Below are 57,671 nucleotides of genomic sequence, written 5' to 3' on the forward strand. Positions count from 1 at the left end.
ATCCTCGACGACGCCGGCGTTACCGGCCACACGTTGGGCAGCCTGCGCCGGGGCGACGATGACGCGACGCGGCTGCTGACCAACCTCGCCACCGCCCACGCCATCGGCCTGCCCGTCGACCTCACGACCGTCCTCGCCGAAACGGACGTCGTGGCGCTACCCACGTACGCCTTCGACCACCACCGGTACTGGGTCGAACCCCCGGTCCACCGGGCGCAGGACGTCAGCTCCGCCGGCCTCCAGGACGCCGGACACCCGCTGCTCAGCGCCACGCTGACCTTCCCGGACAGCGAGCGGATGGTCTTCACCGGGCGGCTGTCGGTGCGTACCCACCCGTGGCTCGGCGAGCACCGGGTGATGGACAACATCCTGCTGCCCGGCACCGCCTTCGTGGAACTGGCGACGTACGCCGGTGAGCAGGCGGGCTGCCCGAAGGTGGAGGAGCTGACGCTGCTCGCCCCGCTCGTCCTGCCCGAACTCGGCGCGCTGCAGGTGCAGCTGATGGTCGGCGACCGGGACGACGACGGGCGGCGGACCGTCCAGCTCTACTCCCGGCCCTACCGCGACGGCTCGGACGAGATCCTGGCCGACGTGGCCTGGACCTGCCACGCCACCGGCCTGCTCGCCCCGCAGCCGGCCGAGGGCACCGCGCCCGCCTTCGACCTGGGGGTGTGGCCGCCGCCCGGCGCGACCCGCGTCGAGTCCGACGACTTCTACTCCGGCATCGAGGCGACCGTCTTCGGGTACGGCCCGGCGTTCCGCGGCCTGCGCGCCGCGTGGACCCGCGACGACGAGGTCTTCGCCGAGGTCGAGCTGCCCGCCGACCACCACGCCGACGCCGGCCGGTTCGGCGTGCACCCGGCGCTGCTCGACGGCGCGCTGCAGGCCATGTCGATCGGCGGCTTCCTCGGCCGGATGGGCGACGGGGCCGACGCCACCGTGCCCCGACTCCCGTTCGCCTGGACCGGTGTCTCCCTCCTCGCCGCCGGCGCCACCGCCCTGCGCGTGCGCGTCGCGGCGGCCGGCGAGGTCGGGGTCTCCTTCCAGGTGGCCGACGCCACCGGCGCCCCGGTGCTGCACGTCGACTCGCTGATCATGCGCCGGGTCACCGGCGACTCGCTCGGCGCGGCCCGCTCCGGCCGGCACGAGTCCCTGTTCCAGGTGGACTGGGCGGCGCTGCCGGTAGCCACCGGACCGGTGCCGGCAGCCACCCGCTGGGCGGTGCTCGGCGGCGACGACCTGGCCCTCAGCGCCGCCTGCGAGGCGGCCGGCGCACGGGTGCGTACCGACGTGGACCTCGACTCGCTGGGCGACCTGCTCGCCGGGGGCGAGCCGGCGCCCGAGGCGGTGATCGTCCCGGTCGGCGGCATCGGTGACCCGACGGACCCGGCGCTGGCCGTACAGGCGCGGGCCACGACGCACCGTACCCTCGCCGCGGTGCGGACCTGGCTCGCCGACGACCGGTTCGCCGACTCCCGGCTGGTGCTGGTCACCCGCGACGCGGTCGCGGCGGGGGAGCAGCCGGTGGTCAACCTGCGCCAGGCCCCGGTCTGGGGCCTGCTGCGCACCGCGCAGCTCGAGCACCCGGGCCGGTGCCAGCTGGTCGACCTCGACGACACCCCGGACAGCGCCACCGTGCTGGCCGCCGCCATCGCCTCCGGCGAGCCGCAACTCGCCGTGCGGGCCGGGCAGGTCCGTACGCCACGGCTCGGGCGGGTCCCGGCCGGGGTGGAGCTGCTGCCCGGCGGCATCGACCCGGACGGCACCGTGCTGATCACCGGCGGGACCGGCGTGCTGGGCCGCATCGTGGCCCGCCACCTCGCCACCACCCACGGCGTGCGGCACCTGCTGCTGGCCGGGCGGCGCGGCGCGGCGGCCGAAGGGATCGGCGACCTGGTCACCGAACTCGCCGGCGCCGGTACGGAGGTGACCGTCGCGGCCTGCGACGCCGCCGACCCGGACGCCCTGTCGGCGCTGCTGGCCGGGGTGCCCGCCGACCACCCGCTCACCGCCGTGGTGCACGCCGCCGGCGTCCTCGACGACGGCGTGCTGGAGTCCATGACCCCCGACCGGGTGGACGCGGTCGCCGTGCCCAAGGTCGACGCGGCGTGGCACCTGCACCGCCTCACCGCCGACCTCGACCTCGCGGCCTTCGTGCTCTTCTCCTCGGCGGCGGCCACGCTGGGCAGCGCCGGCCAGTCCAACTACTCGGCGGCGAACGCCTTCCTGGACGCCCTCGCTGCGCACCGGCGGGCCCGCGGACTCGCCGGCATCTCCCTCGCCTGGGGCCTGTGGGAGCAGGCCAGCGGCATGACCGGCCACCTCGACGACGCGGACGTGCGGCGAATGGCCGAGCAGGGCGCGGCGGGGCTGTCCACCGAGCAGGCGCTGGACCTCTTCGACGCGGCCTGGCGGCTCGACGCGGCGGCGGTCGTACCGATGCGGCTGGACGTCGGGACGCTGCGGACGCAGGCGGAGGCCGGCACCCTCGCGCCGATGCTCCGGGCCCTGGTGCGGGTGCCGCTGCGGCGCTCGGTCGACGCCGCCGGCGCCCGCGCCGGCGGGATGCAGCTGAGCCAGCGGCTGGCCGGGCTGGCCGGCCCGGAGCGACTGAAGGTGGTGCTGGACGTGGTCCGGGCGAACATCGCCGCCGTCCTCGGCCACGCCAGCGCCGACGCGGTCGACCCCGGCCGGCTCTTCACCGAACTCGGCTTCGACTCGCTCACCGCGGTGGACCTGCGTAACCGGCTCAACAGCCTGTCCGGGCTGCGGCTGCCGGCGACGCTGGTGTTCGACTACCCGACGCCGACCGCGCTCGCCGAGAAGTTGACGAGCGAGATCGCCGCCGACGCGGCGCCGTCCACGCAGCCCATCTTCCAGGGTATCGACACCGTGGAGAGCCTGCTCACGGCCATCCCACTGGACGCGGCGGCCCGGGCCCGGTTCACCGCCCGGATGCAGGACCTGCTGGCCAAGGCGTCCGACCTGGGCGCCGGACCGGCCACCGAGCAGGACAAGCCCGATCTCGAATCGGCCAGCGACGACGAGATCTTCGACTTCATCAGCAAAGAGTTTGGAATCTCCTGAGATGACCAGATTCTTCATCGAGGAAGGCGCCACCCGATGAGCGACGACAAGCTGCGGTACTTCCTCAAGCGGGTGACCGCCGACCTGCACGAGACCAAGCGCAAGCTGCAGACCGTCGAGGCACGCGACCAGGAGCCGCTGGCCATCGTCTCGATGAGCTGCCGCTTCCCGGGTGGCGTCCAGTCCCCGGAGGACCTGTGGGAACTCGTCGCCGACGGCCGGGACGCGCTCACCGAGTTCCCGGACGACCGGGGCTGGGACCTGGCGTCGCTCTACGACCCCGACCCGAACAAGCCGGGCAAGAGCTACACCCGGATCGGCGGCTTCCTCGACCAGGCCGGCGCGTTCGACCCGTCCCTGTTCGGGATCTCCCCGCGTGAGGCCCTCGCCATGGACCCGCAGCAGCGGCTGCTGATGGAGACGTCGTGGGAGGCCATCGAGCGGGCCGGCATCGACCCGCTGTCGCTGCGTGGCAGCCAGACCGGCGTCTTCGTGGGGCTGAGCACCTCCAACTACGGCATGGGTCTGCCGAACGTGCCCGAGGGCGTCGACATGTACATCGGTACCGGCAACACCACCAGCGTGGCGTCCGGCCGGATCTCGTTCACCCTCGGCCTCAACGGCCCGGCCGTCACCGTGGACACCGCCTGCTCGTCCTCGCTGGTGGCCCTGCACCTCGCGGCGACCGCCCTGCGCCGCCGCGAGTGCGACCTGGCCATCGCCGGTGGCGTCACCGTGATGGTCACCCCCGGCGTGTTCGTCGTCTTCTCCCGGCAGCGCGGCATGTCCGTCGACGGCCGGTGCAAGGCGTTCGCGGCCGGGGCGGACGGCACCGGCTGGGGCGAGGGCGGCGGCGTGCTGGTCGTGGAACGGCTCTCCGACGCCGAGCGCAACGGCCACCCGATCCTCGCCGTCATCCGGGGCAGCGCCCTCAACCAGGATGGCGCGTCGAACGGCCTCACCGCCCCGAACGGCCCGTCCCAGCAGCGGGTCATCCGGCAGGCCCTCGCCAACGCCCGGCTCGGCACCGCCGACGTCGACATGGTGGAGGCGCACGGCACGGGCACCACGCTCGGCGACCCGATCGAGGCGCAGGCCCTGATCGCCACGTACGGGCAGGACCGCCCCGCCGACCGGCCGCTCTGGCTCGGCTCGGTGAAGTCGAACATCGGTCACACCCAGAGCGCCGCCGGTGTCGCCGGCATGGTCAAGATGGTGATGGCGCTGCGCAGCGGCCTCATGCCGGAGACCCTGCACGTCGACGAGCCGTCCCCGCACGTCGACTGGAGCGCCGGGGCGGTGTCGCTGCTCACCGAGGCCAAGCCGTGGCCGGAGCTGGGTCGCCCCCGCCGGGGCGGCGTCTCCTCGTTCGGCGTCAGCGGCACCAACGCCCACATCATCGTGGAGGAGTACCGGCCGCGTACCACCGCGCCGGAGGCCGCCGACGGCGAGGAGGTTACCGAGGCCGCCGCCGTCGAGCCCGCGCGCCGAACCGGCATGGTCGCCTCGGACGTGACGGTCTGGCCGGTCTCGGCCCGGTCGAAGGACGCCCTCGCCGGCCAGGCCGCCCGGCTCGCGCGGCACGTGCGCGAGCACGACGACCTCGCTCCGGCGGCGATCGGCTGGTCCCTGGCCACCACGCGCTCGACGTTCGACCAGCGGGCCGCCGTCGTCGGCGCGAGCGCACAGGAACTGCTGGCCGGGCTGGACGCCCTGGCCGCCGGCCACCCGGCCGGCAACCTCCTCACCGGCACGGTCACCGGCTCCGGCGCCGGCCCCGTCTTCGTGTTCCCGGGTCAGGGCGCGCAGTCGGCGCGGATGGCCGCCGGTCTGGTCGGTCACAGCCCCGTGTTCGACGAGAAGCTCGCCGAGTGCCAGCAGGCCCTCGCCCCCTACCTCGACGTCGACCTCGTGTCGGTGTTGACCGGCGAGGACGAGTCGTGGCTGGAGCGGGTCGAGGTCGTGCAGCCGGTCCTGTGGGCCGTCGGCATCGCCCTCGCCGCTGTCTGGCGGCATGCGGGGGTTTCTCCGGCTGCGGTGATCGGCCACTCGCAGGGTGAGATCGGTGCCGCCTGTGTCGCGGGGATCCTGTCGCTGGAGGACGCGGCGAAGGCGGTCGCGTTGCGGTCGCGGGCGCTGACGGTGCTGCGGGGTACCGGCACGATGGCGTCGGTGGACCTGTCCGCCGACGCGGTGGCGGAGAGGCTGGCCGCGTTCCCGGGTGTCGGGGTGGCGGCGGTGAACGGCCCCTCCACCGTGGTGGTGTCGGGTCCGCCGCAGCCGGTCGAGGACCTGGTGGAGGCGTGCCAGGCCGACGGCGTGCGGGCGCGGCTGATTCCGGTGGACTACGCGTCGCACTCGGCGGCGGTGCAGGACGTCGCGGAGCAGTTGCGCGCCGACCTGGCCGACGTGACCCCGCAGGAGGGCCACACCCGCCTCGTCTCGACGCTGACCGGCGACTGGGTCGACCCGGTGTCGATGACGGCGGACTACTGGTACGACAACCTGCGGCAGACGGTCCAGTTCGACCCGGCCGTACGCGTCGCGATCGAGGCGGGTCACACCACGTTCGTGGAGATCAGCCCGCACCCGGTACTCACCATGCCCGTCACCGCGATCCTCGACGACACGGGCGTCACCGGGCACACCCTCGGCAGCCTCCGGCGCGGCGACGACGACCCCACGCGCCTGCTGACCAACCTGGCCACCGCGCACGCCATCGGCCTGCCGGTCGACCTCACGACGGTCCTCGCCGAGACGGACGTCGTGGCGCTGCCCACGTACGCCTTCGACCACCAGCGGTTCTGGCTGGACGGCAGCGGCGGCGTCGACCTGGAGAGCCTGCTCCAGGGCGCGGCCGACCCGAGCGACGCGAGCTTCTGGGCCGCCGTGGAACGCGGCGACCTCACCGCCCTCGCCGAGACCGTCGCCACCGAGGACACCCCGGCGCACGAGGCCCTCGACGCGCTGCTCCCGGCCCTGCCGCTGCTCACCTCGTGGCGCAGGCAGCGCCGCCGGCAGTCCGACATCGACAGCTGGCGCTACCAGGACACCTGGAAGCCCCTGCCCGGTGTCACCAACCGGGGCATGAGCGGCACCTGGGTCGTCGTCATGCCTACCGGCGACATCGTCGAGCCCTGGCAGGACGCCTGCGTCGAGGCGTTCACGGCGGCCGGCGCGACCCTCGTCCCGGTGGCCGTCTCCAGCAGCGACGTCGACCGCGACCTGCTTGGCAAGCTGCTGCAGGAGGCGCTCGCCGCGGCGCCGGGCGGGGACCAGGGGGCCGCCGAGGTGACCGGCGTCGTCTCGCTGCTCGCCTTCGACGAACTGGCCCACCCGCTGCACCCGTCCGTGCCCGGCGGCTTCGCCGCCACCGTCGCGCTCTTCCAGGCCCTCGGCGACATCGGCCTGCGCGCCCCCATGTGGAGCGTCACCTCCGGCGCCGTGTCCGTCGGCCGCACCGACCTGCTGCGCTCCCCGGTGCAGTCGCTGGTGTGGGGCTTCGGCCGGGTCGCCGCGCTCGAGCACCCGCAGCGCTGGGGCGGTCTCGTGGACCTGCCCGAGGCCGTCGAGGAGCGCTCCGCCGCCCTGCTGGTCGCGGCCCTCACCGCCGCCGGGGAGGAGGACCAGATCGCGGTACGCCCCGGCGGCCTGCTCGCCCGCCGGCTCACCCGCGTCCCGCTCGGCGACAGTCAGCCCGCTAACCCCTGGCAGCCGTTCGGCACGGCACTGGTCACCGGCGGCACCGGCGCGCTCGGTGGGCACGCCGCCCGCTGGCTGGCCCGCAGCGGGGTGGAGAACATCGTCGTGGTCAGCCGGCGGGGCATGACCGCGCCGGGCGCGCAGCAGCTCGTCGACGACCTCACCGCGTTGGGCGCCCAAGCCACCGTGGTGGCCTGCGACGCCTCCGACCGCGACGCGCTGGCCGACCTGATCGCCGCGATCCCCGCCGAGTACCCGCTCACCACGGTCGTGCACGCCACCGCCGTGCTGGACGACGCCATGATCAACGACATCCGGCCGGAACAGATCGAGCGGGTGCTCCAGGCCAAGGTCGACGTCGCGTACAACCTGCACGAGCTGACCCTCGACCTGGACCTGTCCGCCTTCGTCATGTTCTCGTCCTTCGCCGGCAGCGTCGCCAGCTCCGGCGTCGGCAACTACGCCCCGAGCAACGCGTTCCTCGACGCGCTGGCCCAGCACCGGCGCGGTCTCGGCCTGCCCGCCACCTCCGTCGCCTGGGGCGCCTGGGCCGGCGGCGGCATGGCCGACGGGCCGCTCGGCGAGCTGCTGCACCGGCACGGCGTACCCGAGATGACCCCTGACGCGGCCATCGCCGCGCTGCACCAGGCCGTGGACCACGGCGAGGCGTTCCTCACCATCGCCGACATCGCCTGGGAACGCTTCGCCGTCGCCTTCACCGCCACCCGGCCCGGCCCGCTGATCAGCGACCTGCCGGACGTCCGCCGGCTCCAGGCGGCCGAGAAGGTGGCCGGCGTGGAGGCCGGCGACGGCCCGGACTCGTTGCGGGAGCAGTTCGCCGGGCTGCCCGCCGCCGAGCGGCTCGCCGTCCTGCTTGGCCTGGTCCGCAGCCAGGTCGCCGCCGTGCTCAACTACCCGTCCGCCGAGTCGGTGGACGAGCACCGGGCGTTCCGGGAGCTGGGCTTCGACTCCGTCACCGCCGTCGAGCTGCGCAACCGGCTCGGCTCGGCCACCGGCGTGGCCCTGCCGGTCACCCTGGTCTTCGACTACCCGACCCCGACGACCCTGGCGGAGTACCTCTTCGCCGAGGTCGCCCACGACGACGTGGTCACCCCGACCGCGCTCCTCGACGATCTCGACCGGATCGCCGACAGCCTCGACGTGGTGGCACGGGACGAGGCGGCGCGGGTGCGGGCCACCGTACGCCTCCAGGCGATGCTCTCCCGGCTCGGCCAGGACAGCGGTGGCAGCGACATCGGCCGGCACCTCGACGACGCCACCGACGACGAACTGTTCGCCATGGTGGACAAGGACCTCGGCATCTCCTGACCCCAGCTCCGGCTCCCCTTCGTCCCTGCTCAGGAAGCGGCACTCCGATGGCCAATGAAGACAAGCTCCGCGACTACCTCAAGCGGGTCATGGCTGATCTCCACGACACCCGCCGCCGGCTCAGTGAGGCACAGTCCCAGGAACTGGAGCCGGTGGCAATCGTGGCGATGAGCTGCCGCCTGCCCGGCGGGGTGCGCAACCCTGACGACCTGTGGGAACTGCTGCGGGACGGCCGGGACGCCGTGGCGCCCTTCCCCGACGACCGGGGCTGGGACCTGGAGCGCCTCTACCACCCCGACCCCGACCACCCGGGCACCTCGTACGCCCGGGAGGGCGGGTTCGTCGACGGCGCCGGCGACTTCGACTCCGCCTTCTTCGGCATCTCGCCCCGCGAGGCGCTGGCCATGGACCCCCAGCAGCGGCTGCTGCTGGAGACCTCCTGGGAGGCGGTCGAGGCCGCCGGCATCGACCCTGCCTCGCTGCGCGGCAGCCGGACCGGGGTGTTCGTCGGCACCAACGGGCAGGACTACGGCACCCTGCTGATGATGTCGCCGGACGGCGACGAGGGGCACTCGATGACCGGCGGCGCGGCGGCCGTCGCGTCCGGCCGGGTGTCGTACACCCTCGGGCTGGAGGGACCCGCCGTGTCCATCGACACGGCCTGCTCGTCGTCCCTCGTGGCGCTGCACCTCGCCGTGCAGGCGCTGCGGGCGGGGGAGTGCGACCTGGCCCTGGCCGGCGGCGTGACCGTGATGGCCACTCCCGGCCTGTACATCGGGTCGAGCCGGCAGCGGGCCCTCTCCCCGGACGGCCGGTGCAAGTCCTTCGCCGCCGCCGCCGACGGCGCCGGGTTCTCCGAGGGCGTCGGCTGGCTGCTGGTCGAGCGGCTGTCCGACGCCCGCCGCAACGGCCGCCGGATCCTCGCGGTCGTACGCGGCTCCGCCGTCAACCAGGACGGCGCCTCCAACGGCCTGAGCGCCCCGAACGGACCCGCCCAGCAGCGGGTGATCAGCCAGGCCCTCACGAGCGCCCGGCTGTCCACGGCCGACGTCGACGTCGTGGAGGCGCACGGCACCGGCACGAAGCTCGGTGACCCGATCGAGGCACAGGCGCTGCTGGCCACGTACGGGCAGGACCGGGAGGGCGCCGAGCCGCTGCTGCTCGGCTCGTTGAAGTCCAACATCGGGCACGCCCAGGCCGCCGCGGGCGTGGCCAGTGTGATCAAGATGGTGCTGGCGATGCGGCACGGGGTCGTGCCGGCGACGCTGCACGTGGACGAGCCGTCCCCGCACATCGACTGGACGGCCGGCGCCATCGAGCTGGCGACCGAGGCGCGACCGTGGCCCGAGACGGGCCGGGCGCGCCGGGCAGCCGTCTCCTCGTTCGGCATCTCCGGCACCAACGCGCACGTCATCATCGAGCAGCCGGCCGAGCCGGCCGAGGGCCGCCCGTCCGACTCCACCCCCGGGCTGGTCGCCGCCGACGCGTTCCTCTGGCCGGTGTCGGCCCGGTCTACGGCCGCCCTGGCCGGCCAGGCCGCCCGGTTGGCGTCGTACGTGCGGGAGCGGGAGGGCCTCGACCCGGCGGCGGTCGGCTGGTCCCTGGCGGCCACCCGGTCGGCGTTCGACCACCGGGCCGCCGTCGTCGGGTCGACCGTCGACGAACTGCTGACCGGACTGGACGCCGTCGCGGCGGGTCGGCCGGCCGCGAACGTGACCACCGGTGTGGCGTCGGGCGCGGGCGCGGGTCCGGTGTTCGTGTTCCCGGGTCAGGGGGCGCAGTCGGCGCGGATGGCGGCCGGTCTGGTGGGCCGGAGTCCGGTGTTCGACGCGAGGCTGGCGGAGTGCCAGCGGGCTCTCGCCCCGTACCTCGACGTCGATCTGGTGTCGGTGCTCACGGGCGAGGACGAGTCGTGGCTGGAGCGGGTGGAGGTGGTGCAGCCGGTCCTGTGGGCCGTCGGCATCGCCCTGGCCGCCGTCTGGCGGCACGTCGGGGTGACCCCGGCGGTGGTGATCGGTCACTCGCAGGGTGAGATCGGCGCCGCCTGTGTCGCGGGGATCCTGTCCCTTGAGGACGCCGCGAAGGCGGTCGCGCTGCGGTCGCGGGCGCTGACGGTGCTGCGGGGCACGGGGACGATGGCGTCGGTGGACCTGTCCGCCGACGCGATCACCGCCCGCCTGGTGGGCTTCCCCGGCGTGGGCGTGGCCGCTGTCAACGGCCCCTCCACCGTGGTGGTGTCCGGTCCGCCGCAGCCCGTCGCGGACCTCGTCGAGGCCTGCCAGGCCGACGGTGTCCGGGCGCGGCTGATTCCCGTGGACTATGCCTCCCACTCGGCGGCGGTGCAGGACGTCGCGGAACAACTCCGCGCCGACCTGGCCGACATCGCCCCGCAGCAGGGCCACACCCGTCTCGTGTCGACGTTGACCGGTGACTGGGTGGATCCGGTGTCGATGACGGCGGACTACTGGTACGACAACCTGCGCCAGACCGTGCGGTTCGATTCGGCCGTGCGGGTTGCGGTCGAGGCGGGTCACACGACGTTCGTGGAGATTTCCCCGCATCCGGTGCTGGCCATGCCGGTCACGGCGATCCTGGACGACGCCGGCGTCACCGGCCACACGTTGGGCAGCCTGCGCCGTGGCGACGACGACGCGACGCGGCTGCTGACCAACCTGGCCACCGCGCACGCCATCGGCCTGCCCGTCGACCTCACGACCGTCCTCGCCGGGACCGACACCGTCGCACTGCCCACGTACGCCTTCGACCACCACCGGTACTGGCCCGCGCCGCCGGTCTTCCTCGCCGCCCCCGACAGCGCGCCGGACATCGACCGGTGGCGCTACCGGGTCACCTGGCAGGCCGTGCCCGACCTGCCGCTGACCTGGCTCGCCGGCACCTGGCTCGTCCCGCTGCCCGCGGGGCTGGGCGACGACCCGCTGGTCACCGGGGTGCTGGGGGCGCTCGGCAACTTCGGCGCGGACGTCGTACCCGTGGAGCTGGACGCCACCGACGAACCGGCGGCGCTGGTCGACCGGCTGCGCGCCGCGCTCCCCGGCCCGGACCGGCCCGCCGCCGTGCTCTCGCTGCTCGGCCTGGACGAGCGGGCGCACCCGGAGCACCCGGCGACCTCGCTGGCCGCCTCGGGCACCGCCCTGCTGGTGCAGGCGCTCGGCACGCTCTACGTCGAGGCGCCGCTGTGGTGCGCGACCCGGGGGGCCGTCGCGGTCTCCGCCGACGACCTGCCGCCGCACCCGGTGGCCGCCTCCGTCTGGGGGCTCGGCCGCGCCGTCGCCCTCGAACACCCCGGCCGCTGGGGCGGCCTGCTCGACCTGCCGGGCACCCTCGACGCGCAGACCGGCGCCCTGCTCTGCGCGGCGCTCGGCGACAACGGCGGCGAGGACCAGCTCGCCGTCCGCGACTCCGGGGTCTTCGTCCGCCGGCTCGCCCGGATCGCCGAGCCCGAGCCGACCGGCGACCCGGCGGACGACGGCTGGCGGATGCGCGGCACCGTCCTGATCACCGGCGGCACCGGGGGGCTGGGCGGGCACATGGCCCGCTGGGCCGCCCGTTCCGGCGCCGCGCACGTCCTGCTGGCCAGCCGGCGCGGCCCGGACGCCCCGGGCGCCGCCGAGCTGGAGGAGGAGCTGACCGACCTCGGCGTACGGGTCACCGTGGCCCGCTGCGACGTCACCGACCGGGCGCAGCTGGCCGACCTGCTGGCCGCCGTACCCGCCGACGCCCCGGTGACCGCCGTGCTGCACACGGCCGCCGTCCTCGACGATGGCATCGTCGACACCGCCACCCCGCAGCGCCTGCACACCGTCGCCGCGCCCAAGTGCGCCGCCGCCGTCCACCTGGACGAGCTGACCCGGGACCTGGACCTGGACGCCTTCGTGCTCTTCTCCTCGGTCGCCGGCACCACCGGCAACGCCGGGCAGGGCGCGTACGGGGCGGCGAACGCCTTCCTCGACGCCCTCGCCGAGCGGCGCCGGGCCGAGGGCCGCCCCGCCCTCTCCGTGGCCTGGGGCGCGTGGCGCGGGGCGGGCCTGCCCGCCGACAACGAGCGCGCCCAGCAGCGGCTGCGCCGGGGCGGCATGGTCGGCATGGACCCCGACCTGGCCGTCGAGGCCCTCGCGCGGGCGCTGCGGCGCGACGACGCGACCACCGTCATCGCCGACATCGACTGGGCCCGGTTCGCCCCCGCGTTCACGCTGGTCCGGCCCAGCCCGCTGATCGGCGACCTCGCCGAGGTGCGCGAGGCGGCCCGGCAGGTCGCGCAGGAGACCGTCGAGGAGGAGCCGGACGCGCCGTCGAACCCAGCGGCCCGACGGTTCGCCGGGCTCGCCCCGGCGGAGCGTGCCGCGGCGCTGCTGGAGCTGGTCCGCCAGTGCGCGGCGACCGCGCTCGGGTACGGCGCGGCCGACGACATCCCGGCCACCCGCCCCTTCCGCGACCTGGGCCTGGACTCGCTGACCGCGGTGGACATGCGCAACTTCCTGGCCACCGCCACCGACCTGCGGCTGCCCGCGACGCTCGCCTTCGACTACCCCAACCCGACGGTGCTCGCCGCGCACCTCGACGAACTGCTCACCGGGGTCGCGCCGGACGCGGCCGCCCCCGCCCCAGCCACCGCGGTCGTGGACGACGAGCCGATCGCCATCGTGGCGATGAGCTGCCGCCTCCCCGGCGGGGCGGACACCCCGGAGCAGCTGTGGCAGCTCCTCGCCGCCGGCGGCGACGCGATCGGCGAGTTCCCGACCGACCGGGGCTGGGACCTCGACCGGCTCTTCGACTCCGACCCCGAGAACGAGGGCACCAGCTACGCCCGCGAGGGCGGCTTCGTCGCCGGGGTCGCCGACTTCGACGCCGGCTTCTTCGGCATCAGCCCCCGTGAGGCCCTCGCCATGGACCCGCAGCAGCGGCTCCTGCTGGAGGCGGCCTGGGAGGCCATCGAGCGGGCCGGGATCGACCCCCAGGCGCTGCGGGGCAGCCCCACCGGTGTCTTCGTCGGCACCAACTACCAGGACTACCGCAACCTGATGTACAGCGCCGAGGGCGCCGAGGGTCACCTGATGACCGGCAACGCCGGCAGCGTCCTCTCCGGCCGGGTGTCGTACACCCTCGGGCTGGAGGGCCCGGCCGTCTCGGTGGACACCGCCTGCTCCTCGTCGCTGGTGGCGCTCCACTGGGCCTGCCAGGCGCTCCGCCAGTCGGAGTGCTCCCTCGCCCTCGTCGGCGGCGTCACCGTGATGTCCACCCCCGGCGTGTTCGTCGGCTTCAGCCGGCAGCGGGGGCTGGCCCCGGACAGCCGGGTCAAGGCGTTCGCCTCCGCCGCCGACGGCACCAGCTGGGGCGAGGGCCTCGGCCTGCTGCTGGTCGAGCGGCTGTCCGACGCCCGCCGCAACGGTCACCCGGTGCTCGCGGTGATCCGGGGCAGCGCCGTCAACCAGGACGGCGCGTCCAACGGCCTCACCGCGCCCAACGGGCCGTCGCAGCAGCGGGTGATCCGGCAGGCCCTCGCCAACGCCGGCCTCACCCCGGCGGACGTGGACGCCGTCGAGGCGCACGGCACCGGCACCAGGCTCGGCGACCCGATCGAGGCGCAGGCCCTGCTCGCCACGTACGGCCGGGAGCGCCCCGACGACCAGCCCCTCTGGCTGGGCTCGATCAAGTCCAACATCGGCCACACCCAGGCCGCCGCCGGCGTCGCCGGGATCATCAAGATGGTGCTGGCCCTCCAGCACGGCTACCTGCCGCAGACCCTGCACGTCGACGAGCCGACCGACCAGGTGGACTGGACCGTCGGCGCGGTCGAGCTGCTCGACGAGGGCCGCCCGTGGCCCGTCACCGGCCACCCGCGCCGGGCCGCCGTCTCCTCGTTCGGGATCAGCGGCACCAACGCGCACACCATCCTCGAGCAGGCGCCCGAGCCGACCGCGCCGGTCGCGCCGGTCGAGCCGGCGGGGGACCCGGCCCGGCTACCGGTGGTGCCGGTGCTGCTGTCGGCGCGTACCGCGGCCGCGTTGGCCGCCCAGGCCGGCCGCTGGGCCGACCAGCTGACCGGGCCGGCGGCCCCGCGGCTGGTCGACGTCGGCTGGTCGTCGGTGGCCTCCCGGGCCACCCTGGACCACCGGGCCGTCGTCCTCGCCGCCGACCGGACCGCCCTGGACGCCGGGCTGCGCGCCCTCGCCGCCGGCGAGGACTCGCCGCTGCTGGTCACCGGGGCGGCCGCGTCCCGGCCGAAGGTGGCGTACCTGTTCTCCGGGCAGGGAGCGCAGCGGGCCGGCATGGGTCGCGAGCTGGCCGAGGCGTTCCCGGTCTTCGCCGCCGCCCTCGACGAGGTCTGCGCCGCCCTCGACCCGCACCTGCCTCGACCGCTCAAGCCGGTGCTGTTCGCCGAGGCCGGCGCCCCCGACGCGGAGCTGCTGGACCGGACCGAGTTCACCCAGCCGGCGCTCTTCGCCGTCGAGGTGGCGCTGTTCCGGCTGCTGGAGGCGTGGGGCGTCCGCCCCGACGCGGTCGCCGGGCACTCCATCGGCGAGTTCGCCGCCGCTCACGCCGCCGGGGTGCTCTCCCTGGCCGACGCCGCCGAGCTGGTCGCCGCCCGGGGCCGGCTGATGCAGGCGCTGCCGGCCGGCGGGGCGATGCTCGCCATCGCCGCCGGCGAGGCCGAGGTGACCGCCGCGCTCGGCGACCGCGCCGACCGGGTCTCGGTCGCCGCCGTGAACGGCCCCGCCGCCGTGGTGGTGTCCGGGGCCGGCGACGCCGTCGAGGAGTTGGCCGCCGAGTGGACCGCCCGGGGCGTCCGGATCCGGCGGCTGACGGTCAGCCACGCGTTCCACAGTCCGCTGATGGACCCGGTGCTCGACGACCTCGCCGCCGTCGCCGGCCGGCTGCGGTACCAGGCCCCGACCATCCCGATGGTCTCCACCGTCACCGGCGCGCCGGTCGACGTGACCGAGATCGGTACGCCGGAGTACTGGGTGCGGCACGCCCGCGACGCCGTGCGCTTCGCCGACGCCGTCGCCACGCTGCGGGACCGCAACGTCACCGGCTACATCGAGGTCGGCCCGGACGGGGTGCTCACCGCCCTCGCCCAGGCCGTCCTCGCCGAGGGCGCCCCAGCCGGCGGCCGGGCCCCGCTGGTCGTACCCGCGCTGCGCCGGGAGCGTCCCGAGCCGGCCACCCTGCTGCGGGCGGTCGCCGCCCTGCACGCCCACGGCGTCTCCCCGGACTGGTCCGCCCTCTACGAGGGCGCCGGCGCCCAGCGGGTCGACCTGCCCACGTACGCCTTCGACCGGCAGCGCTACTGGCCGGAGCCGCCGCCCTGGGCCGCGCTGGCGGCCGAGGACGACGGCACCGAGGTCGAGCGCCGCTTCTGGGCGGCCGTCGAGGCCGAGGACTTCGACTCGCTGGTCCGCGATCTCGAGGTGGACCGCGACCAGCCGTTCGGGGCGGTGCTGCCCGCCCTGTCGGCGTGGCGGCGGCGCGGGCGGGAACGCGCCCTCGTGGACGGCACCCGGTACCGGGCGGTCTGGGAGCCGCTCGCCGAGCCGCCCGCGGCGGAGGAGTCCGGCCGCTGGCTCGTCCTGCTGCCCGCAGACCGGGCGGACGACCCGGACCTGAACTCCTGCACCTGGGCCCTCGGCGGGGACGTCACCACCGTGCCCGTCGACACCGCCGCCGAGTCGGACGAGCTGACCGGGGGATTCGCGGCCGTCCTCACCGAGGCGCTCGGCGCGGCCGACGAGCCGCTGTCGATCCTCTCCTTCCTCGGCCTCGACGACGCCCCGCACGCCGAGCACCCGGCGCTGCCCCGCGGTCTCGCCGCGACCGTGCACCTGCTCCAGCAACTGACCGACCTGGACGCCCCGGCCCGCCTCTGGTGCGTCACGCAGGGGGCCGTCGGGGTCGGCGACGACGACGTCCCGCTCAACCCCCGACAGGCGATGCTGTGGGGCCTGGGCCGGGTGGCGGCGCTCGAGCAGCCCGCCCGTTGGGCCGGGCTGGTGGACCTGCCCACCACCCTCGAGGCGTGGACGGCGATGCGGCTCGGCGGCATCCTCACCGGCGGTGGCGTCGAGGACCAGGTGGCCGTCCGCGACTCCGGCGTGCTGGTCCGGCGGCTCGCCCCCGCCGTCACCGCCGGGGAACCCGAGCCGTGGCAGCCTCGGGGCACCGTGCTGATCACCGGCGGCACCGGCGCACTCGGCGGGCACGTGGCCCGCTGGGTGGCCGGCGCCGGCGCGGAGCGGGTGGTGCTGACCAGCCGACGGGGCACCGACACCCCGGGCGCGACCGACCTGCTCGCCGAGCTGACCGGCCTCGGGGTGGACTGCAGGGTCGCGCGGTGCGACGCCGCAGACCGGACCGCGATGGCCGACCTCCTGGCCGACCTGCGGCGGGAGGGGCCGCCGCTGCGCGCGGTGGTGCACGCCGCCGGGGTCAGCGAGGTGGTGCCGCTGGCCGACACCACCCTGGAGGACCTGGCGTACGTCATCGCCCCGAAGCTGTCCGGCGCCGAACTCCTCGACGAGCTGCTCGACGGCGTCGAGCTGGACGCGTTCGTGCTCTTCTCCTCCATCTCGGCCGTGTGGGGCAGCGGCGGGCAGGGCGCGTACGCGGCCGGCAACGCCTACCTGGACGCGCTCGCCGAGCGGCGGCGCGGCCGGGGCCTGGCGGCCACGTCCGTCGCCTGGGGGCCGTGGACCGAGTCGGGCATGTACACCGACGGTGCGGCGGAGCAGTTGCGCCGCCGCGGCCTGCGGGTGATGCCGCCGGGCGTGGCGATGGCCGGGCTGCGGCACGCCCTGGCGGTCGGTGACACCTGCGTCACCGTGGCGGACGTCGACTGGGCCGTCTTCCAGCCGCTGTTCACCTCGCTGCGGCCCAGCCCGTTGCTGGCGGACCTGCCGGCCGTACGCGCGCTGGCCGCCGCCCCCGCCGCCGGGCCGGACGTGCCCGCGCCCGTCGCCCGGGACCTGCTCGCCGGTCTGCGGGCGCTGCCCGGCGACGAGCGGCGGGCCGCGCTGCTGGACATGGTGCGGGTGGACGCGGCGAAGGTGCTCGGCCACTCCTCGGCCGACGTGATCGACACCGACCGGGGCTTCCTGGACCTCGGCTTCGACTCGCTCACCGCCGTGGAGCTGCGCAACCTGCTCTCCGCAGCCACCGGGCACGACCTGCCCACCACGGTCGTCTTCGACTACCCGACCCCCGAGGGTCTCGCCGACCACCTGCACGAGGAACTCTTCCCCGATCACGGCGGGGACGTCGGCGGCGGCGACGAGGAGTCGGTCCGTCGGGCCATCGCCGCGATCCCGCTGGACCAGCTGCGGCAGGCGGGTTTGCTCGACCAGTTGCTCCAACTGGCCCGCACGAGCGCCGGCCCGGTGGCCAGCGCGCCCGCCGCCCCGGCCGCGCCGCCCGCGCCCGAGGCCCAGATCCGCGAACTCGACGTCGCCGGCCTGGTCAGGATGGCCCTGGAAGGCTCCGACTCGTGACCCGGCCGGCCCTGAGGAGCCTTCGATGAGTGTGTCACTGGACGAGGTCGTCAACGCGCTGCGCGCGGCCCTGCTCGACAACCAGAAGCTCAAGCAGCAGAACCAGCAGCTCACCGCCTCGCTCAGCGAGCCGGTGGCGATCATCGGGATGAGCTGCCGGTTCCCCGGTGGGGTCGCCTCGCCCGAGCAGCTGTGGGACCTCGTCGCCGCGGGGGCCGACGCGATGTCGGCGTTCCCCGACGACCGAGGCTGGAACCTGGGCGCGCTCTACGACACCGACCCCGACAGCCGGGGCACGTCGTACGTGCGGGAGGGCGGTTTCCTCTACTCCGCCGGGGACTTCGACCCCGCCTTCTTCGGCATCAGCCCCCGCGAGGCCCTCGCCATGGACCCGCAGCAGCGGCTGCTGCTGGAGACCGCCTGGGAGGCGTTCGAACGGGCCGGCATCGACCCGACCACGCTGCGTGGCGCGCCCACCGGCGTGTACGCAGCGACCAGCCAGGGCGACTACGCGGCGCTGCTCTCCGGGGTCAGCGGCGGCGTCGAGGGCTACCTCGGCACCGGCAGCGCCGCCGCCGTGGCGAGCGGCCGGATCTCGTACGCCCTCGGGCTGGAGGGGCCGGCGGTCACCGTGGACACCGCCTGCTCGTCGTCCCTGGTCGCGCTGCACCTCGCCTGCCAGGCGCTGCGGTTGGGGGAGTGCACCCTGGCGCTGGCCGGCGGGGTGTCGGTGATGGCCACCCCGACCGTCTTCGTCGAGTTCTCCCGACAGCGCGGCCTGTCCACCGACGGCCGGTGCAAGTCGTTCGCCGCCGCCGCCGACGGCACCGGCTGGTCGGAGGGGGTCGGCATGCTGCTCGTCGAGCGGCTCTCCGACGCCCGCCGCAACGGCCACCCGATCCTCGCCGTGGTGCGGGGCAGCGCCGTCAACCAGGACGGCGCGAGCAGCGGGCTGACCGCCCCGAACGGCCCCTCGCAGCGGCGGGTGATCCGGCAGGCGCTGGCCAACGCCGGGCTGACCGCCGACCAGGTGGACGTGGTGGAGGCACACGGCACCGGCACCACCCTCGGCGACCCGATCGAGGCGCAGGCGTTGCTGGCCACGTACGGGCAGGACCGGCCCGCCGACCGGCCGTTGTGGCTGGGGTCGGTCAAGTCGAACATCGGGCACACCCAGGCCGCCGCCGGGGTGGCCGGGGTGATGAAGATGGTGCTCGCCATGCGGCACGGGGTGCTGCCACCCACCCTGCACGTCGACGAGCCCACCCCGCACGTCGACTGGACCGCCGGGGCCGTGTCCCTGCTGACCGGGACGGAGCCCTGGCCGGCCACCGGGCAGCCGCGCCGGGCCGGGGTGTCCGCGTTCGGCATCAGCGGCACCAACGCCCACGTCATCATCGAGCAGGCCGCCGACGCGGACGCCGACAGCGGCCGGCCCGCCGGCCCGCCCGCCCCGCCGGCCCCGTGGATCATCTCCGCCCGCTCCGCGCCGGCCCTGGCCGGGCAGGCCCGCCGACTGCTGGGCCACCTGACCGCCCACCCCGACCTGGCCCCGGCCGACGTGGCGTACTCGCTGGTCACCACCCGGGCGACGTTGCCGCACCGGGCCGTCGTGACCGGCGACGACCGGGACGCCCTGCTGGCCGGCCTGCGCGCGGTCGCCGAAGACCGGCCCACCCCCGGCGTGGTGCGCGGGGTGGCCCGCCCGGCCGGCAAGGTCGCCTTCCTCTTCACCGGCCAGGGCGCGCAGCGCCCCGGCATGGGCGCCGAGCTGCACCGCCGGTTCCCCGTCTTCGCGGCCGCCTTCGACGAGGTGGCCGGGGAACTGGACCAGCACCTGAGCCGCCCGCTGCGGGAGGTGCTCCTCGCCCGCCCCGGCTCGCCCGAGGCCGAGCTGCTGGACCGCACCGAGTTCACCCAGCCGGCGCTCTTCGCGTACGAGGTGGCCGCCTACCGGCTGGTCACCGCGTGGGGCCTGCGCCCGCAGCACCTGCTCGGCCACTCGGTCGGCGGGTTGGCCGCCGCGCACGTCGCCGGTGTGCTGTCGCTGGCCGACGCGGCGGCCCTGGTGGCTGCCCGGGGCCGGCTGATGCAGGCACTGCCGGCCGGCGGGGCGATGCTGGCGGTCCAAGCGTCCGAGGCCGAGGTGGCCCCGCTGCTCGGCGACCGGCTGGCGCTGGCCGCCGTGAACGGCCCGGCGTCGGTGGTGCTCTCCGGCGACGAGGACGCCGTGCTCGCGGCCGGCGAGCGGCTGGCCGCCCAGGGCCGGCGGACCCGCCGGCTGCGCGTCAGCCACGCCTTCCACTCCCCGCGGATGGACGCCATGCTGGCCGACTTCCGCGTGGTCGCGGAGAAGGTCACCTGGCACCCGCCGGCCCTGCCGGTCGTCTCCGACCGCACCGGCGCCCTGCTGACCGCCGCCGAGGCCACCGACCCGGGCTACTGGGTCGACCACGTCCGGGACACCGTCCGCTTCCACGACGCGGTCGCCACCCTCGCCGCCGCCGGGACGGCTACCTTCCTGGAGCTCGGCCCCGACGGGGCGCTGACCGCGATGGCCCGGGAGTGCCTGCCCGACGCCGACCCGGCGGCCTTCGCGTCGGTCGGCCGCCGGGACCAGCCGGAGCCGGCCAGCCTGCTTGGCGCGATCGCCGCCGTCGACCTGCGGGGAGCCGGCATCGACTGGTCGGCCCTGTTCGCCGGCACCGACGCCGCCCGGATCGAGCTGCCCACCTACGCCTTCCACCACGAGCGGTACTGGCCGGACCCGCCCGTGGTCGACCTCGGTCAGCCGGCTCAGGTGGGCGAGGACGAGGAGTTCTGGGTCGCGGTGGAGGCCGAGCGCCCCGCCGCGCTGGCCGCCGTGCTCGGCCTCGACACCGACCGGCAGGACGCGCTGACGGCGCTGCTGCCCGCCCTCGCGGCCTACCGAGGGCGTCGGCGTCGTGGTTCCGAACTGGGCGGTCTGCGGTACCGCACCGGCTGGGTCCGGGTCGACCCGCCGTCCGTCGGCGCCGCGCCGGCCGGCCCCTGCCTGGTGGTCGCCGGGGCCGGGACCGACGCCGCGGCGGTGCTGGCCGCACTGCGGGCCGAGGGCCTGGACCCGGTGCTCGTGACCGTGGGCGACGACCCGGGTGAGGTCACCCGGGCCCTGCCCACCGGGGGTACCCCGTCGGTCGTGGTCTCGCTGCTGGCGGCGGGGGAGCCGGCCGGGGCGACCGGGACGGCCCCGCTGGCCGGCACCGCCGCGCTGGTCCGGACCCTGGGCGCCGCCGGGAGCACCGTGCCGGTGTGGACGGTGACCCGGGGCGCCGTCGCCGTCGACGCGGACGACCCCGCGCCCGGCGTCGCCGGCGCGTACCTCTGGGGTCTCGGCCGGGTGCTGGCGTTGGAACAGCCGCGACTGTGGGGCGGGCTGGTCGACCTGCCGGCGGAGCCGGACGACGCCGCCCTTGCGGCGCTCGCCCGCCTCGTCGCGGCCGACGGCGACGAGGACCAGCTCGCGGTCCGTCCCGGCGGGGTGTACGCGCGGCGGCTGTCCCGCGCCCCGGCCGGCCCCGCCGCCGAGGACTGGCGCCCCCGGGGCGCGGTCCTCGTGCACGGCGCGGCTGCGGTGCGCGTCCCGCACCTGCTGCGCTGGCTCGTCGACCGCGGCGCGACCCACCTCGTCCTCGCCGGGCCCGCGGCGCCCACCGGGCTGGACGTCGCCGTCACCGCCGTCGACGACCTCGACCGGCTGCCCGAGGTGCTGGACCGGCTGGCCGCCGACGGCACCGGAGTCCGCACCGTCCTGCACGTCGCCGACTCCGACGGCGCCGGCGACCCGGTCTCGACCCTGGAGCCGTCCGACCTGGCCGACGCCGTGGCCGCCCGCACCGCCGCCGTGGAACTGCTCGACCGGGCGTGCGGCGACCGGCCGATCGACGAGTTCGTCGTTTTCTCCTCGACCGCCGCCGTCTGGGGCGGCGGAGGCGCGGCGGTCGCCGCGGCCGCCGGCGCGGGGCTGGCGGCGCTGGCCGCGCGCCGCCGCGCCGCCGGCCGGCCGGCCACCGTCGTCGCCTGGGTGCCCTGGGCGGACGAGGTCGCCGAGCCGGGGCAGCTGCGCCGCCGTGGGGTCCGCCCGCTCGCCACCGACGTGGCCGTGTCCGCCCTGCAACAGGCCCTGGGACATGGCGACGACCAGGTCGCGCTCGCCGACCTCGACTGGCCCGCGTTCGTGCCGGCCTTCACCGCCGTACGGCCCAGTCCGCTGCTGCGCGGCGTGCCCGAAGCGGTCGATGCGGACCGGGACGCCCGGCCCGCAGGCGAGGCGAGCGATCCGGCCCGGGTGCTGCGCGAGCGGTTGGCCGCCGCTTCGGCCGGCGACCGGCACCACATCCTGCTGGACCTGGTCCGGGCGCGAGTGGCCACGGTGCTCGGGCACGCCTCGCCCGGGGCGGTCGAGGCCGACCGGGACTTCCTGGAACTCGGCTTCGACTCGTTGACCGCGCTGGAACTGCGGGACGCGCTGCGTCAGGAGACCGGGGCGGAGCTGTCCGCCACCCTGCTCTTCGACCACCCCACCCCGACGGCGCTGGCCCACCACCTGCTCGGCCAGCTCGTCGGCGCGGACGAGGCCGAAGCCGTCCCGGACGCTGCCGGGGAGCCCGCCCCGGGAGGCGCCGGCGGTGGACTGCTCGGTGGGCTGTTCAACCAGCCCAAGGCGCGCGAGGATCCGGCCGGGTACGCCGAACTCCTGGTCAAGCTCGCCCAGTTCCGGCCCAGCTTCAGCGAACCCGCGCAGCTCACCCGCCCGGCCGGCATCCTCCGGCTGGCCGGGGGCGGCGCCGGGGCGCCGCTGGTGTGCTGCTGCACCATGTCCCTGCTCTCCGGGGCCCACGAGTACGCCCGACTCGCCTCCGGTTTCCGTGGAGTGCGGGATGTCTGGGCCCTGCCCAACCCGGGCTTCGGGGTGGGCGAGGAACTGCCCGCCGACCTCGACGCCCTGCTGCGGGTGCACGCCGACACGGTGCTGCGCACGGTCGGCGCCGGCCCGTTCGTGCTCGCCGGCCACTCCGGCGGTGCGATGGTGGCAAACCTGCTCGCCGGCGAGCTGGAACGCCAGGGCCGATCGCCGGCCGCGGTCGTGCTGATGGACACCTACCCGGCCAACAGCGAGGTGCTCGGCCGGTGGGTGCCGCAGCTGCTCGACGGGATGATCGACCGGGACAGCGCGTACACGCCGATGGACGACTGGCGGACGACGGCCTGGGCCGGATACCTGCCGCTGTTCCTGGACTGGCAGCCCGCCCCGATGGCGGCGTCGACGCTGCTGGTCCGGGCCAGCGAGCCGCTGGGGGAGTGGGACGGCGAGGAGGGCGGCTGGCGGTCCCGCTGGCCGTACCCGCACGAGGCGGTGGACGCGGCCGGTGACCACTTCAGCATGGTCGCCGACCGGGGGCCGGAGCTCGCCGGCACGGTGCAGCGGTGGCTGACCGGGCAGCGCCTCTGACGTTCCCGCCCCTGGCGTGCCCCTAGCGCCCCCTATCGGCGCACGCACATCTATCGGATCCACGAACAGGACGGGAGCATGACGACGTGGACGAGGCAGTGGTGGTCACGGAGCTGGTCAAGCAGTACCAGCCCAACATGCCGCCGGCGGTGGACGGACTGAGTTTCTCCGTCGCCGCGGGTGAGGTGTTCGGTCTGCTCGGGCCGAACGGCGCGGGCAAGACGACGACGATCGGGGTGCTGACCACACGGGTGCGGGCCACCTCCGGCCGGGCCACCGTGTGCGGCGCGGACGTGATCGGCGCCCCGGCTGTAGCCCGACAGATGCTGGCGGTGGTACCCCAGCGGGTGAACCTGGACCGGGCGCTGACCGTCCGGCAGAATTTGCTGTTCCACGCGGCGTACCACCGGGTGCCCCGGGCGGAGCGCATCCGCCGCGCCGACGAACTGCTGGAGCAGATGGGGCTGAAGGAGTTCGCCAACTCCCGCACCGACTTCCTCTCCGGCGGCCTCGCCCAGCGCACCATGATCGCGCGGGCGCTGATGCACTCGCCCCGGGTGCTTTTCCTCGACGAGCCGTCCGGCGGCCTCGACCCGCAGTCCCGGCTCTTCGTGCACGACCGGGTCGCCGAGTTGAAGCAGGCCGGGGTGACCGTGGTGGTCACCACCCACGACATGGACGAGGCGGAGAAGCTCTGCGACCGGGTCGGCATCATCGACCACGGCAAGCTGCTCACGTTGGACACCCCCGCCGCGCTGACCCGCACCCTGCCCGGCAGCAGCACGCTGACCCTCGTAGTGACCCCCGGTGCCCCCGCCGAGGAGGTGCGGGTCGCACTGGGTGCCATCCCGGACGTGGAGCAGGTGGAACACTTCCAGGTGAAGAACCCCGCCCCCGCCGCGGCGCCGACATTCCCCGGCATGCCGGCGATGCCGTTGCCGGCACCGGCCGCGGAGGCGCCCGCTGATCCGGACGCCCCGCTCTCCTTCCGGGTCTACACCAGCACCCAGCCGGCAAACGCGATTCCAATGGCGATGAAGATCCTCGCCGACCTGGGATGCGAGGTCCGGGACCTCAACATCGGCCAGCCCAGCCTGGAAGACGTCTTCATCCACCTGACCGGAAGGGAACTTCGGTGAGCGTCACCGCCCCCGCCACCCCGTCCGCGCCGTCGACGGCCGCGGCGCCGCCGCCGGTGCGCGCGATGGACCAGTTCGCCACGTTCCGCGCGGTGCTCTCGCGGGACCTGTTCGTCACCGGCCGGGAACTGGTGGGCTTCCTGCTCCAGGTCTTCATCCAGCCGCTGTTCATGCTGCTGATCTTCGGCAAGGTGCTCGGCGACCTGGGGTACGCCAGCGACGACTTCACCAACGTGCTGCTGCCCGGCGTGATCGCGCTGAACGCCTTCCTGATCGGGCTCGAGAACACCGCGCTGCCGATGGTGATGGACTTCTCCTTCACCCGCGAGATCGAGGACCGCCTCCTGTCGCCCATGGCGATCCCGCTGGTGGCCTTGGAGAAGATCGTCTTCGGCGGCATCCGCGGGCTGATCGCGGGCGTGGTGCTGATCCCGGTCGGCATGCTCATGCTCGACGTCACCTGGCCCTGGGCGGTGGTACTCAAGGTGATCGGGGTGCTGGCGGTCGGCGCGCTGGTCGGCGCTGCGGTGGGCCTGACCTTCGGCACCCTGGTCCCGACGCAGCACATCCAGATCATGTTCACCGTGGTGATGACCCCGCTGATGTTCACCGGCGCGACGCAGTTCCCGCTGCTCGGCCTGGACGGGCTGCGCTGGTACCAGGTGATCTGCTCGCTCAACCCGCTGACCTACATCAGCGAGGCGACCCGGTCGCTGGTCGCCCCGCCGGGGGTCGAGTCCGTGCCGCTCTGGCTGTGCATGACCGTCCTCGCCGGTGTCTTCGTGGTGTTCTCGGCCATCGGCATGCGCGGCTTCATGAAGCGCTCGATGGACTAGTTGTCCTTCTCCGCCGATGATCCGGCGGTGACCGCGAGGTGGTGGGAGACCTCCGGGTGGGGTGGGGCCTGTCAAGGCTCCGCCCCACCCGGAGGTCTTTCGTGTTTCCGGAGGCCGTAGGGCCGCGCCTCCGCGTTGCCGCGCGGACCGGGCCGATTCGCCCGGACAAATCAGTGTGGACCGCACCGCCACGCCATCGTCTTCATGTAAGTTATGACTATCTATATAGATAGCGGTAACAGAGGGTGCCGGGCTGCCAAGGAGTGGTAAACCCTCGCCCCGACGCTCCGCCGACCCCTGTGCCGCATCGACACGCCTTGACAGCCGACCCCGCTCGCCTGGCTGAACGGCTCCACCATCAGCCCGCCTGTGCCCGACCGCACGCGACCGCACCGTGTGCCGCCGGGAGACCGCCGAACGGCGGCCCAGGTAACGGGACGGCGCGAGCCGCCAGATGGCGGGAAGGAGTGCTGGCGATGGTGGTCAGAACCGGAGACGACCGCGGCCGAGCCGTGCTGGTGGTCGCCTACAACAGCGCCGGGCTGTTCAACCCGCTGCTCAGCATCGTGGGCGAGTTGAAGGCCCGGGGCGTCCGCAACGTGTGCTTCGCGTCCACGGAGGACCGCCGGGCGGACGTGGGGGCGCTGCCCGGCCCAGGCGAGGTCTCGTTCGTCTCGCTCGGGCCGGCCCGCCCGCAGTCGTCACCGCACGCCTGGGACGACGCGACGTACCGGGCGCTGACCACCGGCGACCGGGTGGACAGCTTCGCGCGCTACGTCGATCTCTGCACCGACTACGACTACCTCCAGCAGCTCTACCGGCGCTGCCTCGACATGATCGACGAGATCGGGCCGGCGCTGGCCGTGGTGGACAGCCTCGCCACCTATGCCATGGACGCCGCGCAGACCCGGCAGGTGCCCTTCGTGGTCAGCATCTCGCTGCCGCCGTCCAACTTCCTCCAGGAGTTGCTGCCACCCCGCTATCCCACCCCGTTCTCCGGGATGCCGGAGCGGATGACGCCGCAGCAGCAGGCGACCAACGCGCGCTTCCGCAACCGGCTGGTCCGGGCGCTGACGCGGCCGGAGCGGTTGCGGCGGAACCTCGCCGCCGTGGCCGCCCGCAGGGCCGCCGGCCTGCACAACCCGGAGATGCGGCCGGCGCTCTACGCCGAGACCGCCGCGGCGCTCATGTCGTACACGGTCTTCGGCTTCGAGTACCCGTTCCCGACCGCCCCGGCGACATTGCGGATGCTCGGTCCGGTGGTGCCCCGGGAGCTGCCGCCGGCCGACGGGGACGACGAGCTGACCCGGTGGCTGGACGACCACCCCTCGGTGGTCTACGTGGGGTTTGGCACGATCATGCGACTGTCCCCCGGGCAGGTGAGGGCGATCGTCGAGGTCGCCGACCGGCTCGGGCCCGAGCACGCCGTGCTGTGGAAACTGCCCGCAGGCCAGCAGCAGTTCCTCCCGCCCGCCGAGCGGCTGCCGGGCAACCTGCGGGTGGAGGCGTGGCTGCCCTCGCAACTGCGGGTGCTGGCCCACCCGCACGTGCGCGCCTTCTTCAACCACGGCGCCGCCAACGCCGTCCACGAGGGCGTCCACTTCGCCACGCCGCAGCTGGTGATGCCGTTCTGGCTGGACTGCCCGGACGGCGCGGCGCGCGCGGTCGACAGCGGCGTGGCGCTGGCCGTCGAGCACACCGACGCCCTGGACGTCGAGGACATCGTCGCCAAGCTCACGCGCCTGCTGCGCGAGGACTCGTTCCGGGAGCGGGCCGAGCTGTGGAGCCGGCGGATGCGACGGGCCGGCGGGGTCGTCGCCGCCGCCGACCTCGTGCTGCGGCACCGCGACGAGGCCCCGGCCCGCCGACCCGCCGGGGTCGCCGTCGGCTGAGCCTGCGGCTGTCGTACGCGCCGAGGGGCGCCGTGCGTGGGCGCGGCGCCCCTCGGCGTGGGTCAGGAGGCGGCGCCCTGCGTCTCCTCGGCCAGCCCCTCCGCGTACGCGACGAGCCGGGACGGCAGGTCGGTGCGTCGCTTCACGTCGAGCTTGCGGTAGACCCGCGTCAGGTGCTGCTCGACCGTGCTCACGGTGATGAACAGTTTGCTGGAGATCTGCCGGTTGGTGTGCCCCTGGGCAGCCAGCGCGGCCACCCGACGCTCGGCGTCGCTCAGCCCGTCGTCCGGCTCCTGCATCTCGGCGGCCGTCGGGTACGCCGGCAGTCCGCTGCCCGGCTCCCGCCGGATCAGGCGCTGGGCCAGCACCGACGCGCCGCAGTCCTGGGCCAGCTGGTAGGCCCGGCGGACGAGTAGCCGGGCGCGGGCGGAGTCGCCGGCCCGTTGCAGCGTCTGGCCGGTGTCGCCGAGGGCTCGAACGAGCTCCAGGCGGTCGCCGCTGGACTGGAGCAGGTTGACCGCTTCGGAGAGCAGCTTCCGCCGGTGGTCCGGGGCGGCGGTGGTGGCGAGCAGCCGCAGCGTCCGACCCCGGGTCCGGTCGTCGACCCCGTGCGGCACCCGCAGCTGTTCCTGGAGAAGCTGCGTGGCCTGCGCCTTGTTGCCGACGCTGAGTTGCACCCGGGCAAGCTCCAGCCGCCACGGCACCAGCCCGGCGGCGTCGATGCCCCAGGTGCGCATCAGCTCGCCGCACCGCCGAAGGTCGGTGATCGCGGCGTGGGGCCGCCGTACGGCCAGGTGGTGCCGGGCGCGGGCGGCCAGGTAGTGCAGTCCCAGCGGGGTGCGGAACATGCCGGGCGGAACCGGGTGGGCGAGCCACCGGTCGGCCTCGGACAGCCGCACCGCCTCGGTCGCGCAGGCGATGAGCGTGGCCAGCGGGCCCGCGACCGCCACACCCCATGCCGGAGCGGGGATGTCCTCCAGCGCCGTGCGGGCGTGGTGCTCGGCGCCGGGCAGGTCACCGACGCGCAGCGCCGCCTCGGCCCGGACCGCCCGGATGACGGCCCGCCACACCGGAGCGTGTCGGGCGGCCGGCCGGCCGAGCAGGACGTCACCCCAGGCGGCGGCCCGGTCGGACCGGCCCGCCCACAGCAGCGCCAGCAGGGGGGCGGTCAGCAGACCCAGCGAGCCGTCGTCGGTGTGGTGACGCTGGAGGAGCTGCTCGGCGGTCGCCACGGTGTCGTTTTCCGCGGCCGGGGTCAGCGCGGTGTGCAGCACCGTCACCGCCTGCAACAGCGGGCTGATCGTGGCCGGCGCGCTCGCCGCCCGGCTCCACGCCGTCGGAGCCTCCCGCACCGTGGCCAGGTGGTCCGGGTGGGAGAGCGCGACCAGCAGCTGCATCATCCGCAGCCGCGTCGCCACGCCGCCCGGGCCGTGCTCGTCCTCCGTGGAGAAGCCGCTGACCGCCTCGGTGGCCTCCTCCACCCGACCCTGCCAGAGCAGGTAGGGCACGGCGGACAGGCCGACATCGCTGGACCACCCGGCGGCCCGCGCCGCCTCCACCAGCTCGCTGAGGTGTCCGTTCACGGCGAGCGGGTTGACCTGCCAGCGGGCGCTCACCAGCATCTCGGTGGTGGCGGCCCGTTGCCGCTCGTCCACGCACACGCGGGAGACGAGGCGCAGGCAGGCGGCGGCCACGTCGGGGCGGCCCGAGGCCAGGGCGTGTCCGGCGGCGTCCTGGAGCACCGGCACCACCCACGGCGCGTCCGCCCCGCCGGCGGCCACCAGATGCTCGGCGACCACGCTCGGCTCGGCGCCGTGGTCGTGCAGCACCTCGGCGGCCCGCTGGTGCAGGCCCCGCCGCTCGTCGGGTGACATGTCGCCGAGGATCGAGTGCAGGATGCGCGGGTGGCGCAGCTGGTCGGCCTCCATCAGGCCGGAGGTGCGCAGCACCCGCACCGCCGGGACCGTGGCCTCGGGTGCCACGTCGAGGAGGTGACCGAGCAGCTCGGTCGGGGCGGGCCGGTTGAGCACCGCCAGCGCCTGCGCCACCCGGCGTACCCCGGGCTCGTGCCGGTAGAGGCAGCCGAGCACGGCCTGGTCGAACGCGTCGCCGACGGTCGCGCCGGAGTCGTCGTCGCCCGTCCCGCCGCCGGCCCGATCCTCGAGCAGCGCCCGGGTGAGCAGCGGGTTGCCGCCGGTCATGTGCACGCAGCGTTCCGCCGTCTCCCGGGCCTCGGCGGTCTCGGTGTCGCCGCCGACGAGCCGGGCGATGGCGTCCACGGTCAGCGGCGGCAGGGTGATCCGGGCGAAGTGCGGCTGGCTGAGCAACTCGGCCCGGAACAGCGGGTGCGGCGGGCGCAGCGTCGATGCCTCGGCGAGTACGACCATGATCCGGGCATGGCGCAGCCGACGGGTCACGTAGAGAAGGCAGTGCAACGAGGCCGGGTCCGCGTGGTGCACGTCGTCGACGACGAGGACCAGGGGCCCGGTGCCGGTCAGGTCGAGCAGGGTGGCGAAGAGGCCGTGCAGCAGGGGAGCCCAGGCCCGGTCGCCCTCGGCGGCCTCGCCGCCGGGCTCGGGCAGGGACATGGCGAAGGTGGCGTCGCCCATCAGCTTTTCGACCCGGGCCGCCGCGTCGGGCGCGAGCCGTGCACTGTGGAACAACTGCCCGATCACTCCCAGGTGGAGCCCGCGCTCCGCCCGGGAACCGGCAGCGCTCATCACCTGTCCGCCGGTGGCGGCCGCCCACTCGCCGAACGCCTCCAACAGACTGGTCTTGCCGCTCCCCACCGCGCCGGTGACCAGCGCGACGTGTCCTCGCTGCTGCTCCTCACACGCGCGGAACGCCCGCCGGAGACGGGTCGTCTGCTCCTCCTGCTGCACCAACACCAGCGTGTCAGCCCTTCTCGTACGCGGTGCGGAACCGGAACCCCGGCGCTGCCCGACACCGCTCCCCCTTGCCGGACGGCCGCCCCTCCACCGCGCCTACCGGGGGTAGGGGTGGAGCGCACCGGGCCGCCGTGCCGGATGGACCTGGAAATTTGTCGCCGGACCGCGCCGTTCAGGGGACGGTCCGTGCGACCAGGCGAGTCTGGCATCGGGGGGGTGGTGCGACAACGGGCGCGAGACCCCATCGTTTCGCGCGCAAACCTGCGGATCTTGTCCGTCATTAGGGGTTGCGCATGGCGCCGCGAGGGGTGTCGGGATTGGCCGGACAGCCGGAGATGACCACAGCGTGAACGCCCGGTTTCGGTGGTACGCCTCGACGGTGCCACACCGCGGTTCTTTGGGGCAGGCCGGACGGCCGGAGTGTGACCCGATGAACAGCCGTCCGCTGTCGGTGGGCGCCGGCCGCCCGCCCGCCGGACCTTGCCGCAGGGAGGCGGTCAGGACGGGACGGCGAGCGCGGACGGCGGGTGACGGTCAGCGGAACCGTGGCCCGCGTGGACGGCCCCCCGGTTCGCTCTGCCCTGGGGGCGGCGGGTGCAGCAGGGTCGCGCCGGGCCGGTTCAGCCGCAGCCGGGCGGCCAGTTCGTTGCGCGAGTTGACGTGCAGCTTCCGGTAGATCCGGGTCAGCCGCTGTTCGATGGCGCTGACCGTCAGGAAGAGTTTCTCGGCGATCTCGCGGTTGGTGTGGCCCTGGGCGGCCAGGGTGGCCACCTGGGACTCCGCGTCGTTGAGCCCGTCGACCACCACCGCCGTGCCGGCGGGGCCTTCGGCCGAACCGGAGCCGGTGGTGGCCGTGCTGGCGCGCAGCAGCGGGATGCCGCACTCCTCGGCGAGGGCCCGGGCCGCCCGGGCCGCGGCGCGGGCCTCCCGCCGGTCGCCGGCCTGCTGGTAGGCGTGGCCGAGGTCGGTCAGGTTGTGCGCCAGCTCCACCCGGTCGCCGCACTGCCGCAGCAGCCGGGCGGCGCTGCGCAGGTGGGTGATCCGGTCCGGCCCGTCCTCCGCGGCGGCCAGCACCCGCAGTGCGGCGGCCCGGCAGCGCAGCTGGGCGGGTCGCAGCCGGGCCAGCTCCTCCCGGACCAGCTTCCCGGCCTGCTGGCGGCGGCCCATCCGGAGCAGCGCCCGGGCGGACTCCGTACGCCACGGGACCAGACCCGAGTGGTCCAGCCGCCACGAGGTCATCAACTGCCCGCAGAGCTGGAAGTCGGCCAGCGCGCCCTCGGGGCTTCCCGTGGCGAGAGCGTGCGTCCCGCGGGCGTGCAGGTAGTGCAGCCCGATCGGGGTCTTGAACATCGCCGGCGGGACCGGCACCTGGAGGCAGGCGGCCGCCGCGTCGAGCTCGTGCATGAAGGTGAGGGCCCGTAGGCGGACGGCGAGCGGCATCCCGATCGCCACCCCCCAACCCTTCGGCGAGAGCTGGCCCAGCGCCTCGTCCGCGAGCCGCTCCGCGCGGGGCAGGTCGCCGAGCCGGCCGCTGACGGACGCCCGGAGGACCGCGAGGGTCGCCGATGGCGAGGGGTGGCGTCGGGCGGCCGGAGTGCGCCCCAGCCGGTCGCACCAGTCGCCGGCCAGGTCCAGCCGGTCGGCGTAGATCATGGCGATGATGGCGCAGACGCTGGTCCACATGCTCGACTCGTCGTCCAGCCCGCCGGTGGACAGAGCCCGCTCGGCGTCGTCGACCACCGTGGCGTCACCGCGTTCGAGCGCGGCGGACAGCAGGGAGGCTCCCTCGAGCCCGCGCCTGACCTTGGCCATGGTGAACGGGTCCCGGGAGGCGGTGGTGGGCTTGGGCCGGCCGACCGTGACCCCGGGATAGAGGGTGGACATCCAGCCGGTGGTGACGAGCAGCTCGGCCGCGGACCGCGGATCCGCGCTGTCGGCCCGGTCGTTCAGGTGCTGGACGAGTTCGACGGCCTTGTCGACCTCACCGTGCCATAGCAGGTACTGGATCGGCCCCGCCGCCTGCTCGCTGCCCAGGTGCCCGGCGCGGACGGCGGTGGCGACGCCGATCAGGTGGGGGACCGCCGCCTGCGGGTCGAGCTGCCACTCGGCGCGGGCCAGCGCGGAGCGGATCCGCGCCCGCAAACAGTCGCCGACGGCGTTCCGGTTCGCCCGGCGCAGGTACCGCAGGGCGGTCTCCACCTCGCCGTCGACCAACGCCTGCTCGCCGGCGTCCAGCAGGCTCTGCGCCATCCAGGGCTCGGTCAGCTCGTCGAGCTTGACCAGGTGCGGCGCGACCCGTGCCGGCGGTGCGCCCTCGTCGTGCAGCAGGCAGGCCGCCTCCAGGTGCAGCCGGGCGCGTTCCTCGGCGGTCATCCCGTCGAGCACCGCCTGGCCCACCGCCGGATGCCGAAGCCCCGCCTCGGTGACCAGCCCGGCGCTGGTCGAGCCGTCGACGGCGCCCAGCGCGGACCGCGACCGGGCGCCGACGAGCTGGGACAGCAGGTTGCCGTGCAGGGGTTCGCCGGTCACGGCCAGCACCCGGGCAGCCTCGAGGACCGGGTGGTCGCAGCGGTACAGGCAGCTCAGCACGGCTTCCCGGAACGATTCGCCGGCGACGGGGTGGTCCGCGGGCCGGGGCGCGGCGGCCTGGTCGTCGGCGAGCGCGTGCACCAGCAGTGGGCTGCCGCCGCTGATCCGGTGGCTCTCCTCGGCGATGGTCCGGGCAACCGGGACGCCGAGGCGGTGGGCGAGCACCTGGAACGTCCCGTCGACGGTGAGCAGCGGGAGCCGGATGCGGTGCAGCCTCGCGGGTTGCAGCAGCTCGGTGTAGACCTCGGGGCGCCAGGGCCTGGTGCGCGGCGCCTCGGTCAGCAGGACCAGCACGGGCAGGCCGGCGATCCGCCGGGCGATGTAGTCGAGGCACCGCAGCGACGCCACGTCGGCGTGGTGGACGTCGTCGACCGCGATGACGAGCGGGCCCCGGGCGGTCAGCTCGAGCAGGGCCCCGCCGATCGCGGCGGTGCTGCGGGCCGTGTCCTCGTCGTCGGTGCCGTCGACGTCGGCCCAGGCGAGGCAGCCCGCGTCCAGCAGCCGCCCGACGCGGGCCCGGTCGTCGGGATCCAACGCAGCGGCCCGGACGAGTTGGCGGACGACCTCCAGCGGGACGGTGCGTTCGGCGCGGGACGCGCTCGCGCCGAGGACGCGCGCCCCGGCCTCGCCGGCGCGCCGGGCGAAGGTCTGCAACAGCGCGGTCTTGCCGGAGCCGACCGGGCCGGTCAGTACGGTCACCGTCCGGCCGGTGGGGGTGCCGCCGGTGGCGATCAGGTCCGCGAGCCGGCGTTCCAGCAGGTCGAGCTGGCACGACCGCTCGGTCAGCTCCATCGACGCGGCCTCCGGAGGAGCGGGCGGCCCGCGGTCACCGGGCACGCCGCCTGCCCTGCGCGGCCCTGGAGCTCGACGAAATCGGAGACCGGCAATTCTCGACCCATTCCAGTTTTGGTTATATAGATCGCCGTCGAGGAGTGGCGGGCAACCATCGACCGACTTGACCGACTGGCGGCTCCGAGTTGCAGCCCGCCAGCGCCGGTGATAATTCCCCAGCTCCTCTCGGCCGGTCTCCCCCTATCGACCGCCGTGATGGTGGGAGTATGGCAGTTCGGCAATTGGGCGGCAAGCCGAGGTTTGTAAAGGATAGGCAAACATCGGTTCGGTGCCCTTGCTGCCGCCATCACGCGTCCGGCGCGGGGTCCACAACAGAAAGTCGCCACCTGATCCCGTAACGTGAGCGGCGTTGCGCCGGTCGTCGAGGTCGCTTTTTTATGACGATGTCGGCCATTGGTGGTCGCGCCTTCCCGTGCTAGGTGTGCGCGGGCCGCGAGCGAGGGTTCGTCCCCGCCCGGCCCGGCTGGCCGTGTCGTCATGCCACCCGGGACCTGTCCGGTCGGTCGTCGCAGGGGTGGGCGGAATCTGGTGCCGGTCGGATGTGGGCAGTTCACCCCGGTGGCGGCGGCCGGGCTGGGGCGAGCGTTGGCCCCCGCCCGGTCGGTCCTCACGAGCGTCGTGCGACGCCCCGCGCTCAGGGTTCTGGTCGCGTCGCCGGTCGGTGGTCGGCCGGCTCATCCCGGGCCGGTTTCCAGGGAGGTGCCGGATGCCTGGTGGGCGGGGGAAATTATGAGAGATCCTCTGTTTGCCTTGGCGAGGTAATGCGTCCCCCGCTCCGATGGCGTGACCCTCCGGTGGTCGCATCGGCCGGAAGGGAACGGGCTTGCGTCGCGGCATCGTCCCAGGCGTGCCCGATTCGGACCTTTGGGAACATTAAGCGATTATGTTGTTAAAAATGAATTATGCGCCCAGCGGCTGTCGGGAGCGGGTGCCGCCGCGGGTGTCGGGCCTGTTCAAAATTGAAATAAATTGGCTTGTGGAATTGATTTCCCGTCGCTCCGTCCGGTGGTCGCCCGACAATTTCGCCGTCGATGCGGCTCCATTGTCGAACGCTCCTGCCGGACGGAATTCACTCCACTGTGTCACGGGCGAACCAGAACGGTCCGGCCGGCCATCGCCAAAGGCGACGCCACATCGCGTCCTACCTGGCCCGCCGTCCTCGGGCAGGGGACCTGGCCGGGCGGCTAGGGGTTGTGCCGGACCATTGCGCAGCCTAATTTCGGGGCACCCCGCGTCGATGGCGGGATGGCCGGATATGGGGCTGCTCGAACCCCATGACGTGAAGGGTCCTGTGGCCGTCGTGATGTCCCAGTTGCTGCCGCGACTCGTCCACGTCCCTGGCAGGGGATAACGGGGATGACACTGCTGCCGGCGCTGTGGGGATCGGGCGCGGACCGGGCCGATGCGGTCAGGATGGCCGGCGGCACGCTCTCCAGCGAGGCACTGCTCGGCTGCGTCAACGCGGTCGCCGACCGGATCAAGGGCGCGGGCGTGGTCGCGGTCGACGCCACGCCGACCCTGGAGACGGTCGTGGGCATGCTCGGCGCCGTTCACGCGGGCGTTCCGCTCGTGCCACTACCGCCCGGCGTCGGGCAGTGCGAGCGGAACCGCATCCTGCGGCAGTCCGGGACGACGGTGATCCTCGGAGCGCGCCTGCCCGGCGGCAACCGGCTGCCCACGGTTCCCGTCGACCTGCGCCAGCGTTCCTCGACGCACCATCCCGAGCCCGAGCCGGGCGCCGACGCGGTCATCCTCTACACCGGAGGAGCCGCTGGGCCGTCGCGCGGGGTGCGCATCTCGCGTCGCGCCATCGCCGCCGACCTCGACCTGCTGGCCGCCGCCTGGTGCTGGAGCGGGGACGACGTCGTGGTCCAGGGCGCGCCGCTGTTCCGGGCGTACGGCCTGGTCGTCGGCCTGCTCGGCGCGCTGCGGGTCGGCAGCCGCCTCGTCCACCTCGACCGGAACGCCTGCGCGGGGCCGACCGGCACCATGTACCTGGCGCTGCCCACGCAGTGGGGGAGAATCGCGCGGGACGGCCCGCTGGCCCGGTCGCTGGCCGCGGCGCGGATCCTGATCTCCGCGGACGCCCCGCTTGCCGCCGCCGTGGCCGAGCGGCTCCGGCTGCTCACCTCGCACGCACCGGTCCAGGCGTACGGCACGACCGAGACCCTCATCGCGCTGACCGGTCGGGCCGGCGACCCGCCGGTCGACGGAGCCGTCGGCACCCCCCTGCCCGGCGTGGAGACCCGGGTGCTGGACCGCGATGACCGGCCCGTGCCGGTCGACGGCGAATCGGTGGGCGAGCTGAGCGTCTGCGGGCCGACGCTGTTCAGCGGCTACGTCGGCGGCGGCGGGCGGAGCGCGGCCGGTCCCTGGCACGCCACCGGTGACCTGGCAACCGTGGCCGCCGACGGGTCACACCGGATCATCGGACGGCGGGGGCTCGACGTGGTGCACAGCCGGGGCCGGCGGGTGCACGCCGGCCAGGTCGAGGAGGCATTGATGAGCCATCCCGGCGTCCGGGACGCCGCCGTCGTCGGCACGCCGCACCACACGCTTGACGAACAGGTCACGGCCTACGTCGTCGCCGCCGAGGGCGTGACCGCGCAGGTGCTGATCGACCACGTCGGGCGGCACCTCTCGGCGGCCCAACGCCCCCGGCGGGTGCACTTCGTCGACGAGCTGCCCCGCACCGCGCTCGGCCGGATCAGGAAGTCCCTGCTGGTCGACGCCGGCTGACCCGGCCGCTTCGCACCGTGCGGCCTACTGCGCCCTGCGGCCGATCGGCGTGCGCCGGCCCGCCCCCGCCGTGGCCGGACGCTCCGGCCCGAAACGGGCGGCGGTCAGCCCTCCACCCAGCCGTGCCGTCGGGCCAGGGCCAGCATCCGGGCGCGTACCGCCACGATCTGCGCCCCGGTCAGGTCCGGCACGGAGGTCACCAGCGCCTCGGTGGTCTCGGCGTAGAACGCCCGCTCGGAGAGCACGTCGCAGAGTCCCTCCTCGTCGTCCGCGCCGCCCGCGACCTGCCCGCTCTCCCGACCCCGCCCGCCGGCAACCGGCACGCCGGCCCGGGCCGTCCCGGCCCGCTCCACTGCCGCTGCCGCGCCGACCACCCGCACCAGCACGGCCTTGGGGCCGCGGTCGGTCTCCACCGCGTCATACTCCACCGGGACACCGGGCGTCAACGCCCACTTGTCACCGTCCAGCATGTTCGCGTGTACGAACACGTCGTCGCTGCCGTCGTCCGGGGCGATGAACCCGTAGCCCCGCACCTCGTCGAACCGCACCACCTTGCCAGTGAGCATCGCTTTCCCGCATCCATCCGACCAATCCGCGTGCCCCGCCCGTGGGCGGGGCACCCCCCAGACTGGCAGCCGCCCGCGCGGCCCGGCACCCGTACCCGACCCCTATGGTGCACCCTCCGGCCGGCGTCGGGGCGGTGCGGGTCGCCGCAACGCCTAGCATCGGCGAACGTGATCGAGCAGATCCTGCCCTCCACCGTGGCGGTGGCCGAGTCGTTCACCGACCCCGCCGGCCTGACCCTGTTCCCCGAGGAGCAGGCGCTAGTGGCCGCGTCGGTGGAGAAGCGCCGCCGGGAGTTCACCACAGTGCGGCACTGCGCCCGCCGGGCGCTCGGCGAGCTGGGCTTCCCCCCGGTGCCGATCCTGTCCGGCGTGCGGGGCGCCCCGGTCTGGCCGGACGGCGTGGTCGGCAGCATGACGCACTGCGAGGGCTACCGGGCGGCCGTCCTCGGCCGTACGGCGGCCTTCGCCACCCTCGGGGTGGACGCCGAGCCGCACGCGCCGCTGCCCGACGGGGTGCTCGACGCGATCGCGCTGCCGGCCGAGCGGGCCCGCACCACGGCGCTGAGCGCCGCCGACCCGTCGGTCTGCTGGGACCGCCTGCTGTTCAGCGCGAAGGAGTCGGTCTACAAGGCGTGGTTCCCGCTCACCGGCCGGTGGCTGGACTTCGCCGAGGCGGACATCGTGTTCGATCCGGCCGGGACGTTCACCGCCCACCTGCTGGTGCCCGGCCCGGTGCTCGGCGGGGTGCCGGTGGGCGCCTTCGCCGGCCGGTTCCTGGTCGGCCGGGGCCTGGTGGTCACCGCGATCAGCATCCCGGCGGCCGCCTGACCCGTTCGCCCCCACCGGGTCGCCGCGGCCGACCGGTCAGTCCGCCAGCAGCCGGTTCTTCTGCACCTTCCCGAGGGCGTTGCGGGGCAGCGCGTCGACCAGGCGCACCTCGCGCGGCCGCTTGTGCGCGGACAGGTGCCTGGCCACGAAGTCCACCAGCTCCGGCCCGTCCACCCCGTCGCCCACCACGTACGCGGTGACCTGCTGGCCGAGGTCCGGGTGCGGGATTCCCACCACGGCGGCCTCCCGGACTCCCGGGTGCGCCAGCAGGGCGTCCTCCACCTCGCCGGCGCCGATCCGGTAGCCGCCGCTCTTGATCAGGTCGGTGGACGCCCGGCCGACGATCCGGTGCCAGCCGTCGGGGTCGACCGTGGCGACGTCACCCGTGCGGAACCAGCCGTCCGGGGTGCTGCTCGCCGCGTCGGCGTCCGGACGGTTGAGGTACCCGTCGAACAGGGTGGGCCCGCTGACCTGGAGTTCGCCCATCGCCGCCCCGTCGGCGGGCAGCGTCGCGCCGTGCTCGTCGACCAGCCGCGTCCGTACTCCCGGCAGCGGCAGCCCGACGGTGCCCGGCCGGCGCGGGCCGTCCGCCCGGGCGCTCACCGTGATCAGGGTCTCGGTCATCCCGTACCGCTCGACGACCCGGTGGCCGGTGAGCGCGGCGAGGTCCGCGAAGACCGCCGCCGGCAGCGCCGCGCTGCCCGAGACGAGCAGCCGCGCCGGGCGCAGCGCCCGCGCCGCGTCGGGGTCGGCGGCGATCCGGGACCACACCGTGGGTACGCCGAAGTACATCGAGCCCTCGGCGGCCGCGTACCGTTCCGGCCGCGGCCGGCCGACGTGGTGCAACCGGCTGCCCAGCCGCAGCGGCCCGAGCACACCGAGCACCAGCCCGTGCACGTGGAACAGCGGCAGGCCGTGCACCAGCAGGTCGTCCGGCGTCCAGGCCCAGGCGTCGGCCAGGCCGTCGAGGCACGCGGCGACCGCGCGGCGGGAGATCACCGCGCCCTTCGGCGCGCCGGTGGTGCCGCTGGTGTAGAGGATCAGCGCGGTGCGGGCCGGGTCCGGCTCCGGGTGCGTGGTGTCCGAGCGTCGGCCCAGGTCGATCGGCACGACGGCCGGGCCCGCGCCGTCGGCCGGGCGCTCCGCGCCGGCCGGGACCAGCAGCGCCGTCGACCCCGAGTCACGCAGGATGTGGTCGCGTTCCATGGGCCCGGCGTCCGGCGGCACGGGCACGACGGCCGCCCCGGCGGTCAGCGCGCCGACCACCCCGACCACCGTCTCCAGGGTCGAGGTCGCCTCGATCGCCACCCGGTCGACGCCGCGCAGCTCGTCCGCGACCGCCGCGGCCAGGCGGCGCAGCTCCACCCCGGACACCGCCCGGTCGTCGACGCGGATCGCGTCCGGACGCTCGTCGGTGCCCTCCGACAGCCAGCTCAGCAGCGGCATGGTGCGACCCTTCTCCAGCGGCTCGGGCCCGGCGTCGGATCGGCCGTGCCGTGACCCGGCGCCGGACCGGGGGCCCGGGACGCCGGTAGGGTCGGCGGTGCGCCGGTGGATCCGGGCGGGCGTCGCCCGGCCGGCAGGCCCGGGACGACGATCCCGACCGTAGTCGGGGCGTCCCCCGGCCTGCCACCCCTACCGGCCGGCGCGGTCGGACGGGCGGGAGGTGGCGTCGGTGGTTGGGGAGACGACGGGACGGGTGCCGGCGTCCGCGGGCGTCCGGGCGGTGGTGCTCGACCTCGACGGGGTGCTGGTCGACAGCCTCGCCGTGGCCAGGGAGGCGTTCACCCTCGCGTACGCGGAGGTGGTCGGCGACGGCGTCGCCCCGGTCGAGGAGTACTGCCGCCATTCGGGCCGGTACCTGCCGGAAGTGCTGGAGCTGATGGGCCTGCCGGCGGCGCTGGCCGAGCCGTTCGTCCGGGAGAGCAACCGCCTCGCGCACCGGGTCACCCCGGTCGACGGGGTGCCGGAGCTGCTCGGCACGCTGCGGCGGCGGGGGATCGGGCTGGCCGTGGCGACCGGCCGCAGCGGCGTACGGGCCCGGGACCTGCTCGGCCGGCTCGACCTGCTGCCGCTCGTCGACCACGTGGTGGGCTCGGACGAGGTGCCCCGGCCCAAGCCCGCACCGGACATCGTGCGGCGGGCGCTGCGGCTGCTCGGGGCCCGGCCGGCGGAGGCGCTCATGGTCGGCGACGCGGCGAGCGACCTGCTCAGCGCGCGGGCGGCCGGGGTGGTCGCGGTGGCCGCGCTGTGGGGCGAGTCCGACGAGGAGACCCTGCGCGCCGCCGGCCCCGACGTCGTGCTGACCCGGCTGGACGAGCTGCTGCCCCTCTGCCCGGCGCCCGGCCCACCCCGGCGCGCCGACGGACACAGCCGGTAACCGGTCGACACCCCTGTCCCCGGTGCCGAGCCTCCGGTCGACACCCCTGTCCCCGGGTGGTATCCCGTTCGATACCCCCGATTCGTCAACTGATCGATTGATTCGTACCTCCGATGGACGGATGATGTCCGGCGTCGGCCGGCCTCGCGGGCGTGCCGGCGCCGGCACGCCACCACAGCCGACGCCGCGATCAGCCGAGGGGTTCCGCCCTTTCCGACGGCCGCCCGCACGCGAAGGAGGACCACGCCCATGCCGGTCATCGAAGTAGATCATCTGCAGAAACGGTACGGGGAGAAGGTCGCCGTCGCGGACGTCTCCTTCACCGTCGAACAGGGCGAGATCTTCGGCGTGCTGGGCCCCAACGGAGCGGGCAAGACCACGACCGTCGAGTGCGTGCAGGGGCTGCGTCGGCCCGACGGTGGCACCATCCGGGTGCTCGGGCTCGACCCGGTCCGCGACCGCACCGAGGTGCGCCAGCGCGTCGGTGCCCAGCTCCAGGAGAGCCAACTGCCCGACAAGGTGCGGGTATGGGAGGCGCTGGACCTGTACCGGTCCTTCTACCGCAACCGGGCCGACATCGACGAGCTCCTGACCGACCTCGGCCTGGCCGAGCAGCGCAACACCTACTTCCAGAAGCTCTCCGGCGGGCAGAAGCAGCGGTTGTCGGTGGCGCTGGCCCTGGTCGGGCGGCCCGAGGTCGCCATCCTCGACGAGCTGACCACGGGGCTCGACCCGCAGGGCCGCCGGGACACCTGGGACCTGGTCGAGCGGATCCGCGACCGGGGCGTCACCGTCGTGCTGGTCACCCACTTCATGGAGGAGGCGGAACGCCTCTGCGACCGGCTCGCGATCATCGACCAAGGGCGGGTGGTGGCGATCGACAGCCCGTCCGGCCTGCTCGACCGGGTCGGCACCGACCACCGGGTGCACTTCCGGCCCGACGAGCCGGTCGAGGACGCGCTGCTGCTCGCGTCGCCCGACGTGACCGGGGTGTCCCGCTACGGCGCGGAGGTGGTGGTGACCGGCACGAAGGACGTCCTCCAGTCGGTCCTGTCCGCGCTCAACGGGGCCGGCATCCGCTACACCGGGCTCCGGGTCGAGCAGCCCAGCCTCGACGACGCGTTCGTGTCCCTGACCGGCCGTGGGGGCCGGACCGCCACGCAGTCCCCGATTGACGAGAGGTCATCGTGAGCGCCCTGACGAAGCTGATCGCCGTCGAGACGAAGCTGTTCCTGCGGGAGCCGGTGTCGTTGTTCTTCGTCTTCGCCCTGCCGATCGGCCTGATGCTCGTCTTCGGGCTGCCGCAACGCGCCGGCACGGCCGCTGACACCGGGCAGCACGCCGAGCAGACCTTCCTGCCGTCCCTCGCCCTGGCCCTGACGATCGGCATGCTCGCGCTCTTCACCCTGCCGATGGCGCTCGGCATCTACCGCGAACGCCGGGTCCTGCGCCGCCTGGCGACCACCCCGGTGCAGCCCGCCCTCCTGCTGGTGGCGCAGGTCGTGGTCAACCTCGTGATGGGCGTCCTCGGTGCCGTGGTCACCGCGATCGCCGTACGGTTCCTGCTGGACCAGCCGGCGCCGGCCAACTTTCCCGGTTTCGTGCTGGCGTTCCTGCTCGGGGTGGCGTGCCTCTTCGCCGTCGGGCTGCTGATCGCGGCGCTGGCGCCGTCCGCCCGGGCGGCGCAGTCGATCGGCCCCGCGCTGTTCTTCCCGCTGCTCTTCCTGGCCGGCGCCTGGCTGCCTCGTGACCGGATGCCGGCCGTCCTGGCCTTCATCGGCGACTACTCGCCGCTGGGCGCCACGGTGGACACCATCGGCGCGGCGTGGGCGGGTGCCAGCCCGGAGTGGGGGCAGCTGCTCGCCCTGGCCGTGACGGCCGTGCTCGGCTCCGTGGCGGCCACCCGGTTCTTCCGCTGGGAGTGAGCCGACCGGTGGCCGGCGCCCGGGGCATCGTCGCTGCCCAGGGCCGGTCCTAGGGGTCCGCTAAGGGTGTTCGGCCGATGTGACCTGGATTACGTTCGGTGCGGAACGGGCGGCCGGCCACCGGAACAACGACGTTCGACCCGGAGCGTCCGTTCACCCCGGCAACGGGTGTCGTCAGACCTGTGTGGACGCGTCCGCCGGCCAGCGGCGGGCCCGTCCGAGGTGTGCGGAATGCGACGGAGGTCGTGCCATGAAGGACTTTTCGCAAGCTGATCCGGTCGCCCGGGACGTCGTCGGCATCATCGACGTCGTCCTGGAGGGCGGCCCGGCCGACCTGCCGGCCGACCTGCGCAGCCACCGGGTGGCGCGGGCGGAGGAGAAGATCAAGGTCCGGCACTACGGAGGGTACGAGCACTTCGAGCGGGGCTCCGCCCCAGAAGCGGCTGACGTGCCCGTGGTCTTCCGCTGGACCGGTCGAACCCGGATCGCCGAGTAGCGGAAGGGCGGCACGAGTCTCATGAGGGCAGCGAACGACCGGCCGGGGCCCCACCTCACGGTCGGCGACACGGCCGAAGCCATCGCCTTCTACACGGACGTCTTCGACGCCGTCCAGATCCAGCGGGAGTGCCTGCTCGACGGCCGCGTCCTGCGCGCGGAACTGGCCGTCGGAAGCCACCACCTGACCGTCAGCGAATGGGACGAGGCGCGGCCCTCCGCCGGAGGCGACAGCCGGGACGACGACGTGTTGACCATCGAGCGGGCCGACCCCGAGTCGGTGCTGCGGCGCGCGGTGGCCGCCGGTGCCCACGTCGAGACTCAGGCGGACGCGTCGTCCCACGTGACGCTGCGCGATCCGGCCGGTCTGTGCTGGACCGTCGTCGGACCGCGGCGGGCGGCATAGGCGACCGCCGCCGACGTCGGCCGACGGCCGGGACGAGGACGCACGAAGGGGCTGCGCTCACCGAGCGCGGCCCCTTCGGCTATATCCCGCGATCTCCCCCGCGCCCACAACGCACCCGGCGTGGCGCGACGTCGTCAACGTCGCACTGTCTGCAGGAGGCCGCCGTTCAGCCGACGGTGCTTCCAGTACAGGTCCCGGCGGGCGCCCTTCGGGAAACCGGGCTTCCAGGGCTTTATCGGACCTGCCGGATGAATGATCGCCGCGTCGGACAACTTGCCGCCGAATTCCGGCTCCAACCGCCATGCCATGAGGTCGTTCCAGCGCCGGGGAAGCCTCAGCCAGTTGCCGTAGACGGCGTAGTTCAGGGCGTCCTGATCCGGATAGCGGGATTCGTGCGCGTGGCGGGCGAGGTAATTCAGGCTCGTCTCGGTTACTTTGGCCTCTTTCCAGTGCGGGACGTCAATGAGAAGCACCCCCGAGTTGAAATAGTCGGCGCGCGGGTCCAGTTCCTTGTACGACGCGAGGCCGGGCAGACCCCCCATGTCCAGCAGACGTCGGTTGAACGGGTCCCGCACGGCGCCGAGGGGTGCCGTGCCCATGTCGATCTCGAACAGCGGTTTGAGCGAGTTGGTGCACATCACGTCGCAGTCCAGGTAGAGCACCCGCTCGACGTCGGCCGGAAGCGCTCCGGGAACCAGTAGACGCAGGTACATCGCGGGGGAGAGGTACTGCAACAACGGGTCGGACCCCCTGGGCAGCCTCATCACGGAGGTGTCCACGTCCAGGAACGAGACCGTCGCGTTGGGCCCCGCGGCGCGGCCCAGGATCGTTCGCGCCCGACCGTCGACATCGTCGGCAGTGATGACCCAGTAGCGCAGGTCCTCGTCCGGCATGGCGTCCGCCACGGTCGCCATGACCACGGCTGCGTGAGCGGAGTAAGCGGCGTCGAAAGTCAGAGTGAGATCCACAGGCTCTCCTCGCGGAATTCGAGCGTTGTCCATGAAGCTTGCCCGCGAAGCGGGGCGATCGCAAGAGAGGAATGCGGCGTGGGACGCATTGTCGGCATCACCCCTGGCGTCCAATGTCGCTGTGGAATGGGTCCTTATTCGACCCTTTCCGATAGGCGGTCCGAGTTTTCCGTTCCTCGGCGCCGGCCAATGAAAGCAGGGCGCCCGGATGCGCGCCTTACGGAACTCGGCATCCAGGCTGGCCCGGGACCGGAAAGCTCAGGCCGGGCTGTTTCACGAAACGCCGTCGGTCGTGGTGAATGCCTGTTCGCAGGCGTTGCCCTGGTTCGGCTGGCGCGTCGCGGGCGCCGGGCAGGTCAACGGCGACGGCTGTCCATAGTGGTCACGTTGTCCGCGGCGGACGGGCGTTGCGCTTGCGTACGGCGAAGAAGAGCGCCGCGGCCCGGCGGACGTCGCCCGGCCGTCGTGGATCCGTGGCGACGTCGTGCAGCAGGTCCCGGTCGGCCCGGTCCGCGGCCAGCGTCATGAGCAGCGAGAAGCACTCCCGCGCGGCGTCCCGGCCGGCGGGGCGGTCCGCGCCGCCGGCCCAGTGCGTCAGCAGCGCCGCGAGCACGTCCGCCCGGAACGGGAGTGCGCCGGCCCCGCCCGTCCCGGCGCGGCTGGCGAGCAGGTGACCGGCGGCGATCGCGCCGTCCGGCTCCGCCAGGCGGTCCCGCAGGAAGGCCGGCGCGACGGCGGCCCGGCTGATCGCCTGCAACGCGACGAACCGCGTCGAGCGGGTGTTCATCAGCGTCACCCACTCGTCGGGCCGCCAGTCCCGGGCCAGCGGCCCCGCCGCCAGGTAGTCCACCAGGCTGGGCCAGACCGAGGCCAGGGTGTGCCGGTCGGCCCGGAAGAGGTTCGTGGCGAGCAGGATCTGCCGTACGTGGGCGGGCCAGTCGGGCAGCGCCCGGGCCGGGGGAGCCGGCGCGTGCGCCGCCGACCAGTCCACGACCGCCGCCACCGGATCGCCCCCGGTGACCGCGGCGGTCGCCGCCACCTCGACGAGTTCGGTGTGCCGCGCCATCAGCCAGGCGGCGATCGACTCGCCCTCGGGTGGGCAGCGCAGCAGCGCCTCACAGGCGGCGTCCAGGCTGTCCCGGCCGCCGCGCAGCAGGGCGCGGACGAACTCGTCGAGCAGGGCCGCCGGGCCGGGCTGCGGGGCTGCTTCCGCCTGCCCGCCCTCCCACACCAGCACGGCGATGGTGGCGGTCAGCGGGTTGTGCACCGGGCCGGTGATGCGCTGGGCATGGGCCCAGTCCAGGAACCGGCGCGCCGTGGCGTCGTCCGGGAACCACCGGGCGGCCAGCAGCGCGACGTCGGCGTCGGTGAAGTGCGCCAGGTGGTACGCCGCGTAGCCGTCGCCCAGCACGGCCAGCTCGTCCTCGGCCAGGTGCCGCGTGGTCACCAGGAGGCGCCACGGCTTCGGCGCGGCGGCCGGGGCGGGGGAGCGGGCCAGGGTGGCGAGGCGGTTGAGCACGACGGCCCGCTCGTCCGGGTCGGCGACTGCGTCGACCCCGTCGACGCAGACCAGCCACCGCCGCCCGGGAGCGGGCGGCTGCTCCACGTCGAGCGGGGCGCCCTCCCGCGGGTACGCCTCGGCGAGCGCGGCGGGCAGCGGCTGGTGCACCAGGGCGGCGGCCGGCAGGCTCACCAGCACCGGACCGGGCGGGGACCGTCGCCGCCGGCCGCGTCCGGCGAGCCAGCGCTGCGCCGACCGGGCGCTCTCGTAGCGGACGAGCGCCGTCTTGCCGCTGCCCGGCTCACCGATCAGCAGCACGTTGCCGGCGCCGGTGAGCAGGTCCGCCACGTCGACGCCGTCGCCGGCCGGGGCGAGTCGGGGCACCACCCGGCGCGGCACGTACACCTCGGACAGCGGCTTCACGTACCCGCCGAACCGGTGCGGGTGCACGATGCCGGCGTCCGCCTCCCGCTTCCAGACCGGGCTCAGCGCGGACCACCAGCCGCGCCGGTCCCGGTCCCGGGTGTACCGGCGGACGGCGAGGACCGCGCCGGCGAGCGCCAGCGTGCCGCTGACGACTCCGGCGACCTGGTTGGGGATCTCCAGGTCCATCGGCGTCAGGGCCGGCCGGCGCCGGGCCGGTCCGCCGCCAGGTGGTGGGCCCCGCACCCCTCGCAGTAGGCGCCGGTCTGCGTCTCGCCGCAGTGCCGCCACGGCGCGGGCGGGCCGGCCGGCGCGGACCGCTGCGCCGGCGGCTCCTGCGGCCCCCACCGCGAGGTGTGGTGGGACACGACCAGGGAGGACTGGGTCAGCCGGGCGTCCACGTCGGGCTTGAGGCGGACCCGGCCGCCGGCGGCGTCCAGGACGTCCACCACCCGGGCGAGCAGGACCACGTCGTCGTCGCGGCCCGCGGCGTGGGCGAGCGCGACCGCGCGGCCCAGGTGCTCCTCCGCCTCGCCGGTCCGGCCCGCCCGGGCGGCCGTCAGCCCGCGCTGGACCGCCGCCGCGTAGTCCTGCTGCCGGGTGTAGTGGGCGACGCTCTCGTTGATCTCCGAGTACCGCAGGGCGTCCTCGGTCCACTCCACGGTGATCGGCGCCTCGACCGGCTCGCCGTCCGCGTCGGCGTGGACGCTCACCCAGCCGACCCGCCGGCGTGCCCCCGGCGCCATCGCGTCGACCTCCAGGGCGACGTGGTAGTCCCGCTGGTCGTGCGGGCTCCACGCGCCGACCGGGTAGTCGGTGGTCAGCTCGCCGGCCGGCTCGCCGCGCCCCGTGAGGTCGGCGATCGCCGGGTGTACCTGCTTGACGAAGCGGACCCGGGTCAGCCCGGTGGTGCGCACCCGGAGCCGCACGCCGGCGACCCGGCGGGACATCGCGCGCCTCAGCACCGCCCGGAACTCGTCGGCGAGCCCGGCGAGATCCTCCACCGGCACGACGGGGTTGGCCCCCAACGCCTCCGCGATGCCCAGCAGTTCCGCCGCGTCCCAGTCGTGCACGCCGTCGGCGGAGCCGATGGCGCGGCAGTCGACGGTGAAACGCCCCACGCAGTCGTCCACCGCCGCCCGCAGGTCGGCCGGGCGCTGGGACTCGTTGCGGCCGTCGGTGAGCAGGATGACGTGCCCGATCGCGTCGGGCCGCGTGGCGAGCAGCCGGCGGGCCAGCAGCAGCCACGTGCCGATGGCGGTGCCGCCGTGCGGCGCCACGCGCCGCAGCGCGTTGCGGGCGGCGGCGCGGGTGCTCTCGTCGGCGACCGCCAGCCGCCGGTCGCCCGGGTAGACCATCGTGGCGTTGGCGGTGCCGGCCACCACCGCGAACGCGACCCCGTCCGGCAGGGCGTCGATGGCGGCGGCGGTCGCCTGCCGGGCGGCCCGCATCTTGGCCTGCGGCGCCCCCATCGAGCCGGAGGAGTCGAGCAGGATCACCTCGGCCAGGCCGTCGTGGCGGACGTCCCCGTCCTCCGGCTCCGCGCCCTGGACGGTGGCGACGACGTCGACGACCGCCCCGTCGGCGGGCACGTACTCGGTGTGGTGCACGCTCAGGCGCAGCGGCAGACCGTTGGCGGGGGGCACGGGTGACCTCTTTCCGTCGGGGCCGGCGGCCGGGCTCACCACCACGTCACCGGCCGGTACGCGTTGGCAAGGTCGACGAGCGCGATCCGCTCGCGCCGGTCGGCGGTGCGTCGGGCCCGGGACCGGCACCGGCGCTCGAACGCGCCGCGCAGGGCGTCCTCCTCCAGCGGGTGGCCGAACAGTCGCCGCCCGGCGTGGCGCCCGGCGGCCAGGTCGCAGTCCAGCGCGATCCGCAGGATGTGCGCCTCGACCTGCTCGCGTTCGTCGAACGGGGGCAGCTTGTCGACCATTCCTGCGGCGTCGAGCGCGGCGTCGAGCCGGTGCCCGTCGTCCGGCACGTCGAGCAGGATCCGCACCGCGCAGGTCACCGCCACCGTCGAGGCCCGGGACGACTCCGGCACCTTCAGCAGGGCGTCGGCGGCGCTGCGCGGGTCGGCCGTCGCCAGCAGGCAGCGGGCCAGCCCGAAGGCCGCGCCCACCACGCCCGGGTCGGTGTCCCACACCCCCCGGTAGTGGTCGGCGGCCGTGCGTGGGTCGCCGTCGAGTTCGCAGGCCACCGCGTACGCGAGCCGGGTGGAGACCTCGCCCGGCAGCCACCCGTAGACCTGCGCGAAGCGGCGGCGGGCGGTGCCGAAGTCCCGGCCCACCAGGGCCACCAGGCCGCGGTGCCACCACAGCGACCAGTCCCGCAACTCCTCGGGGAACTCGGCGAGCAGCGGCCCCGCCTCGTCCGCCCGGCCGGCGGCGAGGTGTGCCCGGACGGCTCGGTAGGTGACCTGCGCCGTCCGCTCCGGGGCGGTCTTCAGTAGCTCGATGAGCTCCGCCGGGTCGGTCGGGCCGAGCGAGGCGAGGAAACCGGCGGCCGGGTCGGCGCCGTCGACCAGGGGCGCGGGCAGACCGAGCATGATCTCCACGACGTCGAGCGCGTCCCCGTCGGTGTGCAGGCCGAACGCGCACGCGGAGGGGCTGAACAGAGTGGACCGGGTCGGCCGGGGCACGCCGTCGCCCGCCGAGGCGACCTGCCGCCGGACCCCCCGGACCTGCTCGCGCATCTCGGCGGCGGAGGCGAACCGGTCGTCCGGCTCGGCGGCGGTGGCGCGGGCCAGCAACCGCAGGAACGGGTCGAGCCGCGCCGGCACGGGCAACCGCAGCAGGTCCGGTCCGGGCGGGATCCGGGTCACGTCGACGGACCGGGGCACCAGGGTCAGCGCCGCGAGGGTCCGGCCGACGGTGTAGAGGTCCGACCGTACGCTCGGGCCGGCCGGCCCCAGGCGTTCCACCTCCGGGGCGGTGAAGCCCGCGGTGCCCCAGGCCGGGCTCACCGTGTTGTCGATCCGGCGGGCGGCGCCGAAGTCGACGAGCTTGATCGGGTCGTTGGCGCCCTGGCCGCCGACCCGCATCACGTTCTCGGGCTTCAGGTCGCAGTACAGCCAGCCCTGGTCGTGCAGGTACTCGAAGGCGTCGAGGATCTGCACGCCGTACCCGAGCGCCTGTGCCACGTCGACGGCGCAGGAACCGCCGCCCGGCCCGGCCGCGCTGCGCGCCTCCTCGAGGGTGCCCCCGTTGACGTACTCCATCACCAGGTAGCCGGCGTCCCGGTCGGACTCGGGCCGCAGCGCGTGGGTGATCGTGACGATGTGCGGGTGGTTCAGGGCGATCAGCGCCTGCCGTTCGGCGACGAACGCCGCGACGGCCTCCCGGTCCTCCGGGTTGCGCTGCCCCTTCAGCACCCGCCACGCGCCGTCCATGTCCTCGTCCCGGGCGAGGAACACCCAGCCGACCCCGCCGTTGCCCAGGCAGCCCTCGATCCGGTAGCGCCCGGCCCGCAGGTCGCCGTTGGCCAGCGGCGGGGTGAAGGAGTACCGGGTGCCGCAGTCCGGGCAGTATCCGGCGACCCGGGGCAGCCGGCGCCGGCAGGTCGTCTTCGCGCAGTAGCGGGAGTGCTCGGGGACGACCGGCTGCGACACCAGCGCCGACAGCGGGTCGTGGGGCCGGGCGGTGGGCAGCACGGCCGGCTGCTCCCACGGCCGGGACGCCGTTCGCGCCGGGCGCCGGTCGAGGTCGGGGCCGGGGCCGGGGCTCGGCCCCGGGCCGGTGGCGGCGCCGGCCCCGGCGCACTCGTGCCCCCACAGCCGGCAGAACCCGTCGGAGTCCACGCTGCCGGGGCAGTTGCGCTCCGCGCAGCCGCGGCTGACCGCCGTCATCGCGTACCCCCGTTCACGGCCTGCTGGTAGGCCCGGACCGCCCGGCTGGCGCCGGTCACGTCGAAGACGTCGGGGCGCAGCGCGGCCCGGGCGTCCCGGTAGCTCTCCTCGACGCCGGGATGCTCGGCCCGGCCCACGTCGGCGGCCTTCTGCCGGTACGCCTCCAGCCGCCCCGTGAGCTCCAGGTGGCACCGGCGGCGCAGCCGGCGCCGCGCGGCGTCGGTCAGCTCGACCGCCCGGTCGACGGCTTCGGACAACGTCCCGTCGCCCCCGTCCGGCCCGGCGTCGCCGCGCAGCCACCGCCCCCGGCCCGCCGCCTCGGCGGCGGCGACCTGCTCCAGCAGCCCGTCGACCGCGAGCCCGGCCACGGGGTCGGCCCCGTCGCCCAGGCCCTCGGCGGCGGCGTCCGCGGCGAGCCGCCGGAGCCGGTCCAGGGAGGAGCGCAGCCGCTGCGCCCGGACCGCCAGCCGGTCGCGGCCGTGCGCGTCCACGATCCGGCGGATCCGGGCCACGTGCTCGCGGGCCGCCACCACGACCTGCTCGACGGTCATCTCCTCCAGGCGGACCGGCTCGCCGGTCGCCGCGGTGAACCGGACCCGGCAGGGGCCGGCCAGCAGCCGGGCCAGCGCGTCCGCACCGGCGGGCGTGGACCGGTCGACGCCGTCGAGGTCGTCGACCAGGCGGTCCAGGGCCAGCGACAGGCAGCCGAGCCGGTGCAGCAGGTCCCGGGCCTCACGCGCGGACGCCGCGGCGGGGCCGGTCGGCTGCCGGAAGGCGTCGGTGACGAGCTGCTGCACCTCGAGCAGGCTCTCGCACACCCAGGCGTGCGCCGCCAGGGTGGCGTCGAGGCGTTCCCGGTGGGACATCAGGCGCCGCCCGTCAGTCGGTCGGCCGCGGCGTGACCGGCGGCGGGTCGGGGGGCGGCCACACCGTGGTCGGCGGCTCGGGCGACGGCATGCCCCTGTCCCGGTGCCCGGCGAGCCACCGGTCGTGGGCCTGCCGCCACACCGTCGCGGTGCGCGGCGACGCCAGCACGTGGTTCACGTACGCGGCCAGCTCCCGGCCGTGGTCGAGGTGGAACGCGAAGGCGTGCGGCTCGTCGGTGAACCAGGTGCAGTCGGAGTCCCGGTGGTACGCGCAGAACTGCCGGTCGCGGCGTGGCGGCTCGGTCACCAGCATCGTGTCCGGGGCCATCTGGGCGAAGCCCAGCAGGATGTTCTCGTCGGTGCTGACGCCCTCGACCTGGCCCTGGCGCAGCATGACGAGGCAGTCGACCGAGTGGATGGCCTGCACCGGCACGAGCCGCTCGCCCGCCAGGGTGCGGTAGCTGGAGATCATCGCGAGCGAGGTCGTGTTCGCGCCGGCGCAGACCCGCTTGCCGCCGAGCTGCTCCATGCCGGCGTACTCCGGCACCCCGTCGGCGCGTTCGCGGACCAGCACGCTCTGACCGGAGTCGAGGTAGTCGTTGGAGAAGACGACCCGCCGGGCGCGTTGGCACGTCGCCGTCAGGGAGGTGGCCACGACGTCGATCTCGCCGTTCTCCACCATGGTGAAGGCGCCCTGGCCGGGCGGCACCACCTTGAAGGTGAGCCGCTCGCGCGGGTCCTCCGTCGGCCAGAGGGCCCGGGCGACCGCCAGCATCAGCTCGATGTTGAAGCCCTCGAACCGCTGGGTGCGGGCGTCCCAGTGGCTCATCGTGGCGTCGGACGGGTCGACGCCCACCACCAGCTCGCCCCGGTCGAGGATCCGGGACGGTGGGGTCGAACTCGCGGGAAGGCTGCGGCGTACCGGGCAGATCGCGTCCGCCCCGTCGGTCGTCGGGACCGTCGCCACGCCCTGCGGCCGCGCCGGGGGCGCGGGAGGCGGCGCCGTCGGCGCGGTGCACCCGGTGAGGGCGGTCAGGAGCGCGGCGACCATCGCCCCCCGGCCACCGCGTCGCGTCGTCGTCGGAGCCCTCCGGGTCGCGTTCACTGGTACTCCAGGTAGCGCTGGCGCAGCCCGGCGACCACCCCGGCGGCGGCGAGCAGCGTGACCCAGGCGGCCGTGCCGCCGAGATGGCGTGGCGCCTCGGGCAGGTCGGTCACCATCCGGGAGACCTCCTGGTTGCGGGCGGTCAGGTCGGCGAGGAGGTGGCCCTCCGCGGTGACGAACGCCCGGCCCGCCGAACCGTCGCTGAGCACGGTGTCGACCGCGTTGCGGAACGCGTCGGGTGTCCGGCTCTGCCGGGCCGGCCAGACCGCCTCCGTCAGGGCGGTGCAGTCGATCCGGTCCCTCGGGGGCTCCTGCCCGGCGGGATCGGCGCAGAGGTCCCGCCGGTCGAAGTCGGCCTTGTGTCCCGCCGGGTCGACGCTCGCCCCGAGCCCGAGGTAGACGTCGGCGCGGCCGGCCAGCAGGGTGCCGAGCCGCTGCTGGGTGGCGCTCTGCGCGTCGACCGCCCGTTCCAGCTCGGGGAACCTCCGGTCGGCGTCCGGCCAGTGCCACCACGACGAGACCAGCATGGCCAGCGCGGCCGCGGTGCCCAGCGAGGCCAGCAGCAGGCCGGCGTTCAGCCGGCGCCGGGTCTTGCGGCGCAGCCACACCTGCACCACCACCAGGGCGGCGAGGGTGCCCAGCGGCACCAGCACGGACGCGGCGAGCCACGGCCGCGCGTCGGCGCGGGCCTCGAGCAGGCGCCGGGTGTCGTAGTTCCACAGGCCCTGCGCCGCGGTGAGCAGTTCGGTGGACATGTAGTGCGACGCCTCGCGGGCGTAGGCCGAGGCGAGCACGGCGCGGGCCGCCGCGTCGTCCGTCCCGGTCTCCGCCGTCGTCGTCTCCGCCGGAGCGCAGGGGCGGCGCTGCTCCGCGCCGGGAAGCGCGGGGAGGGGGCCGGCCACCCGCAGCGCGGCGCAGACCACGTCCCGGTAGACCTTCAGCCGCGCGGCGATCGTCGCCAGCCGGGTCAGCCGGTCGGGGTCGTCGACGGCGTTGCCCATCGAGTCGGTCAGCGTGCGCTCCACCTCGTGCACCGCCGCGTCGTACGCGCCGACGAGCGACGCGCGCCGGCCCTCGGTGGGCGGGAGCAGGAAGACGGCGCTGGCGGCGACGTCGGCGTCGGCGAGGCCCTGGTAGATCTCCCGGGCGGTCGTGCTGGTGCGCACGGCGGTCTCGGCGGACCGCTCGCCCAGCGTGGTGGCGGACGCCCGGGACTGCACGGCGACGGCGGCGGTCGCGGCGAGCGCGGCGACCAGCACGGCGCCGCCGACCACGATCAGCGCCGGGGTCGTCCGCAGGGCGTCGCGGAGCCGGCCCGCGCGACGTCTCCGTCGGGTGGCCGGGGTCGACCGGTCGGCCCCGGGTCCGTCCCCCGTGTGCGGCGCCATGCACGTCCTCTCGCTCGCCGGGCCCCGCCCGACGGCCCTCCTGGTGTGGGCGTCGCGGTGTCGGAAGCAGCCCCGTTCCGCCCCGCCGCGCGGCGACCACCGGCCTTGCCGGCGGCCGACGTGGTGATCGCGGGCGAGGAGGGACCAGGGTGCCAGACGAAGTCGGCCGGCGATACGGGTATGTCCGGTATCTGACCTGATAGTTCCCATGCGCCCGGCGCGTCCCGTCGCCGATCCCCGGGGCGGGGCCGCGTCCACGAGGGCCGACGGCCGATCAGGACGGTGAGTCGCCGGCCCGGTCGCGGGGCGGGAAGGCCAGGGCGAGGGTGAGGTCGAGGACGGTCCCCGGGTCGGTCAGCCGGTCGCCGTACAGTTCGCGGAGCTTGCCCATCCGGTAGCGCACGGTCTGCGGGTGCACGAAGAGGTCGGCGGCGACGTCGTCGCGCCGGCCGTGGTGCAGCAGCCAGGAGCGCAGCGTCTCGGCGAGGCGGTCGGCGGTGGCGGGCGGCAGCGACGCCAGCGGCGCCAGGACCCGGGCGCGCAGGTCGGCGATCCCCTCCGGGTCCGTGCTCAGTGCCAGCTCGGCGAGGTGCTGCTCGGTGTCCAGCGCCGCGCCGTCGTCGGCGGGGTGGAGGCCGAGCGACAGGGCCCGGGTCGCGCGCTGGTAGGAGGAGGCCACCCGGGTCCACGGGCGGGCGGGGCCGAGCACCGCGCGCCGCCCGCGCAGCACCCGGGCGAGCTGGCGCCGCCGGTCGCCGTGCGTGTCGGGCACCAGCAGCACCGCGAGGTCCTCGCCCGCCGCGGTCGCCGGCAGCTCCTCGCCGCTCTCCAGGGTGTGCGGGTGCAGCAGCGCGAGCGCCGCCCGGAGGTTGGCCCGCGGCAGCAGCACGACGGTGAGGGTCTGCGGCGGCGGCCAGTCGGCCCGGTCGGCGCTGCGCAGCAGCACCTCCTCGGGCTCGCCGGCGAGCAGCCGCTGGGTGAGCCGTTCCAGGTTGCGGCGCCGGGCCCGGCCCACGCTGGCCAGCTCGTCGGCGTGCCCGGCCACGCTGGCGGCGGAAAGTTCGTCGATGTACGCGAACATCAGCTCGGCGAACTCGGCGACGGTGGCCGCGGACGACCCGCCCTGCACCGTGGTGGTCGACATCTCCCGCCACGAGACGCGGGCGCCCACCCGGTACGCGGCCAGCAGCGCGTCCATGCTCCGGCCGGAGCGCGCCTCGCCGCTGCCGAGGGCGTACGCGGCCTCCAGGGCGCCGACCAGGGGCGTGCTCGGGTCGGCGCACTGGGAGCGCTCGATGAGCTGGAGGAACGTGCCGAGGGCGAGCTGCACCGCGGTCTCGATCTTCTCGCGCATCTGGCCGGTGAGGGTGCCGGAGTAGCTCGGGACCTCGGCGGTGATCGCGGTGATCGTCCGCTCGGCGAGCAGCGGCAGCCGGTCGCGCAGCGCGGCCGCGACCCGCACGTCCAGTTCGAGGCCGGCCGCACGCCGGGTGGCCTCGGAACGTTCCGACACGTTTGTTCCCTCCGCACAAAAAGCCTGGATCGGTTCACCTTCGCAGGCCAAGATTTTATGCCAGGCCGCCGCGACCATCGAATCATGACGACCACCGTCCCGCGCCCACCCGCGAAGGCGTCCCTGCGGGGCCGCATCCTGCGGCTGGCCGCGTCGGTCACCACCCCGCTGCTGCCCGACGACTACCTCGACCTGGTGGCCCCGCTGCGCTCCGGGGCGGACCTGCGCGGCCGGATCGTCGCCGTCCGCCCCGAGACCGCCGACGCGGCGACACTGGTGATCCGGCCGGGCCGCGACTGGCGGGGCCACACCCCCGGCCAGTACGTCCGCCTCGGCGTCGACGTCGACGGCGTGCGCCTGTGGCGGGCGTACTCGGTCACCTCGGCCCCGACCGCCCGCGGGCCCATCTCGATCACCGTCAAGGCGATCCCGGACGGCGTGGTCAGCAACCACCTCGTCCGCCGGGCGCAGCCCGGGACGCTGGTCCAGCTCGACCAGGCCCAGGGCGACTTCGTGCTGCCGGGCCGGCCGCCCGCCCGGGTGCTCTTCGTGACCGCCGGCAGCGGGGTCACTCCGGTGATGGGGATGCTGCGCTCGGGCGTACTGGCCGGCGCCGACGTCGTCGTGGTGCACTCCGCGCCGACCCCGGCCGACATGATCTTCGGCGCCGACCTGCGGAACCTCGCCGCGCAAGGCGCGATCCGGCTGGTGGAGCGGCACACCGACGCCGACGGGCTGCTCACCGTGGCCGACCTCGCCGGCCTCGTGCCCGACCACCTCGACCGGGAGACCTGGGCCTGCGGCCCGGTCGGCCTGCTCGACGCGCTGGCGGAGCACTGGGCGGCCCGGGGTCGCGGCGACCGGCTGCACACCGAGCGGTTCCGGCCCACCGTCATCTCACCCGGGGAGGGCGGCACCGTCACCTTCGCCCGCTCGGGGGTGACCGTGGCGGCCGACGGCGCCACCCCGCTGCTCGACGCCGGCGAGAACGCCGGGGTGCTGATGCCCTCGGGCTGCCGGATGGGCATCTGTTTCGGCTGCGTCCTGCCGCTGCGCCAGGGCGCGGTCCGCGACCTGCGCAACGGGGACCTGACCACGGCGGTGCCCGGCGACGGCGTCCTCATCCAGACCTGCGTGTCGGCCGCGGCCGGCCCCTGCGACATCGACCACTGACCGGAGTACCCGACGTGACCGTGATCCAGAACAAGCCCGTCAACCCGATCGCCCACCTGACCGCCGAGGACATCGAGACCATCGGCAAGGAACTCGACGCGATCCGCGATCGGGTGATCGCCGACCGGGGCGAACGGGACGCCGCGTACATCCGCCGGGTCATCTCGACGCAGCGCAAGCTGGAGCTGGGCAGCCGGGTGGTGCTGCTGTTCTCGCTCTTCCCGCCGGCCTGGATCGTGGGCACCGCCGGCCTGACCGTGGCCAAGATCCTGGAGAACATGGAGATCGGCCACAACGTCCTGCACGGCCAGTGGGACTGGATGCGGGACCCGAAGATCCACTCCACCACCTGGGAGTGGGACCACGTCTCGCCGGCCGACCAGTGGAAGCACTCGCACAACGAGCTGCACCACCGGTACACGAACGTGATCGGCAAGGACAACGACCTCGGGTACGGCATCATGCGCGTCGACGAGGACCAGCGGTGGCAGCCGTTCCACCTGGGCCAGCCGCTGTGGAACTTCATCAACGCCTGCTTCTTCGAGTACGGCATCGCCGCGTACGACCTGGAGCTGGGGCGCAACCTGCGCAAGGGCCGGCACAAGAAGCCGGAGTTCCGGGCCCGGGCCCGCGCGGTGGGGCGGAAGATCCGCCGGCAGGTGCTCAAGGACTACGTCCTGCACCCGCTGCTGTCCGGGCCGTCGTTCCTGCACACGCTCGCCGCCACGTTCACCGCCAACCTCCTGCGCAACCTGTGGAGCCACTCGGTGATCATGTGCGGGCACTTCCCGGAGGGCGTGGAGACCTTCTCCCGGCGCTCGATCGAGGGCGAGACCCGCGGCGAGTGGTACCTGCGGCAGATGCTCGGCTCGGCCAACATCAGCGGCAGCCGGCTGCTGCACATCATGACCGGAAACCTGTCGTACCAGATCGAGCACCACCTCTTCCCCGACCTGCCCAGCAACCGCTACCAGGAGATCGCCCCCGAGGTGCGGGCCCTGTTCGACCGGTACGGGCTGAAGTACACCACCGGCTCGCTGCCCCGGCAGGTGTTCTCCGCGTGGAAGAAGGTCTTCCGGCTGTCCCTGCCCAACCGGAAGACCCCGGACCCGGTCGACGACCGTCCCGCCCCGGCCCTCGCCTCCGTGGGCGCCTGACCATCCCCGACGCCGCCGCCCGGGCGCGAAACGCGCTGGGCGGCGGCGTCGCCGTCCGCGTACAGTCGGGGGCATGGAGATCAGGCGTTCCTTCGCCGCCGCGGCCGCGCGAGCTTCGCGCTCGTCGGTCGCCGCCGCCTGACCTCACCACCTCCCGCCGGCGACCGGAAACGGTCCGCCGGCGGACTTCTCCGTCGTCCCGGCCCGCCGGTTCCCGGCGGTGGACCCTTTCCGGTCGCCCCACCCGGAAAGGCCGTCCGCCATGACGTACGACCCGATCAGCCGCACCTTCGTCGACTTCTTCCGCCAGCGCGGCCACGAACTCGTGCCCGACGGCTCGCTGATCCCGCCGCCGGGCGACCCGGTGCTGTTCACCACCTCCGGCATGCACCCCCTGACCCCCTACCTGGAGGGCCGACCCCACCCACTGGGCCGGCGCCTGGTCAACGTGCAGCGCTGCCTGCGCACCACCGACCTGGACGAGGTCGGCGACACCACCCACCTGACCGTGTTCCGGATGCTGGGTTCCTGGTCGCTCGGCGACTACGGCCTCCCGCAGAGCCTGCGCTGGGGCTACGAACTGCTGCGCGACGGCTTCGGCGTCGACCACGACCGGCTGCACGTGACGGTCTTCGGCGGCGACGACCAGGTCGGCCCGGACGAGTCCTCGTTGCGCACCTGGGGTGAGCTGGGCCTGCCCGTGGAGCTGACCGGGGAGGAGCTACTAGTGGTTGCTGTCCTTTCTAGAGCTGTCCATAATTGACTGTCGTGGGGAGTGTCTATCGGATCGGCGAGTTTGCCGAGCGGGTGGGTCGCTCGGTGAGCACGGTGCGCCGGTGGGAGGCGGAGGGCCGGATCACGGCCCGTCGTCTGCCGTCGGGGCAGCGGTATTTCGACGATTCGGATGTGCGCAGGGTTTTGCAGCCGGGCTTCGCCGTCGACCGGCGGAAGGTTGTGGTGTACTGCCGGGTCTCGTCGTCGGGTCAGAAGTCTGACTTGGCGTCGCAGGTGGCGGCGATGCAACAGTTCTGCCTCGCTCGTGGTCTGGCCGTGGACGAGTGGATCAGCGAGGTCGGCGGC

General features: G+C 74.8%; 30 protein-coding genes (1 of these 30 running past the window's edge). 18 read left to right on the forward strand and 12 right to left on the reverse strand.

Annotation, left to right across the window (positions count from 1 at the left end):
• The 7 genes from ABT006_RS28720 to ABT006_RS28750 all read left to right on the forward strand — a co-directional run.
• A partial coding sequence (locus tag ABT006_RS28720) for a type I polyketide synthase (RefSeq protein WP_350711454.1) occupies window positions 1-3,087 on the forward strand: 3,087 nt, incomplete at its 5' end.
• A 36-nt stretch (window positions 3,088-3,123) separates the two neighbouring features.
• Window positions 3,124-8,118, forward strand: a complete 4,995-nt coding sequence (locus ABT006_RS28725) for a type I polyketide synthase (RefSeq protein WP_350711456.1) — start codon at window positions 3,124-3,126, stop codon at window positions 8,116-8,118.
• Between the two features lie 47 nt (window positions 8,119-8,165).
• The gene (locus ABT006_RS28730; RefSeq protein ID WP_350711458.1) at window positions 8,166-17,621 is read left to right on the forward strand and encodes a type I polyketide synthase; all 9,456 of its coding nucleotides are present in this window, start codon (window positions 8,166-8,168) and stop codon (window positions 17,619-17,621) included.
• 25 nt (window positions 17,622-17,646) lie between these two features.
• Window positions 17,647-23,112, forward strand: coding sequence for a type I polyketide synthase (locus ABT006_RS28735; RefSeq protein ID WP_350711459.1), 5,466 nt, complete (start codon window positions 17,647-17,649; stop codon window positions 23,110-23,112).
• 86 nt (window positions 23,113-23,198) lie between these two features.
• On the forward strand, window positions 23,199-24,251 hold the full coding sequence (locus ABT006_RS28740; RefSeq protein ID WP_350711461.1) for an ABC transporter ATP-binding protein: 1,053 nt from the start codon (window positions 23,199-23,201) through the stop codon (window positions 24,249-24,251).
• Window positions 24,248-25,087 carry an ABC transporter permease gene (locus ABT006_RS28745; RefSeq protein WP_350711463.1) on the forward strand — a complete coding sequence of 280 codons (840 nt, stop codon included), beginning with the start codon at window positions 24,248-24,250 and terminating at the stop codon, window positions 25,085-25,087. Before ABT006_RS28740 ends, ABT006_RS28745 begins: the two co-directional genes overlap by 4 nt.
• Window positions 25,088-25,563: 476 nt before the next feature.
• Window positions 25,564-26,979: a glycosyltransferase gene (locus ABT006_RS28750; RefSeq protein WP_350711465.1), complete on the forward strand. Its 1,416-nt coding sequence runs from the start codon at window positions 25,564-25,566 to the stop codon at window positions 26,977-26,979.
• Window positions 26,980-27,041: 62 nt separating this feature from the next.
• Here ABT006_RS28750 and ABT006_RS28755 read toward each other — a convergent pair whose 3' ends face one another.
• Both ABT006_RS28755 and ABT006_RS28760 read right to left on the reverse strand, forming a co-directional pair.
• On the reverse strand, window positions 27,042-29,861 hold the full coding sequence (locus tag ABT006_RS28755) for a helix-turn-helix transcriptional regulator (RefSeq protein ID WP_350711466.1): 2,820 nt from the start codon (window positions 29,859-29,861) through the stop codon (window positions 27,042-27,044).
• A 540-nt stretch (window positions 29,862-30,401) separates the two neighbouring features.
• The gene (locus ABT006_RS28760) at window positions 30,402-33,248 is read right to left on the reverse strand and encodes an AAA family ATPase (protein WP_350711468.1); all 2,847 of its coding nucleotides are present in this window, start codon (window positions 33,246-33,248) and stop codon (window positions 30,402-30,404) included.
• Window positions 33,249-34,664: 1,416 nt separating this feature from the next.
• On the opposite strand from ABT006_RS28760, the gene ABT006_RS28765 reads away from it, so the two are divergent.
• Complete coding sequence (locus ABT006_RS28765; RefSeq protein ID WP_350711470.1) at window positions 34,665-36,047, forward strand: AMP-binding protein; 1,383 nt, start codon at window positions 34,665-34,667, stop codon at window positions 36,045-36,047.
• Between the two features lie 104 nt (window positions 36,048-36,151).
• Here ABT006_RS28765 and ABT006_RS28770 read toward each other — a convergent pair whose 3' ends face one another.
• Window positions 36,152-36,613, reverse strand: coding sequence for a cold-shock protein (locus ABT006_RS28770; protein WP_350711472.1), 462 nt, complete (start codon window positions 36,611-36,613; stop codon window positions 36,152-36,154).
• A 168-nt stretch (window positions 36,614-36,781) separates the two neighbouring features.
• Here ABT006_RS28770 and ABT006_RS28775 point away from each other — a divergent pair, with 168 nt between their 5' ends.
• Complete coding sequence (locus tag ABT006_RS28775) at window positions 36,782-37,441, forward strand: 4'-phosphopantetheinyl transferase family protein (RefSeq protein ID WP_350711474.1); 660 nt, start codon at window positions 36,782-36,784, stop codon at window positions 37,439-37,441.
• A gap of 36 nt (window positions 37,442-37,477) precedes the next feature.
• Here ABT006_RS28775 and ABT006_RS28780 read toward each other — a convergent pair whose 3' ends face one another.
• Window positions 37,478-38,887 carry an acyl-CoA synthetase gene (locus ABT006_RS28780; RefSeq protein ID WP_350711476.1) on the reverse strand — a complete coding sequence of 470 codons (1,410 nt, stop codon included), beginning with the start codon at window positions 38,885-38,887 and terminating at the stop codon, window positions 37,478-37,480.
• Window positions 38,888-39,107: 220 nt separating this feature from the next.
• On the opposite strand from ABT006_RS28780, the gene ABT006_RS28785 reads away from it, so the two are divergent.
• From ABT006_RS28785 to ABT006_RS28805, 5 genes are all read left to right on the forward strand, one after another.
• Window positions 39,108-39,821, forward strand: a complete 714-nt coding sequence (locus ABT006_RS28785; protein ID WP_502891037.1) for an HAD-IA family hydrolase — start codon at window positions 39,108-39,110, stop codon at window positions 39,819-39,821.
• Window positions 39,822-40,070: 249 nt separating this feature from the next.
• The gene (locus tag ABT006_RS28790) at window positions 40,071-41,012 is read left to right on the forward strand and encodes an ABC transporter ATP-binding protein (protein ID WP_350711479.1); all 942 of its coding nucleotides are present in this window, start codon (window positions 40,071-40,073) and stop codon (window positions 41,010-41,012) included.
• Window positions 41,009-41,746, forward strand: a complete 738-nt coding sequence (locus ABT006_RS28795) for an ABC transporter permease (protein WP_350711481.1) — start codon at window positions 41,009-41,011, stop codon at window positions 41,744-41,746. Before ABT006_RS28790 ends, ABT006_RS28795 begins: the two co-directional genes overlap by 4 nt.
• 250 nt (window positions 41,747-41,996) lie before the next feature.
• Window positions 41,997-42,242, forward strand: coding sequence for a DUF5988 family protein (locus ABT006_RS28800; RefSeq protein WP_350711483.1), 246 nt, complete (start codon window positions 41,997-41,999; stop codon window positions 42,240-42,242).
• A 21-nt stretch (window positions 42,243-42,263) separates the two neighbouring features.
• Complete coding sequence (locus tag ABT006_RS28805; RefSeq protein WP_350711484.1) at window positions 42,264-42,647, forward strand: VOC family protein; 384 nt, start codon at window positions 42,264-42,266, stop codon at window positions 42,645-42,647.
• Window positions 42,648-42,781: 134 nt separating this feature from the next.
• On the opposite strand, the gene ABT006_RS28810 is transcribed toward ABT006_RS28805, so the two are convergent.
• The 8 genes from ABT006_RS28810 to ABT006_RS28845 form a co-directional block, all read right to left on the reverse strand.
• Complete coding sequence (locus tag ABT006_RS28810; protein WP_350711486.1) at window positions 42,782-43,615, reverse strand: glycosyltransferase family 8 protein; 834 nt, start codon at window positions 43,613-43,615, stop codon at window positions 42,782-42,784.
• Window positions 43,616-43,997: 382 nt separating this feature from the next.
• A complete protein-coding gene (locus ABT006_RS28815; protein WP_350711488.1) occupies window positions 43,998-45,728 on the reverse strand; it encodes a hypothetical protein in 1,731 nt (576 codons plus the stop codon).
• 5 nt (window positions 45,729-45,733) lie between these two features.
• Entirely contained in the window at window positions 45,734-47,185 is a 1,452-nt protein-coding gene (locus ABT006_RS28820) for a vWA domain-containing protein (protein WP_350711489.1), read from the reverse strand.
• Between the two features lie 35 nt (window positions 47,186-47,220).
• Complete coding sequence (locus ABT006_RS28825; protein ID WP_350711491.1) at window positions 47,221-49,389, reverse strand: serine/threonine-protein kinase; 2,169 nt, start codon at window positions 49,387-49,389, stop codon at window positions 47,221-47,223.
• Complete coding sequence (locus ABT006_RS28830) at window positions 49,386-50,255, reverse strand: hypothetical protein (protein ID WP_350711493.1); 870 nt, start codon at window positions 50,253-50,255, stop codon at window positions 49,386-49,388. Before ABT006_RS28830 ends, ABT006_RS28825 begins: the two co-directional genes overlap by 4 nt.
• 13 nt (window positions 50,256-50,268) lie before the next feature.
• Complete coding sequence (locus ABT006_RS28835; protein ID WP_350711495.1) at window positions 50,269-51,306, reverse strand: transporter substrate-binding domain-containing protein; 1,038 nt, start codon at window positions 51,304-51,306, stop codon at window positions 50,269-50,271.
• A 50-nt stretch (window positions 51,307-51,356) separates the two neighbouring features.
• Window positions 51,357-52,748, reverse strand: coding sequence for a GlnX family signal transduction membrane protein (locus ABT006_RS28840; RefSeq protein ID WP_350711497.1), 1,392 nt, complete (start codon window positions 52,746-52,748; stop codon window positions 51,357-51,359).
• A gap of 274 nt (window positions 52,749-53,022) precedes the next feature.
• Complete coding sequence (locus ABT006_RS28845; protein WP_350711498.1) at window positions 53,023-54,261, reverse strand: PucR family transcriptional regulator; 1,239 nt, start codon at window positions 54,259-54,261, stop codon at window positions 53,023-53,025.
• A gap of 84 nt (window positions 54,262-54,345) precedes the next feature.
• Here ABT006_RS28845 and ABT006_RS28850 point away from each other — a divergent pair, with 84 nt between their 5' ends.
• The 4 genes from ABT006_RS28850 to ABT006_RS28865 all read left to right on the forward strand — a co-directional run.
• Complete coding sequence (locus ABT006_RS28850; protein WP_350711500.1) at window positions 54,346-55,434, forward strand: ferredoxin reductase; 1,089 nt, start codon at window positions 54,346-54,348, stop codon at window positions 55,432-55,434.
• 14 nt (window positions 55,435-55,448) lie between these two features.
• Window positions 55,449-56,591 (forward strand): fatty acid desaturase family protein, encoded by a 1,143-nt coding sequence (locus ABT006_RS28855; RefSeq protein ID WP_350711502.1) that lies wholly within the window; start codon window positions 55,449-55,451, stop codon window positions 56,589-56,591.
• Between the two features lie 262 nt (window positions 56,592-56,853).
• The gene (locus tag ABT006_RS28860; protein ID WP_350711504.1) at window positions 56,854-57,354 is read left to right on the forward strand and encodes an alanine--tRNA ligase-related protein; all 501 of its coding nucleotides are present in this window, start codon (window positions 56,854-56,856) and stop codon (window positions 57,352-57,354) included.
• 5 nt (window positions 57,355-57,359) lie between these two features.
• Window positions 57,360-57,671 carry the 5' portion of an IS607 family transposase gene (locus tag ABT006_RS28865; RefSeq protein WP_350711505.1) on the forward strand. 306 nt of this gene lie beyond the right edge of the window, so 312 of the gene's 618 nt are visible here — the first part of the coding sequence; the start codon lies at window positions 57,360-57,362; its stop codon lies off the right edge, out of view.

The sequence above is a fragment of the Micromonospora sp. NPDC002717 genome, assembly GCF_040295705.1.
Taxonomy (GTDB): domain Bacteria; phylum Actinomycetota; class Actinomycetes; order Mycobacteriales; family Micromonosporaceae; genus Micromonospora.

Coding starts and splice junctions, on each gene's coding strand:
- ABT006_RS28770 (WP_350711472.1), bottom strand. CDS start 36,613: ATGCTCACTGGCAAGGTGGTGCGGTTCGACGAGGTGCGGGGCTACGGG.
- ABT006_RS28735 (WP_350711459.1), top strand. CDS start 17,647: ATGAGTGTGTCACTGGACGAGGTCGTCAACGCGCTGCGCGCGGCCCTG.
- ABT006_RS28800 (WP_350711483.1), top strand. CDS start 41,997: ATGAAGGACTTTTCGCAAGCTGATCCGGTCGCCCGGGACGTCGTCGGC.
- ABT006_RS28790 (WP_350711479.1), top strand. CDS start 40,071: ATGCCGGTCATCGAAGTAGATCATCTGCAGAAACGGTACGGGGAGAAG.
- ABT006_RS28760 (WP_350711468.1), bottom strand. CDS start 33,248: ATGGAGCTGACCGAGCGGTCGTGCCAGCTCGACCTGCTGGAACGCCGG.
- ABT006_RS28835 (WP_350711495.1), bottom strand. CDS start 51,306: ATGGTCGCCGCGCTCCTGACCGCCCTCACCGGGTGCACCGCGCCGACG.
- ABT006_RS28830 (WP_350711493.1), bottom strand. CDS start 50,255: ATGTCCCACCGGGAACGCCTCGACGCCACCCTGGCGGCGCACGCCTGG.
- ABT006_RS28860 (WP_350711504.1), top strand. CDS start 56,854: ATGACGTACGACCCGATCAGCCGCACCTTCGTCGACTTCTTCCGCCAG.
- ABT006_RS28825 (WP_350711491.1), bottom strand. CDS start 49,389: ATGACGGCGGTCAGCCGCGGCTGCGCGGAGCGCAACTGCCCCGGCAGC.
- ABT006_RS28840 (WP_350711497.1), bottom strand. CDS start 52,748: ATGGCGCCGCACACGGGGGACGGACCCGGGGCCGACCGGTCGACCCCG.
- ABT006_RS28750 (WP_350711465.1), top strand. CDS start 25,564: ATGGTGGTCAGAACCGGAGACGACCGCGGCCGAGCCGTGCTGGTGGTC.
- ABT006_RS28850 (WP_350711500.1), top strand. CDS start 54,346: ATGACGACCACCGTCCCGCGCCCACCCGCGAAGGCGTCCCTGCGGGGC.
- ABT006_RS28780 (WP_350711476.1), bottom strand. CDS start 38,887: ATGCCGCTGCTGAGCTGGCTGTCGGAGGGCACCGACGAGCGTCCGGAC.
- ABT006_RS28805 (WP_350711484.1), top strand. CDS start 42,264: ATGAGGGCAGCGAACGACCGGCCGGGGCCCCACCTCACGGTCGGCGAC.
- ABT006_RS28730 (WP_350711458.1), top strand. CDS start 8,166: ATGGCCAATGAAGACAAGCTCCGCGACTACCTCAAGCGGGTCATGGCT.
- ABT006_RS28815 (WP_350711488.1), bottom strand. CDS start 45,728: ATGGACCTGGAGATCCCCAACCAGGTCGCCGGAGTCGTCAGCGGCACG.
- ABT006_RS28765 (WP_350711470.1), top strand. CDS start 34,665: ATGACACTGCTGCCGGCGCTGTGGGGATCGGGCGCGGACCGGGCCGAT.
- ABT006_RS28725 (WP_350711456.1), top strand. CDS start 3,124: ATGAGCGACGACAAGCTGCGGTACTTCCTCAAGCGGGTGACCGCCGAC.